Origin of the sequence: Pseudomonas sp. (assembly GCF_051660785.1) — a bacterium.
In the GTDB taxonomy this organism is placed as follows: domain Bacteria; phylum Pseudomonadota; class Gammaproteobacteria; order Pseudomonadales; family Pseudomonadaceae; genus Aquipseudomonas.
This window is the reverse complement of record NZ_JBOFQE010000052.1, coordinates 1-57671: the sequence shown is the minus strand read 5'-3', so window position 1 is coordinate 57671 and position 57671 is coordinate 1. Positions and strand designations below refer to the sequence as shown.

Sequence of the window (57671 nt, the reverse complement as noted above, 5' to 3'; positions counted from 1 at the left end):
TCGTTGTCGTCGGCGTCTTCGTACTCGCTTTCGTCGTATTCCGGCTCAGGTGCAGGTTCCGGTTCGGCCGGCTCCGGCGCGAAATTGGCGTGCAGCTGACGGGCCAGGTCGCCGATCTCGTCCTGGCGCTCGGTGGCCGGGGTGTATTCGTCGATATTGCGCAGCCACACACGCAGTTGCAGCAACGGCGTGGAGATGTGTCGACCCAGGCGCAGGCTCAAGGCCAGGGACAAGGCCAGCAGGATCGCACTCAAAATGCCCATGCTTTGCAGGCTGATGGTCATCGGCTGCTGGAACTGATCCATGTCCAGGCTGATGCGCAGTTGCCCGGCGGTCACGTCCTGGAAGGTGATCTTGCTCTGGTACATGCCCTCGGCTTCGCCCAACAGGCTGTGCTTGGGACGCTGACCGGCTTCGGCGAGGATGCGGTTATCCACACTGTAGATGGCGGCGTGGGCCACCAACTTGTTTTTGGTCAGGTTGTTGAGGAGCACGTTGAGGCTGAGGATGTCGTTGGACACCAGCAGCTCCGTGGCGGAGGTGGCGGTCTGCGTGGTCAGGCTTTCGCCCAGCGCATCGGCCTGCTCGTGCATGGCCTGCTTGAACTGCAAACCCATCACACAGGCGTAGATCACCAGGGCCAGAGCGACCAGGATCACGTTATGGCTGGCGATGCGCAATGCAATCGGTACACGGCGGTGGCGCAGTGCACGGAAGATCAGCAGAAAGAAGTTATCTGTTTTAACTGGCGTGGGCCGGTTCACTTGAGCTCGGCTCTTTTGTCCGTGAAGTTGACGCGCAGTATAGCGACAGGCCCTAGACCGGCAAAGCGCTCACGGTGCCCGATGGTCACTGAAAGTGGGTAGAATGCGGTTTTTTTCCACTTGCGGGGGTGCGCCTTGCGCGAAATCGTCCTGATAAACATCACGGGAGTCGACCGTCCGGGTCTGACTGCGGCCATTACCGGCGTTCTGGCCCAGGGTGGTGTGAACATTCTCGACATCGGTCAGGCGGTGATCCACGACACCCTGTCGTTCGGCATCCTGGTTGAAATTCCTGATACCGAGCAAGGCAAGTCGGTGCTCAAGGACATCCTGTTCAAGGGTTACGAGCTCGATCAGCAGGTGCGTTTCACCCCGGTGTCCGAAGAGGATTACCAGCAGTGGGTCGGCAACCAGGGCAAAAAACGCCACATCGTGACGCTATTGACCCGCAAAGTGACCGCCGGGCAATTGCAGGCCGTGAGTTCGATCACCGCCAAATATGGCCTGAACATCGATCACATCGATCGCCTGTCCGGGCGCATGCCGCTCGACACCCCGGCCGATAAGGGCAAGGGCTGCATCGAGTTTTCTGTGCGTGGCGAGGCGGCTGATCCGCAAGCGCTGCGGGCCGAATTCCTCAGCGTCGCCCAGGAACTGAACGTCGACATCGCCTTTCAGGAAGATTCGCTGTTCCGCCGTAACCGCCGCCTGGCGGTGTTCGACATGGACTCGACGCTGATCGAGGCCGAAGTCATCGACGAGCTGGCCAAAGCCGCGGGCGTGGGCGATCAGGTATCTGAAATCACCGAGCGAGCGATGGCCGGTGAACTGGATTTTCGCGCGAGCTTCAAGGAACGCCTGGCCTTGCTCAAGGGGCTGGACGTCAGCGTGCTGGACTCTATCGGTGCTTCGTTGCGCCTGACTGAAGGTGCCGAAACGCTGTTCGCCGAACTCAAGCGTTTGGGTTACAAGACCGCAATCCTGTCTGGCGGCTTCACCTACTTCGCCAAGCAATTGCAGGCCAAGCTGGGCATCGACTATGTATTTGCCAACGAGCTGGAAGTGGTCGACGGCAAGGTCACCGGCGTGGCGGTCGAGCCGATTGTCGACGCGCAGCGCAAGGCGGATCTGCTGAAGGAACTGGCGCATAAGGAAGGTTTGCGCCTGGAGCAGACCATTGCGGTCGGCGACGGTGCCAACGATTTGCCGATGCTGGCGATTGCCGGTCTGGGCGTGGCGTTCAGGGCCAAACCGCTGGTGAAACAGTCGGCGAAGCAGGCGATTTCCACCCTTGGGCTGGATGGCGTGCTGTACCTGCTGGGCTTTCGGGATCGTGACGGGCAGCTCTGAGCCTCCCCAAGGCTGAAAGGCTCTTGTGGCGAGGGAGCTTGTCGGATCGCCGCACCGTCCCGCTGGGCTGCGAAGCGGCCCCGAAAAAGGACTGCTATGCAGTCCTGGCGGGAGCAAGCTCCCTCGCCACAGGTATCGGGTTTACCGTCAAAGCGACTTCCACAACGAATCAAAATCTTCCTCAACGCCGCTTCCCGCGGCGTTGTCGTTCCTGCTCGCCTCCAGCGAGCGATACGCAAACTGATTGAAGCTGTTGGTGCTCGCCACCCGCCGATCCAGCCCGGCCCGGCGTTCCTGGCCGTTGGTGTTGATCAGTACTTTGCTGCCTTCCTGAAAGGGCAGGCGTGGGGCGAGCACGGTGGCGGGCAGGTCGATGGCGCTGATTTCCGGCAACAACAGGCCACGCAAATACTGGCTGTGATCGTCCCGCGCCCGGACCAGTTGCAGCCCGCAAGGCTCGGCATAAGGCGCGACCTGTTCAATCCCCATTTGCGTACCGCCGCCTCGCACCTGACGAATCCAGCGCACCACCGCGATACTCCAGCCCTGATTGGCGGAGTCCTCGATCCCGACCATTTCGCCAGCCTGTAACTCTGCCGGCACTGCGCCAGGCCAGGCAAGGCAATAGCCGCCCGGGCTGTGATTGATGACTGGCAATGCGTAGATCGGGAAATGCCGATTGCTGTCGGCGGCCTCTTTACTGTCATCGCTCTCAAGTTGCGGGTATTCAATTTCTTCGTAGGGCAGCAACGCGTCGGCGGTGGCGTGGGGAGCTGCGTCGAACGCCTTGCTCCATTGATCGCTCTCGCGCCCTGACGGGGCCGTTGCTGTGAATTGTGCGAGTCGGGTGCCGGGGTGTTTCAGAATATCGCTGAACGAACGTTGCCCACCCAGATAGAAGTGCAGCGCGCTCATGCCCACGCACAAGGTCAACGTGCCTTGGCCCACGGTGCGTTGAAAACTGCGCTCGGCCGCCTGGCCCCAGGCAGCGTGCAAGTGTTGCAGCGTATCCAGGCTGAGCCCGGTCGGTACCGGCAGCGGCGGCGTGCCAATATTGCCTTGCAAATGCGCTTCGATGACGGCGACCAGTGGCTGCGGATCAATTCCCAGCAAACTGTCCTGCTGCTCGGCCCTGAACTTCGAGCGATAACGCGGCCCGGTGTCGAGGTCCGGCGCGACGGCAAACAACCCGTCGGCGGGTTTGACCGATTGCAACTTGATCCATTGGCTCCAGGGCTCCAGCACCTCGGCAAGGCGGGCGATCTGGCTCTGGCGCAGTTGATTGCAGCGTGCGGCGCCCAACAGAAGGGCGGTCACGTAAGTCTGTTCGATGCTCAGGGTTTTCGTCTGGCTGGCCAGTTCATCGCGCAGGCTCAGGTGCTGCAGTTTGTGTGCGCAGGCGATCCGATACAGCTGATGCAGCTCCAGCCACAGCCCTTCCGGTACCGGGCAATACAGCTGGGTAGAGCGAATCAGCGGGCCGTTCAGGCAATGGATCGCCCGCTGCAACGCCAGGGCCAGCAGCGGTGCTCGATCCTTGCTGAAGCGCGGGGTAATGCGCACGACAATCTGTTTGTAGCCAATCGCCAGGTGACTTTGCAATGCCTGGCAGAGATTGGCGATCTTGCGCGAACGCTCGTCGAGCACAATTGATTGATGCAGAAAATGCCGTTCCAGGTGTTTGCAGACGAAATACACCTCGGGTCGCAACAACTCCAGCATTTGAAGGCGATTGTCACTGGGGGTGAGCAGTTGGTTGAGCTCGCTCAAGCCTTGGTAGAGCAGGCGGGCGGTTTCGCCGATGTTGGCTTTGGGCAGGTTGGCGATCCAGCGCTTGAGGTCGCGTGGCGTGGGTTCGCAGAACGAAAGGCGCAATTGCGTCGGGATCGGTGCACGTAGCAGCAGGTGAGGACTGGTCTCATTCATGCCGTGGAAAACTCCAACCGGAAAATGGGCAGTGAATGACCTGACTGTAGCACCTGTGGATGTCGACCGTTTGTCTGTCAGCCAAGTGCGACTCGGTTGTACTACTAATCTGACACACGTGCGACTGGATACGCACGGTCGTACGGCCTGCTGCCTACGCAGGGCAGGTCTCTTGTAACTTCAAGGAGATGAGGTTCATGTCTAAATACGTAGTGGCAAATCAATGGGGCGGTAGTTCGGCACCCTGGCATCCGGGCGGAGACTGGGTGTTAGGTGCGCGGGACAACCAGAACGTGGTCGCGATCGAGATCAAATCGGGCGATGGCGGGAAGAGCTTCAGCGGCACCATGACTTACGCGGGTGAAGGTCCCATTGGCTTCAAGGCTCAGCGCACGGGCCAGAACCAGTACAACGTGGAAAATCAGTGGGGCGGCAACGACGCTCCGTGGCATCCGGGTGGCAAATGGGTCATCGGCGGCCGTGATAATCAGAACGTTGTCGCGTTGAGCGTCACCTCCAGCGATGGAGGGAAAAACCTCAGTGGCACCAATACCTACGCCAACGAAGGGCCGATCGGTTTCCGTGGACAGATAGAGTAACGGCGCTACCGAAATGTCCGCCCCTTCGAAGACGTTCGACGGGGCGGATTAGCCAGATCAGGCTGTTGGCAGGCCCAGCGCCTGGCCCATTTGCACAGGCGACAGGGCGCCAAGCCCTTCAGCCCATTTCACTTGATCCGGCCCGAACAGCACGACCGCGGTCGAACCCAGTTTGAAGCGACCCAGTTCCGCACCCTTTTCCAGGTGGATCGGCGCGCGGGCGGCTTCGTCGTAACGGAAGGTTTTCAGCTCGCGTTTCGGCGGCGTCACCAGACCGGCCCACACGGTTTCAATCGAAGCCACGATCATCGCGCCCACCAGCACCACGGCCATCGGCCCGCGCTCGGTGTCGAAAATGCACGCCACACGCTCGTTGCGGGCGAACAGCTCCGGCACGTTTTCGGCGGTGGTCTGGTTGACCGAGAAAATCCGGCCCGGGATGTAGACCATCTCGCGCAGGGTGCCGGCCAGTGGCATGTGCACGCGGTGGTAGTCTTTTGGCGACAGGTAAATCGTCGCGAAATCGCCGCCCATGAACGGCGCAGCATTGGCGGCGTCACCGCCCAGCAATTCCAGCACGCTGAAGCTGTGGCCCTTGGCCTGGAACACGCGGCCGTGCTCGATCGGGCCGAGCTGGCTGACCGCGCCGTCGGCCGGGCTGAGGATCGCGCCCGGGGTTTCGTCCAGTGGACGAGCGCCGTCTTTCAAGGCGCGGGTGAAGAACGCGTTGAAGTGCTCGTAAGCGGTCAGGTCTTCGACCAGCGCCTGGGACATGTCCACCTGATAACGCTTGGCGAACCAGGCGGTAAAGGCGTTCTTGAACCAGCGCACGCGGCATTCGGCAATGCAGCCGGCCAGTCGCGAGAGCAAGTGGTGAGGCAGCAGGTATTGGCTGAGGATAAACAGACGCTTATTCATTAACTGTCCTTAAAAACCTTAAATCTCTACGGGCGTGTCGGGGTGGTTGCCCCATTCGCCCCAAGAGCCGGCGTAGCCTTTGACCCGCGGATAACCGAGGGATTTGGCTACTAGATAGGTGAAGCCAGAGCGATGGTGAGTCTGGCAGTGGGTGATGATTTCTTTGTCTTTCGTGATGCCGAGTTGTTCGAGAATCTGCGGCATGTCCGTGCGGATGCGCAGGTTGCGCGACTGATCCATGCCCGCCGTCCACTCGAAATTCACCGCGCCGGGAATGTGCCCGGCCTTGGCTGCCAGCACTTTTTCGCCAGAGTACTCCAGCGGGCCGCGCGCATCCCATATCGCCAGGTCGGCGGCGCCGAGACGGCACTGCAGGTATTCGCGGGTGGCGGTGGGTTCGTCGTGCAGGGTCAACGCAACCGGGCCGCCAACGGGTGCCGGGATCTGGATCGACATGGGCATGCCTTCTGCCAGCCAGGACGTCAGGCCACCGTCGATGTAGTGATATTTTTTATGGCCGATGACATCCAGTAGCCAGATAAAACGCCCGGCCCAGCCACCGCCTTCGTCGTCGTACACCACGTAGACCGCATCGGGGTTGTGCCCCAACTCACCGAATAACGTTTCGAGCGCCGCTTGCGGCGGCATCAGACCCGGCGCAGGCGCCTGACCGAGTTGCGTACGCTTGGGGTCGACAAAGCGCGCACCGGGAATATGCCCTTCGGCATAGCGGGCGCTGCTGGTCAGGTCCACCAGAATCAGTTCGCGGGACTCGAGGCGAGGGAGTAAGTCGCTCGGCTCGATGACCAGCGCCAAGCCAGAGAAGTCAGACATGTGAGGTCTCCAGAGCACAAAGGGGAGGATTGTAGCGCAGCCTTATTGGCCGCGCAGGCTAAAGCTGTGAAGGGCTTTCTCGATGCACTGCGCGGTTTTGCCAAAGGCTTGCACGGTGATTTCCGAAAACGGCCCGCCGCCCTGATCCGCAACCACCACCATGATCACCCGACCATTATTGACCAGTGAGCGCAGCAGCAAGTGTTCGCCGCGAAACTGCGCGCGCAGGCTGGCAGGTAACAAGGCCGAGAACTGGGCGTTGTTGATCGGGGTCAATCGCAACTGGGCCTGTTGTGAGAGCAGCCGTTGCAGCACGGTGCTCTGACTGACGGCCAGGTTCAGGCCCGCCGCTTCTTTCTCCAGCCCGGCCGTTTGATGCGCACGCAAATTGGCGTGCGAGCGGTCGGCCATCAAAATCATTACCCGACGCATGCCGCACGCGACGAGCGCGTCCCGCGCGGACGTGGTCAAGTGCATGGCATTGGTGAAGCGGCTCGGCTCGACCAGCAGTTCGGCGCATTGTTTACGCCATGCCGTGAGGTCTTCGGTGGTTGGCGCAGGTGCCGGCAGCAAACCGGCGTGAATACGGTTCATGCCAGAGGGCCAGATCAGCGATGCGGCGGGGTGCCAGATGTCCGGCATGGCGTGCTGATGCGCACTGTTGACCGCTTGTTGATGCAGCTGTTGCTGCACGTCGTTCATCGGCATTTGCAGATAAAGGCTGGTCAGGTACTGCCAGCGCTCACTGTGCGGACTGTCCCAGGCGTGTTGCGCCGACAGTGCCAGACCATTGGCCAGCAGCACAGTATTGGCCGGCTGGTTGAGCCAGCGACGCAGGGTCGGATCGTCATCGAGACGGTTTTGCTGGCGCAAGGGATGCTCGCTGTCACGGGCAATGCGCAGGACTTTGACCAGTTCTCGCTGTTCGTTGAGCAACAGTCGATAACCTTGCTGCACCCAGATCGGCAGGCGCCAGACATCCACCAGTGCCTGGCAGATGTCCAGCAAGCGAACGCCGAACAATTGCTTCTCGACCTGGCGTGCTGACTCGCCTTTATGAATGACCCGCAACTCCCACTCTTCGAGCAACTGTGGATGAGTCAACGCCATCGGCCAGAGCGGCGATAGAAACAACAGGCTGCCCCAATGGATGTCTTGCCACAGACGCGCCAGGCGACCGGCAAAAAAGCCGTTGGCCTGTTGGGTCGCGTGCTGGCTGATCAGCTGCAACTGACGCAACGCCACCGGTATCTGTGATTGGGGTTCGGCAGGCAATCGGGCGAGCAATTCTTCGGTGCGTTTCAACCCGAGACGATTGATCGCCACCTCAAGGTTTTCAGCAGGCTCGGTCATGCTGCCGTGGGTGTGGCGATTGGCTTCGCGAATCACGCTCAAGGCCAGGGCCGGGCTGTCCTGCAACAATTCGGCGATGTCACGAAGCGAGCTGCGGTTGTCGGCGAGGGCCTTGCACACACGGTCGTGACTGTCTTGCGGCACCGGCAGGCGCACGCCATCGAGAAGCTTGACCCAGCCTTCAATCGTCGTTGGTTTCGGGGTTGGGGTGTTCGTTTCGTTAGCCATGGTTGGACGTGATCATCGTCTGCATTACCTGTGCCCACAGAGGGCTAAATTAGCTTTTCGCTTGAACTGGCTATAGTCTGGCGCAGTTTTGCCGATAAGTAGAAGAAGAGATTTTTTAACTTCCGAATATGACCTTGAACCCGACTCAGTAAGTGCTCTCCTACCTATGGCTAAATTAATCGGCATCATCGTCGTATTCGCGAGCGTGCTCGGCGGATACGTGCTCTCCCACGGCAAAATTGCCGCCCTGATTCAACCTTTCGAGGTGATGATTATCGGTGGCGCGGCCCTCGGTGCATTCCTGCAGGCCAACCCTGGTCACATGTTCAAACACGTTCTCAAGAAAGCCCTGGGAATGTTCAGCTCGCGCTTCAACCATACGTTCTATCTGGAAGTGCTGGGCCTGATCTACGAGATCCTCAACAAGAGCCGCCGCGAAGGCATGATGGCGATCGAAGGCGACATCGAAGATGCTGCTGCGAGCCCGATCTTCGCCAAGTACCCGGCAGTCCTGAAAGATGACCGCATGACCGCGTACATCTGCGATTACCTGCGCATCATGTCCTCCGGCAACATGGCTCCCCACGAGCTTGAAGGCCTGTTCGACATGGAGCTGACCAGCCTCAAGGAAGACCTCGATCACCCGTCCCACGCCGTGAACGGCATCGCCGATGCCATGCCTGGTTTCGGTATCGTCGCGGCCGTGTTGGGTATCGTGGTGACCATGGCTTCCCTGGGTGAAAGTGATCAGAAAATGATCGGCGTCCACGTGGGTGCGGCACTGGTGGGTACCTTCTTCGGTATTCTCGCCGCCTACGGTTTCTTTGGCCCGCTGGCCCACGCCCTGGCCCACGAAGCCAAGGAAGAACTGAACGTCTACGAAGCCATCAAGGCCTCGCTGGTGGCTTCGGCTTCCGGCATGCCGCCATCGCTGGCGGTGGAATTCGGCCGCAAGGTTCTGTACCCGGCGCACCGTCCTAGCTTCGCTGAGCTGGAACAAGCGGTTCGCGGTCGCTAAGTCATGGAAAATAACCAGCCGATAATCATCAAGCGCGTCAAAAAGTACGCGGGCGGGCATCACGGGGGCTCCTGGAAAATCGCCTTCGCTGACTTCGCGACGGCGATGATGGCGTTCTTCCTCGTGCTGTGGCTGCTGTCCACCGCGACGCCGGAACAGAAGATTGCCATCGCCGGTTACTTCAAGGACCCGGTCGGCTTTACCGAAAGCGGCACGCCATACATCATCGATCTGGGCGGCTCTCCGACCCTGGCGCCGGAGAACACCCTCAATCCCGAGGTGAAGTCTCAGCCGCAGCCCGACCGCGTCACCGTCGACACCGAACAGGTCGAAGGCATGGCCGAACAGGTCGAGAAGGAACGCCTGGAACTGTTGCTGCAAGAGTTGCAGAACAAGGTCGATGAAAATCCGCAGCTGCAGAAATTCAAGGACCAGATCCTGTTCGAGATCACTCAGGACGGCTTGCGCATCCAGATCATGGACGCGGAAAACCGGCCGATGTTCGACTCAGGCTCAGCGCGTCTGAAACCGTATTTCGAAGACATCCTGCTGGCCATGGCCGACACCATCAAAGCGGTGCCGAACAAAATCAGCATCAGCGGCCACACCGATGCCAAGCCATACTCCGGCACCGGTGACTTCGGCAACTGGGAACTCTCGGCCAACCGTGCCAACGCCGCCCGCCGTGCGCTGGTCGCCGGCAGCTACCCGGATCAACAAGTGGCGCGGGTGGTGGGCTATGCCTCGTCGGCGCTGTTCGACCGCGATAATCCGTTCAACCCGGTCAACCGTCGGATCGACATCGTGGTGCTGACCAAAAAGGCCCAGCGCGCCATCGAAGGTTCGCAAGGTGCTGAACCTGCGCCTGAGCCAGCGCAAGGGCAGGGCGGCCCGGGCGAAGTGCCGACCACGCCGGTCGATCCGAACGCATTGCCGGCGGATAAACAACCGCTGCCGGCCCATGAGCTTCGCGAGCGACTGAATATCTTCGAAGACCCGGCACCGAAACCGGCGGAACCGCCGAAGCAGTGACCCACTAAAAAGCCGCGAGATGATCGCGGCTTTTTTGTGTCTGTTCAGAAGCCGCGACGGATGCGGTTTTTGAGCTGGTCATGAAACAGTTCGGCATTCTGTTTGTAGATTTTGCGCGTGGACTCATTGATCGAATCGAGAATAACCGAGCGTTTGGAAACCACTTCTTCCCGATAGGCGTCGATAAAAAAATTGAGGTCGGCATCGCTGCTCAATTTCGGCCATTTGTCGAGGTACAGCGGCAAAGCGCTGGGGCCGATCCTGTAGGAGCAGATCCGTCTGTTGCTAATGGTCGCCTCACCAATTTCGAACGGTACCCACCAGGACTGCGCGGTTTTCTCCGAAACAACGGCGAGTAGATGGGTACAGTCGGTGATGTTGCGGGTAATCACACCGGTAATGTCGTCAGTAGTCTGCGATTCGGCATCCAGCACATCGAGGTAGGTTTTTATGTTCGCCAGTTTCAGGCGCGCATTGATGGACATCGCCTGGACTCGATCGGTGTGGCGGTAGCTGATAAACACTGGCATCAGAAATGTTCCTTGATCGCGAGTTCGCGGTAATAGGCACCGAGGGCGGTGAGGCGGCAGCCGGTGGAATTCAGGGCGGCGTAATACATGTGCTCGGCGTCCACCGGTTCGATCAGGCTGTGTCGGTTGCACTTTTGTAGCTGCTTGAAGATGTCGCCGTTGTCAGAATCGAACGTGGGTTCGGTCGGTTCGTAGCTTGGGTCCAGCGCGAAGACGTGGCTGGGCTCCGGGAACCAGTCCTTGAGTTTTCGCAGGGTTTCTTCGGCGATCAGCGGCGTGACTTCGCGTAACGGCACGAATTGCGAGACGTTGGTCTTGAACACCGGCCGTTGTTCCCATGCTCCCAGTGCATTGTCGACGAACGAATACACGCTGCCGGGCGTTACCTTGCCGAGCACATTGGCGGCCCCTCCGTGCAGCGCCTGCAGCAACAGGTCGGTAAACACTCCGTGGCCCCTACCTTCGAGCGCTACCTGATCTTTCTTGCAGGCGGTGAGAATGGTCATGCCTTCACTTATCACGCTGCTGCCACCGCGCAACCCGCGCATAGCGGCTGCCGCACCGGCCTGGCAACAATCGAGAATGATGATTTTGTTTTTGATGTGAGTGGCGTTTTCTGCCCAGTTCAAGATATCGCTTATGCGAATGCCTTCAACGCCGTGCCCGAAATCCTGTGGGATCAGCAGGCCTTCGTCGATGCTGGTATCAAACTGGCCATGGCCGGCGAAGTACAACAGTGCTACATCGCAATCACCGGAAAAAAGACTCTGGATCTGCTGTTTCAGGTTCGTATGAGTGAGGTTCTCTTCTGCCGAGGTCAGGACCTTGCTGCTGAAGTTCGGCCTTCCGTTGGCGTGACGCTCCAGTACCGAGGCCATGGCCATCGCGTCGTTATTGCATCCGCTCAATGGGGAGACGTGGGCGTAATGGTTGATCCCGATGAACAATCCCTTGCGCATGGTTCAACCCGCCGCGTGAGTGCGAATGGCACTGATGATGCTGTTGGTGTTCCAGGCGCACTCAGCATGTGCTGCCTCGCGTACTACGGTAGAAATCCGCTCTGCACCAAACGGTTTGACCGCAATGATCACCTTGCCCATGCGCCGGGCGATCTCGATTTCCTTGTTGATCCACTTGCTGTAGGTGGAATACATGCCCGCCATGATCAGGACCGCCGAGCACGGCCGAATCTTGTTTTCGATGGCGGTTTCCAGTTGTTTATCGGTCTGCGCTCCGATGATCGGGTTGTCCGTCGGCACCGAAAAATTTTTGAATGTGAAGCCGGCTTTGGCGTTGAGCAGCCGCACGAGGTTGTCGTGGGCGTGGGGATAACTCCACGAGTGGCTGATGAACAAATGATAGGTTTGCATGGATATCCCTCGGTTTCGCCGGAATGCGAAGAGGGCTTGAATGTATGCACTTGGATGGCCGCAACAAGACCTGCGCGGTTAAAGAGACGGATCCTTCAAGCGGGCGCGCAAATGCCCTACAGAACTGTCTGACGTTTAATTGGCGTGGGGATTTGTAGTGCGATCAAACAACCAGCCGCCCCGTCTGCATCGGAGCGGCTGGAGTGTCTGTTTAGTAGCTGGTTTCGGGCAGGCTGGCGATGATCGAGCGATAGCTGTTCATCCGTTGCTGCTGCACGCGGCCTTCTTCCAGGGCCTTGAGCAGGGCGCAACCCGGTTCGCGGTCGTGTTTGCAGTCGCGGAAGCGGCAGGTGCCGATCAGGTCGTTGAACTCGATGAAACCGGCTTCGACGTCGGCGCGGCTGACGTGGCCGAGGCCGAATTCGCGGATGCCCGGGGAGTCGATCAACTCACCGCCACCGGGGAAGTGGAACAACCGCGCGGTGGTGGTGGTGTGGGTGCCCTGGCCGGACAGCTCGGACAGCGGACCGACACGGGCTTCGACTTCCGGCAGCAGGCTGTTGACCAGCGAGGACTTGCCGACGCCGGACTGGCCGACGAAGACGCTGATGCGTCCGTCCAGTTGCTTCTGCAGTTGCTCCATGCCGTTGCCGTGGTGCGCCGACACTTCCAGCACCGGGTAACCCAGCGTGCGGTAAACCGCCAGCAAGGCATTCAGCGCCGGAGCGTTCTGCTCGTCGATCAGGTCGAACTTGTTGAGCAACAGCAGCGGACGAATACCCGCGTGCTCGGCAGCGACCAGGTAACGGTCGATCAGGTTCGCGTGCGGCTCGGGCAGCGGGGCGAAGACGATGACGATCATGTCGACGTTGGCCGCTACAGGTTTGAGCTGGCCACGACTGTCCGGACGGCAGAGTTCGGTTTTACGCGGCAGTTGCGCCACGATCACGCCGATGCCCTGGTTGCCGGCACGCCAGACCACCTGATCACCGGTCACCAGCGCAGGCAGGTTGGCGCGCAAGTGACAGCGGAACACCTGGCCGGCCAAATCGCCATCGAGCGCTTCGACTTCGACCTGCACACCGAAGTGCGCGATCACCAGGCCGGTCTGTTCCGGACCCAGGTCGCCACCCTCAAGTGCCTCGACAGCCGAGGACTCGCGTTTGGCGGCGCGGGCAGCGCGTTCGCCTTGGATCTTTTCGATGCGCCAGTTTTGACGACGATTGAGTTGGCGTTTGGCCATGGGTGTTCCGTATCAAGAATGCAGCGATTAGGTAAAACGGCCGCGAGTTTAGCACGCCCGGGCGCCGCCCTAGGCTAAACTGCGCAGCATTGCCTAGGAGCCGACATATGCAAAACCCGCAGAATCTGATCTGGATCGACCTGGAAATGACCGGTCTGAACCCTGATACCGACGTCATCATCGAGATGGCCACCATCGTTACCGACAGTGACCTGAACACCTTGGCCGAAGGTCCGGTGATCGCCATCCACCACAGCGACGAGATCCTCGCCGGCATGGATGAGTGGAACACCCGTCAACACGGCGGCTCGGGCCTGACCCAACGAGTTCGCGAAAGCCGCATCAGCATGGCTGAAGCCGAGGCCGAGACCATCGCTTTCCTGGAACAATGGGTGCCGAAGGGCAAGTCGCCGATCTGTGGCAACAGCATCTGCCAGGACCGTCGCTTCCTTTATACCCACATGAAATCCCTGGAAAGCTTCTTCCACTACCGCAACCTTGACGTGTCGACGCTCAAAGAGCTGGCCGCACGCTGGGCGCCGGACGTGCGCGACAGCTTCAAGAAGGGCAGCACCCACCTCGCCCTGGACGACATCCGCGAATCCATCGCCGAGCTGCAGCACTACCGCAAGCATTTCATCAAGTTCTAATTGGTGGCGAGAGCTTTTGTGGCGAGGGGATTTATCCCCGTTGGATCGCGTAGCGGTCCCAAAACCGGCAACCGCGGTGTATCAGGCGTACCGCAGGTAATGGTTTTACGACTGCTTCGCAGCCGAACGGGGATAAATCCCCTCGCCACAGGTCCGCGGTCCTTGCTGCCGCCCTCTTTTGGTGCCGCAACTAAATGGCTAGACTGCGCGCCTTCCTGCAAGGACCGCCACCATGTTGCTGATGCTTTACCTGATCGCCATCACCGCCGAAGCCATGACCGGTGCCTTGTCTGCCGGCCGTCGCGGCATGGACTGGTTTGGTGTGGTGCTGATCGCGTGCATCACGGCGCTCGGCGGCGGTTCGGTGCGGGACGTGCTGCTCGGTCACTACCCGCTGACCTGGGTCAAACACCCGGAATACCTGGTGCTGACCTCGATCGCGGCGATGTTCACCGTTTTCGCTGCGCGCTGGATGCGCCACCTGCGCTCACTGTTTCTGGTGCTCGACGCCGTGGGTCTGGTGGCGTTTACCCTGATCGGCTGCATGACCGCTCTGGAAATGGGCCACGGCATGCTGGTGGCGTCGGTCAGCGGTGTGATCACCGGGGTGTTCGGCGGCATCCTGCGCGACATCTTCTGCAACGACATCCCGCTGATCTTCCGTCGCGAACTCTATGCCAGCGTCTCGTTCGCCGCGGCGTGGTGCTACATGCTCTGCATCTACCTGCAATTACCTGGCGAGCAGGCGATTTTGATCACGCTGTTTGGCGGTTTCCTGCTGCGGTTGCTGGCGATTCGTTTCCACTGGGAAATGCCGAAGTTCGTCTACAACGACGAGGCCTGATTTACGCACGGTCCCTGTAGCAGCTGCCGAAGGCTGCGTTCGAGGCCGCAGGACTCGCTTGCAGGATGACGACTGCTCCGTCCGAACGCGGCCCGAACCGAACGCAGCCTTCGGCAGCTGCTACAGGAGTCCGTGTTGTTTCAGTGCCCACTCGACGTGTTCACGAACCAATTCTGACGGATACTCGCGGCGCGCCTTCAACGCTTCCAGCACCGGAATGCTCGACGGCGCGTTCCCCAGCCCTACCGCCAGATTGCGCAACCAACGCTCGTAACCCGCGCGTCGCAGCGGTGAACCTTCGGTGCTGCTGAGGAACTTGTCCTCATCCCACATGAACAGTTCGGCCAGTTCGGCGTTGTCCAGGTTGTGCCGTGGCTTGAAGTCGCTTTCGCCGGACGGGCGGGCGAAGCGGTTCCACGGGCAGACGATCTGGCAATCATCGCAGCCGAACACCCGGTTGCCGATCAGCGGGCGCAAGTCTTCGGGGATTGCGCTTTTCAATTCGATGGTCAGGTAGGAAATGCAGCGCCGGGCGTCCAGCACATAGGGGCCGACAAAGGCGTTGGTCGGACAAATGTCCAGGCACGCCGTGCAGCGGCCGCAATGTTCGGTGCTGTGGGGCGGGTCCACGGGCAACGGCAGATCAACAAAGAGTTCACTGAGGAAGAAGTAACTGCCGGCCTTGCGATTCAAGACCAGGGTGTTTTTGCCGATCCATCCAAGGCCGGCCTTTTCCGCAATGGCCTTTTCCAGCACCGGTGCGCTGTCGACGAAGGCGCGGTAGCCGAACGGCCCGATCACTGCCTGAATTTTTTCTGCCAGTTGTTGCACACGTTTACGGATCAATTTGTGGTAATCGCGGCCCAAGGCATAACGGGATACGTAGGCTTTTTCCGGTTGGGCCAGGCGTTTGGCCATTTCGGTGTCGCCCGGCAGGTAGTCCATGCGCAGGGAAACCACGCGCAAGGTGCCGGGCACGAGTTCTTCCGGGTGTGAGCGTTTGCTGCCGTGGGCGCCCATGTACTCCATTTCGCCGTGGTAGCCGGCCGCCAGCCAGCGCTCCAGGTGCTGCTCATGCTCGGCCAGGTCCAGGCCGCTGATGCCGACTTGCTGAAAGCCCAGCTCGCGGCCCCAGTCCTTGATGGATTGGGCGAGGGCGGGCAGGTCTGTGGTAATAGCGGGCATGAGGCGAGAGAAACCGGAGCTGAGGTGCGTATAATTCTGCCAGACATCGGAGCCCGAAGACGCATGCCGCACACTAAAGATGATTTACCCGACGCGCTGTATAGCGCCGCGCACGTGCGAGCCCTCGATGCGAACCTGATCGCGGCCGGCACCCCGGGCTTCGAATTGATGCAGCGTGCAGCGCGGGCGACCTGGCGTGCGCTGGTCCGCCAGTGGCCGTCGGCGAATGAACTGAGCGTGGTCGCCGGTCATGGCAATAACGCGGGTGATGGTTATCTGGTAGCGATGCTGGCCCGGCGTGCCGGTTGGCATGTGCGGGTGTTGGCGGCGGGTGATCCCCAACGCTTGCAGGGTGATGCGGCACGGGCCCACGCCGAGGCACTCTCTGAAGGCGTTGCCGTTCAGGGTTGGAGCGCGCAATCCGAATTGCGGGGTGTTGTGCTGGACGCCTTGCTCGGCACCGGTTTGACGGGCGAAGTGCGCGAACCCTACGCCAGCGTGATCGCAAAGATCAATGCCAGTGGCCTGCCGGTGGCGGCGGTGGATATCCCTTCGGGTTTGTGCGCCGATACCGGGCGCTTGCTCGGTGGGGCTGTTCGTGCGGATCTGACAGTCACCTTTATTGGCTTGAAACTGGGGTTGTTCACGGGCGACGCTGCGGATGTGGTCGGCGAGTTGGTGTTCAACGATCTGCAAGCCGCCCCCGAGTCGTTTAACGGGGTCGACATTGATGCTCGGCGCCTGACAGCCGGTAACTTGCCGCGTTTGGCAGCCCGCGCGCCAACTTCCCATAAAGGCAAATTCGGCCACGTCTTGCTGATCGGTGGTGACCTGGGTGTCGGCGGCGCCATTCTGCTGAGCGCACAAAGTGCGCTGCGCAGTGGTGCGGGCATGGTGTCGGTGGCTACGCGCAGTGAGCATGTGTCTGCAGCGTTGGCGAGAATCCCGGAAGTGATGGTGTTGGGGACTTCCTCGGCCAATCAACTGATGGGATTGCTTCAAAAGGTTTCCGTACTGGTGGTTGGGCCAGGCCTGGGTCAGGCTTCTTGGGGGCGCAGTCTATTGTCGGCAGCAGCCAACGCGCAGCTGCCGCAAGTCTGGGACGCCGATGCGTTGAATTTGCTGGCTTCAAATCACGTGAGTTTGCCCAAGGACTGTGTGATCACGCCACATCCCGGTGAAGCTGCGCGGTTGCTGGGGATAAGCACCTCCGAGGTTCAGGCTGATCGCCCGGCCGCTGCTCACGCATTGAGCAAAAAATATACAGCTATCGTGATTCTCAAGGGCGCCGGCAGTCTCATCGCCAGCCCCGACGGGCGCCTGTCGTTGTGTCATCAGGGGCATCCGGCCATGGCCACCGCGGGTTTGGGTGATGTACTGGCCGGTCTGGTCGGCGCGTTACTGGCCCAGGGTATGGAAGCGTTTGACGCTGCCTGCCTGGCGGTCTGGCTGCACGCCAATGCCGGCGCGCAGGAAGGTAAGTGGGGCCGTGGGCTGGCGGCCAGTGATCTGATCCCGGCCATTCGTCAGTTGTTGGAGGAGCAAGCACCGTGTCTGAAGTAACCCTGTACCTGGCCGATGAAGAGGCGATGACCGCATTTGGCGCACGTATCGCACAAACCACCCAAGGGCACGGTCTGATATTTCTGGAGGGCGATCTGGGGGCGGGGAAAACCACGCTGTCGCGGGGCATCATCCGTGGCCTGGGGCATGTCGGGGCAGTAAAGAGTCCTACATTCACCCTGGTCGAGCCCTACGAGATCGGCGACATCCGGGCCTTCCATTTCGACCTTTATCGTCTGGTTGACCCTGAAGAGTTGGAGTACCTCGGCATCCGCGATTACTTCGAAGACGACGCGATGTGCCTGATCGAATGGCCCCGGAAGGGTGCAGGCTTTTTGCCAAAGCCCGACCTGACCATTACCATTAGCCCGCAAGACAGCGGGCGTTCGCTGAAAATTTTGTCCCAAGGCTCGCGCGGCGAGTCCTGGTGTGCCGCTTTGGCATTGGAAACCAATTAAATGATGGGGTCAGGTATGCGCTTTCGCGCAATGGTAGCTGCCGTAGGGATGTTGTTTTTGGCGGTGACCGTCGACGCTGTGGCCGAGACAAAGGTCAACAGCGTTCGCCTGTGGCGGGCGCCGGACAACACACGGTTGGTGTTTGATTTGACCGGGCCGGTGCAGCACAGCGTGTTCACCCTGACCGCCCCGGATCGGCTGGTGATCGACATCAATGGCGCCACGCTCGGCGCACCGCTGAACGTCAACAGCGCCAATAGCCCAATCACCGCCATGCGCTCGGCCCAACGCACGCCGACTGATCTGCGGGTGGTCATCGACCTGAAAAAAGCCGTCACACCCAAAAGCTTTACCCTGGCGCCAAACGCCCAGTACGGCAATCGCCTGGTGGTCGACTTGTTCGATAATCCCGCCGATGCCGCGCCAATACCGGCGCCGACCAACGTTGCGACGGTCGCGCCGGTGCCGGTCACCCCGGTCGATCCACCAGTCAAGCTGCCGCCAGCACCGGCCGGCAAGCGCGACATCATCGTGGTGATCGACGCCGGCCACGGCGGCGAAGACCCGGGCGCCTCGGGCTCTCGCGGTCAGCGCGAGAAAGATGTGGTGCTGGCTATCGCCCGCGAATTGCAGCGCCAGGTCAACGGCATGAAAGGCTTCCGCGCCGAACTGACCCGTACCGGCGACTACTTCATTCCATTGCGCGGCCGTACCGAGATCGCCCGCAAAAAAGGCGCTGACCTGTTCGTCTCGATCCACGCCGACGCCGCCCCTTCGGCCGCTGCCTTCGGTGCGTCGGTTTTCGCCCTGTCTGACCGCGGCGCCACCTCGGAGACGGCCCGCTGGCTGGCCGACAGCGAAAACCGTTCCGACTTGATCGGCGGTGCCGGCAACGTCAGCCTCGACGACAAAGACCGCATGCTCGCGGGCGTGCTCCTCGACTTGTCGATGACCGCTTCCCTGACCTCCAGTCTGAACGTCGGCCAAAAAGTCTTGAGCAACATCGGACGCGTCACGCCGCTGCACAAACAGCGTGTGGAACAGGCCGGGTTCATGGTGCTGAAATCGCCGGACATCCCGTCGATCCTGGTGGAAACCGGGTTCATCTCCAACGCCAACGAAGCCTCCAAGCTGGCTGCGGCGAACCACCAGCAGGCGCTGGCGCGTTCGATCAGCAGCGGCGTGCGTCAGTTTTTTCAGCAGAATCCACCGCCGGGCACCTACATTGCCTGGCTGCGTGATTCCGGTGGGATCGCCCAAGGCCCGCGTGACCATCGGGTGAGCCCCGGCGAGACGCTGGCGATGATTGCCGTGCGATATCAGGTGTCTGCGGCCACGCTGCGCAGCGCTAACAAACTGTCGAATGATGAGCTCAAGGTCGGTCAGCACTTGACCATTCCCGGCACCGAACTGGCGTCCAAAGAATGAACCAGGTGCTGACCAACACGGCTCGCATCGAGCTGCTCAGCCCGCGACTGGCGAACCAGATTGCCGCCGGAGAGGTGGTTGAACGCCCGGCCTCGGTGATCAAGGAATTGCTGGAGAACAGCCTCGACTCCGGCGCCCGGCGCATCGATGTCGATGTGGAGCTGGGCGGCGTCAAGCTGCTGCGGGTGCGTGATGACGGCAGCGGCATTTCTGCCGATGATTTGCCGCTAGCCCTGGCACGACACGCCACCAGCAAGATCCGCAACCTCGAAGACCTCGAGCAGGTCATGAGCCTCGGGTTTCGCGGTGAAGCCCTCGCCTCGATCAGCTCCGTGGCGCGTTTGACCCTGACGTCCCGCACCAAGGATGCCGATCAGGCCTGGCAGGTCGAGACCGAAGGCCGGGACATGGCGCCTCGCGTTCAGCCCGCAGCCCACCCGGTGGGCACTTCGGTTGAAGTGCGCGACCTGTTCTTCAACACCCCGGCACGGCGCAAATTCCTCAAGACCGAAAAAACCGAATTCGATCACCTGCAAGAAGTGATCAAGCGTCTGGCGTTGGCGCGTTTCGACGTGGCGTTCCATCTGCGTCACAACGGCAAAACCATCCTCAGCCTGCACGAAGCCCATGACGACGCGGCTCGTGCCCGGCGTGTGGCGGCGATTTGCGGTGCGGGTTTCCTTGAGCAGGCGCTGCCGATCGAAATCGAGCGCAACGGCCTGCATTTGTGGGGTTGGGTAGGTTTGCCGACGTTTAACCGCAGTCAGGCGGACTTGCAGTATTTCTTTGTGAACGGCCGGGCCGTGCGCGACAAATTGGTGGCCCACGCGGTGCGCCAGGCGTATCGCGACGTGCTGTTCAATGGTCGGCACCCGACGTTCGTGCTGTTTTTCGAGGTCGATCCGGCCGGTGTCGACGTCAACGTGCACCCGACCAAGCACGAAGTGCGCTTCCGTGACGGGCGCATGGTTCACGATTTCCTCTACGGCACCTTGCACCGCGCCTTGGGCGATGTGCGTCCGGGTGATCATCTGGCGGCGCCGGTGGTGACAGCGATCGTTCGGCCGAGCGGTATCGATGCGGGCGAGTTCGGCCCGCAGGGTGAAATGCGTCTGGCGGCCAACGCGTTGCTGGAGCAGCCGCAGGCACAGCCGTCGTTCAACACGCCGGCAGGCTCGGGCGCTGGCGCGGGTTATCAGTATCAATACACGCCGCGTCCTCAGTCCGGCGTGCCGGCGGCTGAGGCTCAGGCTGCGTACAAGGAGTTTTTTGCGCCGCTGCCAGAAGCCAACGCTGCTTCACTTCCAGCCGGGCAAGACGATATTCCACCGCTGGGTTACGCCTTGGCGCAGCTCAAAGGCATCTACATTCTTTCGGAAAACGCTCAGGGCCTGGTGCTGGTGGACATGCACGCCGCCCACGAGCGGATCATGTACGAGCGCTTGAAGATCGCCATGGCCAGCGAAGGCCTGAGCGGACAGCCGCTACTGGTTCCGGAATCGTTGGCAGTGAGTGAGCGCGAAGGCGATTGCGCTGAAGAGAACGTCGCATGGTTCCAGCGTCTGGGCTTTGAACTGCAGCGTCTCGGTCCGGAAACACTGGCGATCCGGCAGATTCCGGCGCTGCTCAAGCAAGCCGAAGCCAACCGCTTGGTCAGCGATGTTCTGGCCGATCTGATGGAATACGGCACCAGTGACCGCATCCAGGCGCATCTCAACGAACTCCTCGGCACCATGGCCTGCCACGGCGCGATTCGGGCGAATCGGCGTCTGGCGCTGCCGGAAATGAACGGTTTGCTGCGCGACATGGAAAACACCGAGCGCAGCGGTCAATGCAACCATGGCCGACCGACCTGGACCCAGCTGGGTCTGGACGATCTGGACAAACTGTTCTTGCGCGGTCGCTGATGAGCCAGCTCCCACCTGCGATTTTCCTGATGGGCCCGACCGCAGCGGGCAAGACGGATCTGGCCATCGAACTGACCAAAGTCCTTCCTTGCGAGCTGATCAGCGTTGACTCGGCGCTGGTTTACCGCGGCATGGACATCGGCACCGCCAAACCATCGAAAGAGATCCTGGCCGAGTTTCCGCACCGGCTGATCGATATTCTTGACCCGGCGGAGAGCTATTCGGCCGCCGATTTCCGTCGCGATGCGCTGGAAGCCATGGCCGAGATCACTTCGCGAGGCAAAATTCCGCTGCTTGTAGGCGGCACGATGCTCTACTACAAGGCTTTGGTCGACGGGCTGGCAGAAATGCCGGCGGCCGATCCCGACGTTCGTGCGCAGATCGAAGAAGAGGCTGCGCGCCTTGGCTGGCAAGCCCTGCACGAACAATTGGCGCTGATTGATCCGGTCTCTGCGGCGCGGATTCATCCGAACGATCCGCAGCGACTCAGTCGAGCGCTGGAAGTTTATCGCGTCAGCGGTCAGAGCATGACCGAGCTGCGACTGAGACAAAGTGCGCAAAGTACTGAAGCAGCCGCTTCGGGACTGCAACAATTGCCCTATACTGTCGCGAACTTGGCCATTGCTCCGGCAAATCGCCAGGTATTGCACGAACGAATTAAACAAAGATTCACACTTATGTTGGAACAGGGATTCATAGACGAGGTCGTAGCCCTGCGTAAACGCAGTGACCTGCATTCAGGGTTGCCGTCTATACGTGCGGTAGGCTACCGACAAGTCTGGGACTACCTGGATGGCAAGCTGACACAAGCCGAGATGCAGGAGCGTGGAATCATTGCCACGCGCCAATTGGCAAAACGTCAGTTCACCTGGCTGCGCAGTTGGGCTGATTTACACTGGCTGGACAGCCTGGATTGCGACAATCTGCCGCGCGCCTTGAAATACCTTGGGACCATCTCCATATTGAGCTGAGTCCTTGCAATTGCCGTCTATCCTTGGGGGTGTGACGGCCACAAGCCATCTGTTTACCTATTTTTTATATTGAATCCTTAAAGGAGTGCGGCACATGTCAAAAGGGCATTCGCTACAAGACCCTTACTTGAATACTTTACGTAAAGAGAAAGTTGGGGTGTCCATCTACCTGGTCAACGGGATCAAACTGCAAGGTACGATCGAGTCTTTCGACCAGTTCGTTATCCTGCTGAAAAACACCGTCAGCCAGATGGTTTACAAACACGCTATCTCTACAGTGGTGCCGGTTCGTCCAATTCGTCTGCCTAGCGCAACCGAATCCGAAGCAGGTGACGCTGAGCCAGGTAACGCCTGATAGGAGTCTCCTTTGTTCTTTGAGCGCCACGGTGGTGGTGAGCGAGTCATCCTCGTTCACTTGGATGGACAGGACCCTGAGGCGCGCGAAGATCCGCAGGAGTTTCAGGAGTTGGCTAATTCGGCCGGCGCCGAGACCGTTGCGTTTTTTAACGTGCCGCGTCATCGGCCAACCGCCAAGTTTCTGATTGGCAGCGGCAAGGTCGAGGAGCTGCGCGACCTGGTCAAAGCTGAAGAAGCCGATCTGGTGATCTTCAATCACATCCTCACGCCCAGTCAGGAACGTAACCTCGAACGTGTTTTCGAGTGTCGCGTGATCGACCGCACCGGCCTGATTCTCGATATTTTCGCCCAACGCGCCCGTACCCATGAAGGCAAGCTCCAGGTCGAACTGGCCCAGCTTGACCACATGAGCACCCGGCTGGTTCGTGGCTGGACTCACCTTGAGCGTCAAGGTGGCGGTATCGGCATGCGTGGCCCGGGTGAAACCCAGCTGGAAACCGACCGCCGTTTGCTGCGGGTTCGCCTGCGACAGATCAAGGGCCGTCTGGAAAAAGTGCGCAGCCAGCGCGAACAGTCCCGACGTGGCCGTACGCGTGCGGATATCCCTACCGTGTCCTTGGTGGGCTATACCAACGCCGGGAAATCCACGCTCTTCAATAACGTGACGAAATCCGATGTGTACGCGGCTGACCAGTTGTTCGCCACGCTGGATCCGACCTTGCGCCGTCTGGAACTGGACGACCTGGGGCCGATTGTCCTGGCCGACACTGTAGGTTTCATCCGTCACTTGCCCCACAAACTTGTTGAAGCATTTCGGTCTACGCTCGAAGAGTCGAGCAACTCCGACCTGCTGTTGCACGTGATTGATGCGGCCGAACCGGACCGCATGTTGCAGATCGAGCAGGTGATGGTGGTGCTGGGCGAGATCGGTGCCCAGGACTTGCCGATCCTCGAGGTCTATAACAAACTCGATTTGCTTGAAGGCGTTGAGCCACAAATCCAGCGCGATGAAAACGGCAAGCCCCAGCGGGTCTGGTTGTCGGCGCGTGATGGCAGCGGTCTGGAATTGCTTGAGCAAGCCATTGCCGAGTTGTTGGGCGGTGATTTGTTTATCGGTACCTTGCGTCTGCCTCAGCGTTTTGCGCGACTGCGTGCGCAGTTTTTCGAGCTGGGCGCGGTACAGAAAGAAGAACACGACGAAGAAGGTGTCAGCTTGCTGGCCGTCAGATTGCCGCGTTCGGAGCTCAATCGACTGGTCAGCCGTGAAGGCGTTGTGCCGACGGAGTTTATCGAGCAACACACTTTGCAATAAAAGCCTGAGAAAGCGGTTGTGCCGCGGTGACAGGCATTCTGTAGCATTGGTCGGCGCGCCGTGGGTGCGTCTTTGCTTTATCAGATGGAGAGCGCTATGGCTTGGAATGAGCCGGGTGGCAACTCGAATAATCAGGATCCTTGGGGTGGCAAGCGCCGCAATAACGGCGACCGCAAGGGACCACCGGATCTCGACGAGGCCTTCCGAAAGCTGCAGGAAAGCCTGAACGGGTTGTTCGGTGGTGGTAAGAAACGCGGTGATGACGGCGGTGGTCCGGGCAAGAGTGGCGGCTTTGGCGGCCTGCTCGGCATCGGCCTGGTGGTGTTGGCGGCCGTGTGGCTGTACAGCGCGGTTTATGTAGTCGACGAGCAGGAGCAAGCCGTGGTGCTGCGCTTCGGCAAGTACTACGAAACCGTCGGCCCGGGCCTGAACATCTATTTCCCGCCGATCGATCGCAAGTACCTGGAAAACGTCACGCGTGAGCGTGCCTATACCAAGCAGGGTCAAATGCTCACTGAAGACGAGAACATCGTCGAAGTGCCGCTGACCGTGCAGTACAAGATCAGCAACCTGCAGGACTTCGTGCTGAGCGTCGATCAGCCGGAAATCAGCCTGCAGCACGCGACCGAAAGTGCCTTGCGCCATGTGGTGGGTTCCACCGCGATGGATCAGGTGCTGACCGAAGGTCGTGAGTTGATGGCCAGTGAAATCAAGGAGCGTCTGCAACGCTTCATGGATACCTATCGCACCGGTATCACCGTTACCCAGGTCAACGTACAGAGCGCAGCGGCACCGCGTGAAGTGCAGGAAGCCTTCGATGACGTGATCCGTGCCCGTGAAGACGAGCAGCGTTCGCGCAACCAGGCTGAAACCTATGCCAACGGCGTCGTGCCGGAAGCCCGTGGTCAGGCCCAGCGCATCATCGAAGATGCCAACGGCTACCGTGACGAAACCGTCTCGCGCGCCAAAGGTGAGGCCGATCGCTTCACCAAACTGGTGAGCGAGTACCGCAAGGCACCTGAAGTGACCCGTGAGCGTCTGTACCTGGACACCATGCAGGAAGTCTTCAGCAATACCAGCAAGGTTCTCGTGACCGGCAACAAGAATGGCCAGAGCAATCTGCTCTACTTGCCGCTGGACAGGATGGTCGAAAGTGGACGCAACACCAGCACTCCGGTGACCGGTGCGGCAGCCACCAGCAATGAAGCGAATGCGCGTGCAGCCGCTGATCTGCAGCAACAGCAAGCACGTACCAGGGAGAGTCGCTGATGAGCAATAAATCGCTGATCGCCCTTATTGTCGGCGTCGTCGTGGCCATCGCTGCCTGGAACTGCTTCTACATCGTGGCTCAGACCGAGCGCGCGGTGCTGCTGCAGTTCGGTCGTGTGGTCCAGACTGATGTCCAGCCGGGCCTGCATGTGAAAGTGCCTTACGTTAACCAGGTGCGCAAATTCGACGCACGCCTGATGACGCTGGATGCACCGACACAACGCTTTCTGACGCTGGAAAAGAAAGCCGTGATGGTCGATGCCTACGCCAAGTGGCGCGTGAAGGACGCTGAGCGTTACTACACCGCGACTTCCGGTCTTAAGCAGATTGCCGACGAGCGTCTTTCCCGTCGTCTGGAATCGGGCCTGCGTGACCAGTTCGGTAAGCGCACGCTGCACGAAGTGGTGTCCGGTGAGCGCGATGCACTGATGACCGATATCACGGCTTCGCTGAACAAGATGGCGGAAAAAGAGCTGGGCATCGAAGTCGTCGATGTTCGGGTCAAGGCCATCGATCTGCCGAAAGAAGTGAACCGTAGCGTGTTCGAGCGCATGAGCTCCGAGCGTGAGCGTGAAGCTCGCGAACACCGCGCCAAGGGTAACGAGCTGGCAGAAGGCATCCGTGCCGACGCCGACCGTCAACGCCGAGTGTTGCTGGCTGAAGCCTATCGTGAATCCGAAGAGGTTCGCGGTGACGGTGATGCCCAGGCTGCTGCGATCTACTCCAAGGCCTACGGACAGGATCAGGAGTTCTACGGTTTCTACCGTAGCCTGCGTGCCTACCGTGAAAGCTTCGCGAACAAATCCGACGTCATGGTCCTGGACCCAAGCAGCGACTTCTTCCGTTACCTGGAAAAAGCCAAGCCTTGATACGACGTTGACCTGAATCATCCCCCGCCTGGCGGCTAAAGCCTCGGGCGGGGTGATCCTTTGGGAAAACGTGTGTATGATGCGGCAGCCGGGAAATTCCCGGCTTTTTTGCGTCTGCACGTTTGATTGCTGTTTTTAAGCAGGCGCCCGAGTTGAATGACTCGACAGGTTTTTCGAGGAAAGTGATTGGCGAAGCCGGTTTCAGGCTTTTCGCCACGTTGTTTATGCGCGTGGTTTGCACATGAGCCGGTCATTTTCTGCTTCACTCAAGGCTCGCCCAACGGCTGGCCGCCCGGATCATAGGGGAATGGCGTAATGGCAACGGTAGACCGCTGGCTGCTGCCAGATGGCATCGAAGAAGTACTGCCACCAGAGGCGGCGCGCATTGAAGTCGCGCGTCGTCAGGTGTTGGATCTGTTCCAGAGCTGGGGTTACGAGTTTGTCGTGACTCCCCATATCGAGTACCTGGAATCCCTGCTGACCGGCGCGGGCTCGGACCTCGATCTGCGTACCTTCAAGGTCATCGACCCGCAATCGGGTCGGCAGATGGGCTTTCGTGCCGACATCACGCCGCAAGTGGCGCGCATCGATGCGCACACCCTGCGTCGCGAAGGCCCGAGCCGCCTGTGCTATGCCGGCAGCGTGCTGCACGCCCAGCCGCGCGCCTTGTCGTCCTCGCGCAGCCCGATCCAGCTGGGCGCCGAGCTGTACGGCGATGCCAGCCCGAGCAGCGACGTGGAAGTCATCAGCCTGATGCTGGCCATGCTGCAACTGGCCGATGTGCCGGATGTGCACATGGACCTCGGTCATGTCGGCATCTACCGTGGCCTGGCCCGTGCGGCCGGTTTGTCCGGCGAAGTTGAACAACAGTTGTTCGATGCATTGCAACGCAAGGCGATCGACGAGGTCATTACCTTGACCGAAGGCTTGCCTGCCGAGCTGTCGGGCATGCTGCGCGCGTTGGTTGATTTGTGTGGTGGTCGCGAAGTATTGAGCGCTGCCCGCGAGCGTCTGGCGAATGCGCCGGCCCCGGTTCTGGCGGCACTGGACGATTTGCTGGCGATTGCAGAGCGTCTGTCCACGCGTTTCCCGGAATTACCGCTTTACTTCGACCTGGGCGAGTTGCGCGGCTACCACTACCACACCGGTGTGGTGTTCGCGGTGTTCGTACCGGGTGTGGGCCAGTCCATTGCCCAGGGCGGTCGTTACGACGACATCGGCGCCGACTTCGGTCGCGCTCGTCCGGCAACCGGCTTCTCTACCGATTTGAAAACCCTGGTGACCCTGGGGCGTGCTGAGATCGAGCTACCGTCTGGCGGTATCTGGATGCCTGACAGTACGGATGCGGCACTCTGGCAGCAGGTTTGCCAGTTGCGCAGTGAGGGTCAGCGTGTCGTTCAGGCATTGCCTGGACAACCTTTGGCCGCCGCCCGTGAAGCGGACTGCGACCGGCAATTGATTCAGCAGAACGGGCTTTGGCAAGTATCGCCACTGGCTTCTTGAGTTTTCCTGCCGGCTGCCGCCGGCACCAAGTTTGCGCGAATGAGGACAAGTGTTATGGGTAAGAATGTCGTAGTCCTGGGCACCCAATGGGGTGATGAGGGCAAAGGCAAGATCGTTGATCTGCTGACCGAACATGCTGCCGCCGTAGTGCGCTACCAGGGTGGCCACAACGCTGGTCACACTCTGGTGATCGATGGCGAAAAAACCGTCTTGCACCTGATCCCGTCGGGCGTGCTGCGCGAAGGCGTGCAGTGCCTGATCGGCAACGGCGTGGTGGTTGCACCCGACGCTCTGCTGCGGGAAATCATCAAGCTGGAAGAGAAAGGCGTACCGGTGCGTGAGCGCCTGCGTATCAGCCCGTCCTGCCCGCTGATCCTGTCCTTCCACGTTGCGCTGGACCAGGCTCGTGAAAAGGCCCGTGGCGAGCTGAAGATCGGTACGACCGGTCGCGGCATCGGCCCGGCCTACGAAGACAAGGTTGCGCGTCGTGGCCTGCGTGTTGGCGACCTGCTAAACATGCCGCGCTTTGAAGAAAAGCTGCGTGAACTGGTGGATTACCACAACTTCATGCTGGTGGGTTACTACAAAGAGCCGGCCATCGAGTTCGAAAAGACCCTGGCTGAATGCAAAGAATACGCTGAGCTGCTCAAGCCGCTGATGCTGGACGTGACGGCCGAGCTGCACGACCTGCGTCGCGCCGGCAAAGACATCATGTTTGAAGGCGCCCAAGGTTCGTTGCTGGACATCGACCACGGTACCTACCCGTACGTGACCAGCTCTAACACCACCGCTGGTGGCGTTGCTACCGGTTCGGGAGTTGGCCCGATGTTCCTCGACTACATCCTGGGCATCACCAAGGCTTACACCACGCGTGTAGGTTCGGGTCCGTTCCCGACTGAGCTGTTCGACGAAGTCGGTGCGCACCTGGCCAAACAAGGTCACGAGTTCGGTGCGACGACTGGCCGTGCCCGTCGTTGTGGCTGGTTTGACGCTGTTATCCTGCGTCGCGCTATCGATGTGAACAGCATCTCGGGCATCTGCCTGACCAAGCTGGATGTACTCGACGGTCTGGAAAACATCAATATCTGCGTCGGCTACAAAGATGCCGAAGGTAACGATGTTGCTCCGACTGACGCTGACAGCTACGTGGGTCTGCAGCCTGTGTACGAAGAAGTGCCGGGCTGGACCGAGTCGACCGTGGGTGCCAAAGCCCTGGAAGAGCTGCCAGCTAACGCGCGTGCCTACATCAAACGGGTCGAAGAGCTGATCGGTGCGCCGATTGACATTATTTCGACGGGGCCAGACCGCAACGAAACCATCGTTTTGCGTCATCCGTTCGCTTAATAAGTCGTTGATGTAAAAAGCAAAGGGTCCTTGATTGGACCCTTTGTCGTTTATGCCTGCCGAACGGCATGACCTTTGCTGTGATGTTGAATAAAAGCATCGCTTCCAGCGCGCCATCAATTTAATGGCGCCAAAGCAGAGGGATTCCAAGTGTCGGCCGTTCTCTCATTGTTACAAAGCCGTTTGTTGCGGCCTGTGTTCGTTACCCTTGGTATCGCACTTTTGGTGCAGGTGCTGGTGGCTGTCGCCCTGACCCGGAGCACAGTGACTGCGCTTGAAGCCGATTTGGCTGCTCGCCTGGGTGCCGACAGCCAAAAACTGTCTGGCGAACTTGAACAGGCGGGACGTGAAGTCACGTCGAGCCTGGACAGCCTCTCCACCAGCACTCGCCAGCGCCTCACCGCCGGTTTGTCTACGCGATTGAAAGACGAGCAGGTGCAACTGCGTGCAACGTTGGAAAAGGATCTCAAGGATTCGGCCAACGACATGGCGCAGCTGCTGGCCTCGGTCGCCCCGCGCGCCATGTGGGACAGCGACGTCCCGACCCTGTCTGAATTCGCCCGCCGGGCGCAGCGCAATCCCAATGTGTTGTTTGTGGTTTATGACGATGCGACGGGTCAGCACCTGACGCGCTACCTCAACCGCGAAAACCCGATCAACAAGGCATTGCTGGAAAAAGGCCAGGGCGAACGTGCGCTGGACAAGGTGCTGGACGCGGCGAAGAACGATCCGTCGGTCTACTACCTCGAAGCCTCGATCAATCCCAATGGTGTGGAAATCGGCAAGGTCCTGATGGGCGTCTCCACTGCGTCGGTGGAAACCGATCTGGCGGCCCTGGATAAACGTTTTGCGGCGCTGATCGCCAGTGGTGATCAGCTGGTCGGCGACAGCCTCAAAGGCGCGGCCGCCGACAGTGCGACCGCGATGCGGGCGCGTCTGACGTCCGCGCAGGCCACGGCCTCTGAAATGAAAGCCAACACCACCAGCACCGTGCAGGAAGCGGCATCGACGTTGCGCTGGCGCATCGGGATGTTCCTGGCGCTGGTCGGTTGCGGTGTGCTGCTGTTGCTCGCTGTTGTGTTGGGCCGTCGAGTGGTCAATCGCTTGAAATTGCTTATCGCTGCGATGGATGACCTGGCGGCGGGTGAGGGCGACCTGACCAAGCGTGTGCAGATCAACAGCAAAGACGAAATCGGCGACATGGCCGCGGCGGTCAATCGCTTTGTGGATAAGTTGCAGCCGATCGTGCGCGAAGCGGGGGATGTGGCTCAGCGCACTGGCGTGGAAATCGGCGCCATGACCTTGCGCAATGCCGGAGCCGATAAGGCGGCGGGCATGCAGCGCGATGAAGTGGCCGAGAGCCTGCGCGCGTTGTCGCAGATGGCGGATGAAGCGCAGTCGGAAAGCCACGCCATGCAGGCGGCGTTGCAGCAGGTGGTGGACATTCGTTCGGCCACCGATGAAAACACTCGGACCTCGGCAAAAGTCGGCAGCCTGATCGAGGCATTGGCCGGGCAGGTCGATACCGGGTCGAAAGTCATCGAGCGGCTGGCGCAGCAGAGTGAGCAGATTGAAGTGGTGCTGACGGTGATTCACGGAATTGCCGAACAAACCAACCTGCTGGCACTGAACGCTGCCATCGAAGCAGCGCGTGCCGGCGAAACCGGTCGCGGCTTTGCCGTGGTGGCGGACGAAGTGCGGGCGCTGGCCAGCAAGACTCAGAGTTCAACAGGCGACATTCAGGCGCACATCGTGGCCTTGCAGCAAGGTGCGCGTGAGGCGGTGGCAGCGATCGGCCAGGCCGGGCGCCAGGCCAATGAAGGTTTGCTGGTGTTGCGTGATAGCGCGCGGTTGCAGCAGTCGGTGCAGGCGTCGGTCGAGCAGGTGCATGCGGCGATTGGTCTGGCGACGCAAGCAGCGGCGCATCAAGCGCAAGGCGCGCAAGCGGTGCGGGGTCGGGTCGAGACCATTCATGCGCAGGCCGAGAAAGCGGCTCAGGCGGTGGTGGAAACCACGGCCAGCGGCAAGGTGCTGGATGGCTTGGCAGCGCAGTTGAAGGCGAGCCTGGGGCAGTTCAGGGCTTGAAGTGTTGTCTGAGCTACCGCTATCGCGAGCAGGCTCGCTCCCACTTTGGAATGCATTTCCCTGTGGGAGCGAGCCTGCTCGCGATGGCGCTCTTAACGGCTCAAATACATCCGGGTTGTTAACAGGTAGACCGGCAACCCCGACACCAATATCAACAACGCCGCATAAGGCGCCGCCGCCGCAAACTCCACATTCGCGGTATGCGCCCACACCTCAGTCGCCAACGTATTGAGCCCGGTCGGACTCAGCAACAGCGTCGCCGTCAGCTCCTTCATCGCATCCAGAAACACCAGCGCGAACGCCGCACCCAGCGCTGGAAAAATAATAGGCAGCGTCACCCGACAAAACGCGCTGAAAGAGGACGCCCCCAGCGTGCGTGCCGCCTCTTCCAGTTGTGGCGCGGCCTTATTCAGCGCCGTACGAATCGGCGCCTGGGCCAATGGCAAAAACAGCAACGCGTAAGCGATCAGCAGCAACGCCGAAGTCTGGTACAGCGCCGGAACATAGTGCAGGGCGAAATACACCAGTGTCAGCGCAATCACCAGGCCTGGCAGTGCATGCAGCAGATATGGCAAGCGCTCGGCCCAGATCGCCAGTCGGCCTTTATGGCGCACCACCAGCAATCCCACCGGTACCGCCAGCACCAGGCACAGTGCAGCGCCACCCAGCGACAGCGCCAGGGACGACAGCAGCGCCTCGCTGATCGCCGCTACCGGGAATGCTGCCGACGAACCTACCGCCAGCCAGTACGCAAGCATCCCCAGTGGAATGCCGCTGCCGATGATCGCCAGTGCCAGGCAGTAAACCTGTCCGGCGACCGTCCACGGCCCCAGTCGAACCTGCTCCGCGTGCCGCGCAGCGCCTTGGCCTGTGCGCACGTGCCGACCTTTGCCGCGGACTCGCAACTCAAGCCACAACAGCATCAGGCATAGCGCCAGAAGCACTGCCGACAGCATCGCCGCGTTAGCGTTGCTGAATTCCAGTTCGAACTGCTGATAGATCGCAGTGGTGAAGGTTTGCAGGCCGATGATCGACAGGGCGCCGAATTCCACCAGCATGTGCAGGGCGATCAATAGCGAGCCGGCGAGCAGGGACGGCCAAAGCAGCGGGAGGGTAATCCTGAAAAATACGCCAAAGCGATTCTGTCCCAGTGTGCGGGCAGATTCTTCCAGGGAGGGGTCAAGATTGCGCAGCGTCGCCGCGACCGGCAGAAAAATCAGCGGGTACTTCGACAGGGTCATCACCAGGATTGCCCCACCCAAACCTTCGAAATGTGCGCTCAGGGACACCCAGGTAAAACTGCTGACGAACGCTGGCACGGCGAACGGCAGACACAGGATCACGCCCCACACACGCCGTCCCGGTAGATTGCTGCGTTCCAGCAACCAGGCGAGGGACAAGCCGATCACGCCGCAAGCAACTGTCACGCCGACCATTAGCGCCAACGTATTGCGCAGCAGCCCGAACACATAAGGTCGCCATAGCAAATGCAGCGCCTCGGCCCAGCCGGCCTGCCAGGTCTTGAGCCCGACATACACCAGCGGCAAAAGGCTGAGCACCACCAGCAGCAAAACCGGCAGCAGCAGCCAGATCGACGGCCGCTTGCGACGCGGCACGTAACACCCGCGCGAGGCGGGGGCGGATAACGATGCGCTCATCAGTTCAGGCCAACGTCACGTTCCAGGTCCAGGGCTTCTTCGGCGTTGCCGAGGTCGGCCGGGGTGACTTTCGGCGCCTCGAGTTCGCTGAATGGCTTGAGGCCGCGATCCGATTCCATGCCTTTGTGCAGCGGGTATTCGGCGGTGGTCTGGGTGATCACGCGCTGACCTTCTTCGCTAGCCATATAGGCGAGGAATTGCTGGGCTTCTTTTGGATGCTTGCTGGATTTCAGCACGGCGGCGCTGGACACAGTGATCAATCCGCCAACATCCCCGCCGGTGAAATAATGCAGTTTCGAATCAAGCTGGCCTTTTTCGCGCTGCAAGGCGAACCAGTAGTAGTTGTTCACCAGCACGGTGGCGACTTCGCCGTTTTCCACCGCCTTCAGCGCAACCATGTTGTTGCTGTAAGTCTTGCCGAACGCGCGCAGGCCGGTCAGCCATTCTTCGGCCGCATCCATGCCGTGGACTTTGATGATTGCCACGGCCTGTTCCTGGAACGCGCCGCTGGTAGGCACGAAGCCGACCTTGCCTTGCCATTTCGGATCGGAGAATTCCATGACCGACTTGGGCAGGTCTTTTTCATTAATCAGTTTCGGGTTGAACGCGACGACGCGGACTCGGGCAGTGATGCCGATCCAGGTGCCATTACCGGCAACGTAGTCCTTCGGCAGGACGGCGAGGGTGGCGGCATCGGTCTGGGCCAGCAGGCCTTGTTCGCCGAGCTTGTTCAGGGGTGGCGACTCTTCGGTGTAGATCACGTCGGCAGGGGAGCGATCGCCTTCTTCGACGACCTGGCTGGCGAGCTGATTGCTGCTGCCCTTGCGCACGTTGACGTGAATGCCGGTCTTGGCTTCGAAGGCTTTGGCGATGGCATCGCCGACTTCCTTGTGTTGACCGTTGTAGAGAGTCAGGGAAACTGGATCAGCAGCCTGGGTGAGGGGAGTGGCGAGTGCCAGGCCGAGGAGGGTGAAGGTCAGGCCTCGGCGCAGGGTATTTCTGAACATCATTCGCAGGGTTCCTCACTGTCGCATTGCAAAAACTTGAAACAATGATAAACGATATTGTTTCTCAAGTGCGCCTTGCGGGGTTTGGAGGGTTTTGCTAGAGGGTCTAATGCAGGCTTCTGTGGCGAGGGGATTTATCCCCGTTGGGCTGCGAAGCAGCCCCAAAACCTGAATCGACAATATGCCAGGCCCACACACAATGGTTTACGACTGCTGCGCAGTCGAACGGGGATAAATCCCCTCGCCACAAGAAGCTCTTTCATTCGGAAAGGGTGTTGACTTGATTTTTAGGAGGCCAGAAACGCAAAAACCCGCTTTCGCGGGTTTTTGTGAAATTCAAGATCGTGACCTTGAATTTGAATTGGTGCCCAGAAGAAGACTCGAACTTCCACGACCTTGCGGTCACCAGCACCTGAAGCTGGCGTGTCTACCAATTTCACCATCTGGGCATAATCTTCAGCGTCGCCGCTGTTGATGTGGCGCACTATACGGAGAGCGTTTTGATCTGTAAACCCCTGATTTAGATTTAATAAATCAGATGTTCAGAATGCAAAAAACCCGCTTTCGCGGGTTTTTGTGCGAGCTTTGAAATTGATCTAATCTCAAACTCGAAATTGGTGCCCAGAAGAAGACTCGAACTTCCACGACCTTGCGGTCACCAGCACCTGAAGCTGGCGTGTCTACCAATTTCACCATCTGGGCAGTATCGGCAACGCTAGTGCGTCGTCGATGGCGCGCACTATACGGAGCGTCTTTTTAACTGTAAACCCCCGGCATCAAAAAAACCTGAAAAATATTACCAGTGGCGTTCAAGTAAGCTTTTCCGTGTCGATAAAGGGCTTTAGACGGGCTCTCACAGCCTGAAATTTCCCGTTTCATTACGCCTATGCCAAACTAACCCGCATATAGACAAGGTGAAAACTCTCTAATGGCCGATTGGCAGTCCCTCGATCCCGAGGCCGCTCGTGAAGCGGAAAAATATGAAAACCCTATTCCTAGCCGCGAACTGATCCTTCAGCATCTTGCTGATCGGGGTTCGCCTGCTAACCGCGAGCAGCTGGTGGAAGAGTTTGGTCTGACCACAGAAGACCAGATCGAAGCCCTGCGCCGCCGTCTGCGCGCCATGGAGCGCGATGCTCAACTCATCTATACCCGTCGCGGCACCTATGCGCCGGTGGACAAGCTCGACCTGATCCTCGGCCGCATCAGCGGTCACCGTGACGGCTTCGGCTTCCTGGTCCCGGACGACGGCAGTGACGACCTGTTCATGAGCCCGGCGCAAATGCGTCTGGTGTTCGATGGCGACCGTGCGCTGGCCCGTGTATCTGGCCTCGACCGCCGTGGTCGCCGCGAAGGCATGATCGTCGAAGTGGTCTCCCGTGCCCACGAGACCATCGTCGGCCGTTACTTCGAAGAGGGCGGTATCGGCTTCGTCGTTGCCGACAATCCGAAGATTCAGCAAGAAGTGCTGGTCACCCCGGGTCGCAACGCCAACGCGCAGGTCGGTCAATTCGTCGAAGTGAAGATCACTCACTGGCCGACGCCACGCTTCCAGCCGCAAGGCGACGTGGTTGAAGTCGTGGGCAACTACATGGCGCCGGGCATGGAAATCGACGTTGCCCTGCGCACCTACGATATTCCGCACGTCTGGCCTGAGGCGGTGCTCAAGGAAGCCGCCAAGCTCAAGCCTGAAGTCGAAGAGAAAGACAAAGAGAAGCGCATCGACCTGCGTCATCTGCCGTTCGTCACCATCGATGGTGAAGATGCGCGCGACTTCGATGACGCGGTGTACTGCGAAGCCAAGCCGGGCAAGCTGCGCCTGTTCTCCGGCGGCTGGAAGTTGTACGTGGCGATTGCCGACGTTTCCAGCTACGTGAAAATCGGTTCGGCCCTGGATAACGAATCCCAGGTTCGCGGCAACTCGGTGTACTTCCCTGAGCGCGTCGTGCCGATGCTGCCGGAGCAGCTGTCCAACGGCCTGTGCTCGCTGAACCCGCACGTCGATCGCCTGGCCATGGTTTGCGAGATGACCATCTCCAAATCCGGCGAGATGACCGACTACTGCTTCTACGAAGCGGTGATTCACTCCCACGCCCGCCTGACCTACAACAAGGTCAGCGCGATGCTGGAAACGCCGAAAATCACCGAGGCGCGTCAGCTTCGCGGTGAATACAACGACGTTCTGCCGCACCTCAAGCAGCTCTACGCGCTGTACAAGGTGCTGCTGGCTGCTCGTCACGTACGTGGCGCGATCGATTTCGAAACCCAGGAAACCCGGATCATCTTCGGCACCGAGCGCAAGATCGCCGAGATCCGTCCGACCGTTCGCAACGACGCACACAAGCTGATCGAGGAATGCATGCTGGCGGCCAACGTGGCCACCGCCGAATTCCTGAAGAAGCACGAAATCCCCGCGCTGTATCGCGTCCACGATGGTCCGCCGCCGGAGCGTCTGGAAAAACTGCGCGCCTTCCTCGGCGAGCTCGGCCTTTCCCTGCACAAGGGCAAGGACGGCCCGTCGCCGAAGGATTACCAGGCCTTGCTGGCCAGCATCAAGGACCGTCCGGATTTCCACCTGATCCAGACCGTCATGCTGCGCTCGTTGAGCCAGGCTGTGTACAGCGCCGATAACCAGGGCCACTTCGGCCTGAATTACGAAGCCTATACCCACTTCACCTCACCGATCCGCCGCTACCCGGACTTGCTCACGCACCGGGCGATCCGCAGCGTGATCCATTCGAAACAGGACACCCCGCACGTTCGCCGTGCCGGCGCGATGACCATTCCGAAAGCGCGCATCTATCCGTACGACGAAGCGGCGCTGGAACAGCTCGGCGAGCAATGCTCGATGAGCGAACGCCGTGCCGACGAAGCGACCCGCGACGTGGTGAACTGGCTCAAGTGCGAGTTCATGAAAGACCGCGTGGGCGAATCGTTCCCGGGTGTGATCACCGCCGTGACCGGTTTTGGCCTGTTCGTCGAACTGACCGACATCTACGTCGAAGGCCTGGTGCACGTCACCGCGCTCCCGGGCGATTACTACCACTTCGACCCTGTGCATCACCGCCTCGCTGGTGAGCGTACCGGTCGCAGCTTCCGCCTCGGCGATACCGTTGAAGTGCGCGTCATGCGCGTTGATCTCGACGAGCGCAAGATCGACTTCGAGATGGCGGAAAAAACCATCAGCGCGCCGATCGGTCGCAAGAAGCGCGGGACTGAAAAGGCTGAGCCAGCCGCCAAGGCCGCAGCCAAAACCGCTGCAGAGCCGGCTCCGGCGAAAACCGGTCGTCGTCCTGCCAAGGAAAAGGCTGTCGAAGCCTATCGCCCAAGCGATGCCGCGGCGAAAAATGCCGAGCTGCGTAAAAGCCGTGAATTGAAGCAGGCGTTGTTGTCTGAAGCGAAAAGCGGCGGTAAAGCGGCGTCTGGGGGAAAGACCGGACGGTCGGCGCCTGACAAGGCTCCCGGCAGCAAGCCAAGCAAACACCGTAAAGGCCCGCCGAAAGCGGGTTCGGCTCCAGCCAAAAGCGGCGGGGCGCGTAAACCTAAGGCCAAGTCATGAGTCATTTGGAAAAAATCTACGGCGTGCACGCGGTAGAAGCGTTGCTGCGTCACCACCCGAAGCGCGTCAAGCAGATCTGGCTGGCTGAAGGCCGCAGTGATCCGCGGGTGCAGACGCTGATCGAGCTTGCCGCCGAAAACCGTGTGGCTGTCGGCAATGCCGAGCGTCGCGAGCTGGATGCCTGGGTTGATGGCGTGCACCAGGGCGTGGTGGCGGACGTAAGTCCGAGCCAGGTCTGGGGCGAAGCAATGCTCGACGAGCTGCTCGATCGCACCGAAGGCGCACCGCTGTTGCTGGTGCTCGACGGCGTGACCGATCCGCACAACCTCGGCGCTTGCCTGCGTTCGGCCGATGCGGCCGGAGCGCTGGCGGTGATCGTGCCAAAGGACAAGTCAGCGACCCTGACCCCGACCGTACGAAAAGTCGCTTGTGGCGCGGCGGAAGTGATTCCGTTGGTCGCCGTGACCAACCTGGCGCGCACCCTGGAAAAACTCAAGCAGCGTGGCTTGTGGGTTGTCGGTACGGCGGGCGAGGCCGAGCAGAGTCTGTATCAGCAAGACATGACCGGCCCGACCATCCTGATCATGGGGGCCGAAGGCAGCGGCATGCGTCGCCTGACCCGCGATCTTTGCGACTACCTGGTGCACCTGCCGATGACCGGTAGCGTCAGCAGTCTCAACGTGTCGGTGGCGACCGGCGTTTGCCTGTTCGAGGCCCAGCGCCAGCGCAGCGTCAAAGCTGCTGGAACCGCCAAGAAGTCCTGATCCGCTGCAAATCCCCTGTGGGAGCGAGCCTGCTCGCGATAGCGGCGTAACATTCAGCATAAAAAGTGAATGTCATGCCCCCATCGCGAGCAGGCTCGCTCCCACAGTGGTTTGTGGTGTGGCGAAATTGGATGAGTGAACGAACTGTTCAAATAATCACCAATTGCCTTGCACCTCTCCTGTCCCTTCTCTACAATTGCGCCCCTTGCTGTGACGGCAGGCACGCATGTGTCTATCGCCAGCAAGTCCATAAGTGTCATTCACTCCTTGTCTGACCGCTTTTGAGCGGCAGGCTACAACCCGTAAGGAGCATTCATGCGTCATTACGAAATCATCTTTTTGGTCCACCCGGATCAAAGCGAGCAAGTCGGCGGCATGGTTGAGCGTTACACCAAGCTGATCGAAGAAGACGGCGGCAAAATCCACCGTCTGGAAGATTGGGGCCGTCGTCAACTGGCCTACGCAATCAACAATGTTCACAAGGCTCACTACGTGATGCTGAACGTTGAATGCACTGGCAAGGCCCTGGCCGAGCTGGAAGACAACTTCCGCTACAACGATGCAGTGATCCGTAACCTGGTCATCCGTCGCGAAGAAGCCGTTACCGGCCAATCCGAGATGCTCAAGGCTGAAGAAAACCGCAGTGAGCGCCGTGAGCGTCGCGACCGTCCTGAGCACGAAGGCGCTGAAAGCGCTGATAGTGATGACAGCGACAACAGCGATAACGCTGACGAGTAATCCACGGACCTTTTAAGGAGCCTATCAAATGGCACGTTTCTTCCGTCGTCGTAAATTCTGCCGCTTCACCGCTGAAGACGTGAAAGAGATCGATTACAAAGATCTCAACACTCTGAAAGCCTACGTATCCGAGACCGGCAAAATCGTTCCAAGCCGCATCACCGGTACCAAAGCTCGTTATCAGCGTCAGCTGGCCACCGCTATCAAGCGCGCCCGCTTCCTGGCCCTGCTGGCCTACACCGACAGCCACGGCCGCTGAGACCGGGCAGTCGACACGTAGCAAAGGATTGAATGCATGCGCGCCTTAGCTGAGTTCATCATGCGCGGCCGTATGCAGGCCACTCTGGTAGTGGCTGGATGCGCAATATTGCCGTTGTTGTATTGGTTGGGTGCTGCCGCTGGATGCCTTGTGCTCCTGCGGCGCGGATTGAAGGACGCCATTGGCGTACTTGCTCTGGGACTGCTGCCGGCGTTGATCTGGTGGCTTTACTCCGATGACCCACGGGCACTTCTGGTGCTGCTGGGGTCTTCGAGCCTTGCGTTGGTTTTGCGCGCAAGCGAGTCCTGGAACCGCGTGCTGCTGGTCAGCATAGCGATGGGAGTGGTGTTTGCAGTGGTGCTGGGGACAGTTTTTGCTCCCCAAATCGAGATGCTGGCGCAGGCTTTGATAAAGGTCATGCCGTCGCTACTCGGTGATGTCTACCAGAAGTTGTCGGTAGACGAGCAAGCGCATTTTGCGTCCCTGATTGCACCGGTCCTGACCGGCCTGATTGCGGCCTTGTTGCAAATCGTCAGTGTGCTGAGCCTGATTGTCGGGCGCTACTGGCAGGCGTTGTTGTACAACCCGGGTGGTTTTGGTCGCGAGTTTCGCGCCATCCGATTCCCGCTTTTACCGGCGATGTTGCTGCTGGCGTTCATGCTTCTGGGGCCGAACATCGGTCCTCAGATGGCCATGTTGACGCCGTTGTGCAGCGTACCGCTGGTGTTCGCCGGGCTGGCCCTGATTCACGGGCTGGTGGCGCAAAAGCGACTGGCCAGGTTCTGGCTGGTGGGGTTGTACGTCACGCTGTTGCTGTTCATGCAGCTGATCTATCCGTTGCTGGTGGTCTTGGCCATCGTCGACAGCCTGATTGATTTTCGCGGTCGTTCGGCGCCGAAAGACGCCGATAGCGCGAACGGTGAAGGTTAAAAGTTAAGAGGATTTTCACATGCAACTGATCCTTCTGGAAAAAGTCACCAACCTGGGCAACCTGGGTGACAAAGTAAACGTCAAGGCTGGTTACGGTCGTAACTACCTGCTGCCTTACGGCAAAGCTACCGCTGCGACCGCTGCCAACCTGGCTGCGTTCGAAGAGCGTCGCGCTGAGCTGGAAAAAGCCGCAGCAGACCGTAAGACTTCGGCTGAAAGCCGTGCCGCCCAACTGGCTGAGCTGGAAGTGACTATCACTGCCACCGCTGGTGACGAAGGCAAGCTGTTCGGTTCGATCGGTACTCACGACATCGCTGATGCACTGACCGCCTCTGGCGTTGAAGTTGCAAAAAGCGAAGTTCGTCTGCCGAACGGCACCATCCGCAACGTAGGCGAATTCGACGTAGCCGTGCACCTGCACGCCGAAGTTGAAGCCACCGTACGCGTTGTCGTGGTAGCAGCTTAAGTAGTACTTGTCGGCTGGCACCCTTGGGTGCTTGCCGGTAACATCGGGCACGATCCTGTTTACAGGTCGTGCCCTTTGTCTTTCTGCAGTTCCTGTTTTTCACACCCTGCTTTTCTAATATAACCAAGTGGCCATGAACGATATCTCCGCTCCCGAGCAATACGATCTGCAAACCGCTGCCCTGAAGGTGCCGCCGCATTCCATCGAGGCCGAACAGGCCGTGCTCGGTGGTCTGATGCTGGACAACAACGCCTGGGAACGCGTGCTTGATCAAGTCTCCGACGGCGATTTCTATCGACATGACCACCGCCTGATCTTCCGCGCGATCGCCAAGCTCGCCGACCAGAACTCCCCCATCGACGTCGTGACCCTTGCCGAGCAGTTGGACAAGGAAGGTCAGACCTCGCAAGTCGGCGGCCTCGGTTACCTGGGTGAGCTGGCGAAGAACACGCCGTCCGTCGCCAACATCAAGGCGTATGCGCAGATCGTCCGCGCACGGGCGACGTTGCGGCAGTTGATCGGCATCGCCACCGAGATTGCCGACAGCGCGTTCAACCCGGAAGGCCGCACGGCTGAAGAGATCCTCGACGAAGCCGAACGGCAGATCTTCCAGATTGCCGAGGCCCGGCCAAAAACCGGCGGCCCGGTAAGCGTGAACGACCTGCTGACCAAGGCCATCGACCGCATCGACACCTTGTTCAACACCGACAACGCCATCACTGGCCTGTCCACCGGCTACACCGACCTCGACGAGAAGACCAGCGGCCTGCAGCCGTCCGACCTGATCATCGTCGCCGGCCGTCCGTCCATGGGTAAAACCACCTTTGCGATGAACCTGGTGGAAAACGCCGTGCTGCGCAGCGACAAGTGCGTACTGGTTTACTCGCTCGAGATGCCAGGCGAATCGCTGATCATGCGTATGCTTTCGTCCCTCGGTCGTATCGACCAGACCAAGGTCCGTGCCGGTCGCCTGGACGACGACGATTGGCCGCGCCTGACCTCGGCGGTCAACCTGCTCAATGATCGCAAGTTGTTTATCGACGACACGGCCGGTATCAGCCCGTCGGAAATGCGCGCACGGACTCGACGCCTGGTGCGTGAGCACGGCGACGTGGCCCTGATCATGATCGACTACCTGCAATTGATGCAGATCCCGGGTTCCGGTGGCGACAACCGGACCAACGAGATTTCCGAGATCTCCCGTTCCTTGAAGGCCCTGGCCAAGGAATTCAACTGCCCGGTGGTGGCGTTGTCCCAGCTCAACCGCTCCCTGGAGCAACGACCGAACAAACGCCCGATCAACTCCGACCTCCGGGAATCCGGAGCGATCGAGCAGGATGCTGACGTGATCATGTTCGTGTACCGGGACGAGGTGTACCACCCGGAAACCGAGCACAAAGGCATCGCCGAGATCATCATCGGCAAGCAGCGGAACGGCCCGATCGGTACGTCGCGACTGGCGTTCATCGGCAAGTACACCCGCTTCGAAAACCTGGCGCCGGGCAGCTACAACTTCGACGACGAGTAACCGCTGGCCGGGATTTGCGGCCAGCAGTCCTCATTTCGTTTCACCCCGGTCGATCAGGCAACGCTGTCTGTGGTGCTGGAAAGGGGTGGTTCGACCAGCTCTTGCTGGGTCAGCTTCTGCATCAACTCGGCTTCCTCAATCGCGAGTTGCGCTTGCAAGTCATCGCTTTGCACCTTGTAAACAGCCTCTGTAATTTGCTCTGCGGCAAGGCGTTCATGCAAGTTGGCCAATCGCTCCTGGTAGGGCTTGCTCTGCGCTTCGAATTGCAGGCGATATTTATTCGTCACGTAATCCAGCCAGAAATCTCTCGAGAGCAACGCATGGCGTTCTTCGGGCGAGTTATCCAGTGCGATGATTTTTTTATAGGCGTCATTCAGCATCTGCGGGGTCACTTTTCCCAACGAGATGAAGTTGACGTGTTCAGGTTGCCCCGGTAACTGAAGCCGATCCTTGAGACCGAAGCGATAAGCCAGCCTGATCTCGATCTCCTCCCCAAGGCGAGGGCGATGCCGTTGCTTAAGCGCTGCCGACGCGGTGGGATCATTGACGATCGCTTCGCTACGCTGGATATCGGCCGATGCGAATTTATCGACCTCATGCAGCCGGAACAGGCCTCGGGATAAAGTCGAGAGTTGCAGACCTTGTGTTTGATCCATGGCCTGGGTGCGCGCCTTGTACACCAGCGACATGATTTCCAGATTGCTGAAGGAAAAGGCAGCACGGTCACAGCAGGTCGGTTCGCCCGCCCGGTCGAACATTTCCCGGCGCAACTTTTCCGATTGCGGACTGTTTTCGCTGATCGTATCCAGTACTGCCCAGACCCTGCGTTGCAAGTCCGCGTGTTCGGTTCCGCCGGTATCCAGACGATTGAGGATCTCGAAAAAGGAATCTGCGCCCAGTTGTTCACTCAATGCCTGCCACTGGGCTTTTCTGGCCGATATCTGTGCTTCGGACAAGCCCGTTTTCCAGCGTCGAAAGGGGCCTTCCGCCTGAATTACGCGCCAGGAGCTGATTGGCCGGATCCGTGCGGTTGCTACCAGGCTTGCACGATCGTGAACTGCTGTCACCCCCGCCGCTATCAGTCGATCACCATATTGCCGAACTTGCTCCAGGGTGGCATCCGACAGTGGATTGCGGCTTACATTGGTTACGTCGTTAAGGCGCGCCGTGTGTGCCAGGCGCTCATCGGGCGGCGCGATGACCGAGTCAGGAATCGTTGTGATCCGGTTACCGCTGAGCTCTATTCGGTCAAGCAACGATTGTTCGCCCAGCCCGGTCGGCCAGTTCTCTATGTTTGTGCTCGACAAATAAAGTGAGCGCATATCCGTTATCTGACTGAAATCCGGTGCAATGCCCAATGGATTTTCGCTGAGGATCAATGCTCTGAGCGTTACTCGCCCTGACAGAATCCCGGCAGTTTCCGGGGTAAGAATGATCTGGTTTTTCTGCAGAAACAGGCGCGTCATGCTGTGCATTTCGCCGACTGCTGGAGGAAGATCTCGCAGTTGATTGTTCGACAGGTCTAGCCAGCGTACGTGTCGGAAGCGTGAGAGGAAGCCTTCCGGAGAAGCACTCAGGTACATGTTGTTCAACTTCAGTGAGCCGACATGGCTGAAATCAACATCCAGATCGGGCAAGCTCGGCAGGATCAGGCCGCTCAGATCGAGCTCCAGGCCGATGGGCGTTCCGTCATTGGCGAGCATCTGCGGTGTTTCCCGTCTCCAGCATTTCAATATTCGATTACGTGCTTCGTACCGATCAGCCACCACACCATGTTCAAGTCGAATCTGGTTCGCCCGTACGTAGCGCTGATGAGTGCCGCCTCCGGAGAAAGACCATGCACTCAAGTGTTCCTCCAGCGAATTGAATTCCCGCTCGAGCCGAACCAGCTCGGTTTCGACCCTTGCGCCTGACTCGAAGATGAATAGACGGGCCTGCGAAAGGGAATTGTCCGGGAACATTCGCTGCCACCGTTCAATTCGGGGATCGGCGCAATAGAATGCGCCGGGCTTGGCACTCGCGAGCAGGTTGGGGTGAACCCGACCCAGGCGTTGCCAGTAGCTGTCAAAGTGTTGCCAGTAGTCGGCAGGAAAAGCGTTGCCCTCCAGCAGCGTGACGTTGTTGATGCGGGCGGTGACTTCGAGCTGATCGACGGGAGGGTTGAAGTGGGTCTGTGGAACCTCCTTCAATCGATTGTTGCGCAAGTCGACGACGTCCAGGCCGTTCTGGTTTTGCAATCCTGTCGGCCATTGATCGATACCGGTGCGGCGGAGATTGAGCATCTTTAACCCGGACATGTTGCTGAAATCGGGAAGTATGCCCAGTGCATTGCCTGACAGATCGATGTTTTCAAGCTTGCCCAATGCGCTCAGCCGAAGCGCGCTTTGTTCATCCAGTGTGATGCGGTTCGAATGCAGATCAAGCGAGGTCAATTGGGGCATGTCATTGATCGAGGCGGGCAGTTTTTCCAGCCGGGATTGGGTGATGCTCAAGTTCTTCAGTGTGGGGAAGCAGTCGAGGAAGGTGTCGGCCCCAGTCGACCAGTTGATTGATTTGAGCTCAAGCGTTTCGATATGGCTGAAATCCGCGCGCAACGCCGGCAGAATTACGCCCTCATGCGCCAAGGTGAATGTTGTCCCTGTTTCCCGGCGCCAACAACGCAGGATCTCTTTAGCAGAAGCGTCGGAAGATGACCGAGTATTTTCCTGTTTCATTGCGCGCAATTGCTGTTTGAGCGTCGCGTACTCGGTTTCCCGGCGAGTCAGTCCTCCCGCAACATCGTCTCCCAATGACTGGATAAAAGCGGTGACCTGCTCGTGGTCAAAGGACGGAAACAGTTTGCGAACACGGGCTCGCGGGTTATTCATCAGGCCAACGAGTGCACTTAGCCGAGTGGCCAACGGACTTCTGCCAGAGCGGTTCGGCCCCGACCACATTCCACCCGCGCCCCCGACAACGAGACCGGTCCAGCCTGTCTGCACGTTGAAAATAACTGCTTCAGAGCGGCCGGGCCGCGTCGCCACATAAAGGTTATCGGCGTCCAGGGCGATGGGATCTTCAGGGCGTACGATGCGCATTACGGCAACCTGCGCAGATGACGCATCCCTGTCATGCAGCACCTGATAAGCATGGTCCTCGATGACCGCATAGAGTTTCCCGTCGTGCTGGTGTAGCCCTTTGCTGTCAGGGTCGACACCGGTGAAATCCAGCTGGGTCCGGAAGGCTTCCAGTCGGGTGGCGGTCAAGGAAAAGGTCATTGACTCCAGATCATCCAGCCGATGCCAGAGCGTGCTGTCGGGATCTCGCACGAGCATCGGTCCTGAAGCTTGAAGTTCGTTCGGCAGCTTGGCCCGGTACAGGCCACTATCAGGATCCTGGCCGACAGGTACGGTGCCGGCGTCGAACACGTCGACGAACAGACGGCCCTTGAACGTCCTGAAACCTTGCGCGTCAGCTGTCGGCAAGTGGGCGGCAGAAGCGATGCGGTAATCGTCCAGTGGGCGGTGGGCGGAACTGAGAGGGGGAGGCGCGGGGGGCTGTAGCTCCCGGATGGTTACCGATGGCACTGGGGTGATGGCATCCAGGTCGGCGTCCCCTGATGCCCGGCCTGATTCCCTGGGTTTTTGTGGATGCCACAGGGAGGATGAGCCATCGAGACGGGGCGGCGAATCTGCCCGCAATGGGGGCTCGTTCAGCGGTCGGCGCGGGATATCAACTTCGACGGTGGTGGTGCTTCTGTTAGGTGGTTTCGGTGACATTGACTCTCATCCTTGAGCGATTCAGCACCCATGAAGGGGGTACTGACGAGGTGATTGGCTTCATTGCCGATTGTGTAAACGCCTGAAAACTATTTCGATTATTGATGAACGGCGGTCGGGGCGAAGAGAAACCGACTGCTGTCGTCGGAATTGGTCAAAATTTGTGCTATATTCCGCGCCCGCGATTTTTCATCTCAACACCGGTCATCGACATGCAAGCAGCCAAGCCGTTATTTGACTATCCAAAATATTGGGCCGAATGTTTCGGACCCGCGCCATTCCTGCCGATGAGCAGGGAGGAGATGGATCAGCTTGGCTGGGATTCATGCGACATCATCATCGTTACCGGTGATGCGTACGTCGACCACCCGTCTTTCGGCATGGCAATCATTGGCCGGCTGCTGGAGTCGCAAGGCTTCCGCGTCGGGATCATTGCCCAGCCAAACTGGCAGTCCAAAGACGACTTCATGAAGCTCGGCGAGCCGAACCTGTTCTTCGGCGTCGCGGCCGGCAACATGGATTCGATGATCAACCGCTACACCGCCGACAAGAAAATCCGTTCCGATGACGCCTACACCCCCGGTGGCATGGCAGGTAAACGTCCGGACCGCGCGAGCCTGGTTTACAGCCAGCGCTGCAAGGAAGCCTACAATCACGTGCCGATCGTGCTCGGTGGCATCGAAGCCTCCCTGCGCCGCATCGCCCACTACGACTACTGGCAGGACCGGGTGCGCAACTCGATCCTGATCGACGCCTGCGCCGACATCCTGCTCTACGGCAACGCCGAGCGCGCGATCGTCGAAGTCGCCCAGCGTCTGTCCTACGGTCACAAGATCGAAGACATCACTGATGTGCGCGGCACGGCGTTTATCCGTCGCGATACGCCAAAAGACTGGTACGAAGTCGATTCCACGCGTATCGACCGTCCGGGCAAGGTCGACAAGATCATCAACCCGTACGTCAACACCCAGGACACCCAGGCCTGCGCCATCGAGCAGGAAAAAGGTCCGGTTGAAGATCCAAGCGAAGCCAAGGTCGTGCAGATCCTGGCCAGCCCGAAAATGACCCGCGACAAGACCGTGATCCGTCTGCCGTCGGTTGAAAAAGTCCGTGGCGACGCCGTTCTTTACGCTCACGCCAACCGCGTGCTTCACCTGGAAACCAACCCGGGCAACGCCCGTGCGCTGGTACAGAAGCATGGCGAAGTCGACGTCTGGTTCAACCCGCCGCCGATTCCGATGACCACCGAAGAAATGGACTACGTGTTCGGCATGCCTTACGCACGAGTCCCGCACCCGGCGTACGGCAAGGAAAAAATCCCGGCCTACGACATGATCCGCTTCTCGGTGAACATCATGCGTGGCTGCTTCGGCGGCTGTACGTTCTGCTCGATCACCGAGCACGAAGGCCGGATCATCCAGAACCGTTCCGAAGAGTCGATCATTCGCGAAATCGAAGAGATCCGCGACAAGGTGCCAGGCTTCACCGGCGTCATTTCCGACCTCGGCGGCCCGACCGCAAACATGTACCGCATTGCCTGCAAGACTCCGGAAATCGAATCCGCGTGCCGTAAGCCATCGTGCGTGTTTCCTGGCATTTGCCCGAACCTGAACACTGACCACTCGTCGCTGATCCAGCTCTATCGCAGCGCCCGTGCGTTGCCGGGTGTGAAGAAGATCCTGATCGCCTCCGGCCTGCGCTACGACCTTGCAGTCGAGTCGCCGGAATACGTCAAGGAGCTGGTGACTCACCACGTCGGTGGTTACCTGAAGATCGCCCCGGAGCACACCGAGGAAGGTCCGCTCAACCAGATGATGAAACCGGGCATTGGCAGCTATGACAAGTTCAAGCGCATGTTCGAGAAGTACACCAAGGAAGCCGGGAAAGAGCAGTACCTGATTCCGTACTTCATCGCCGCTCACCCGGGCACCACCGACGAAGACATGATGAACCTGGCCCTGTGGCTCAAGGGTAACGGCTTCCGCGCCGACCAGGTGCAGGCGTTCTACCCGTCGCCGATGGCCACCGCCACCGCGATGTACCACTCGGGCAAGAACCCGCTGCGCAAGGTCACTTACAAGAGCGACGCGGTGACCATCGTCAAGAGCGAAGAGCAGCGTCGCCTGCACAAGGCGTTCTTGCGTTATCACGACCCGAAAGGCTGGCCGATGCTGCGTGAAGCGCTGACCCGCATGGGCCGCGCCGACCTGATCGGGCCGGGCAAGAACCAGTTGATCCCGCTGCATCAGCCGGCCACCGACAGCTACCAGAGCGCTCGTCGCAAGAACTCGACGCCAGCCGGTAGTCACAAAGTCGCGGGTGAGAAGACCACCAAAATCCTGACCCAGCACACGGGCTTGCCACCGCGCGCCAGTGATGGTGGTAATCCATGGGACAAGCGTGAACAGGCCAAGGCGGCGGCATTCGCCCGCAACCAGCAGGCAGCCAAGGAGCGCAAGGATGCGGCCAAAGGCAAAGGGCCAAAGCCTGCGCGTAAGCCGGTTGTGCCGCGCTAAGCCTCGCTTGAGCTGAACAGAACGCCAACCTTCGGGTTGGCGTTGTGCGTTGTGGCTGCTGGAAATTGTGCTGTGTCAGTAGGATCCACCCTTCATCGGAACGCCGCCCGCCCAGCCCTCTCCCCATGGGGGAAAGGGAGCCGATCTCCAAGCCTTTCAAACCTGAGTTCGGCTCGATCTCTCAGGTCGATATAGCTCTAAGAACAACTCGGTCAGTCCCCTCTCCCCACAGGGGAGAGGGGGAAAGGGAGCCGATCTCCATGCGTTTCAAACCTGAGTTCGGCTCGATCTCTCAGGTCGATGTCGCTCTAAGAACAACTCGGTCAGTCCCCTCTCCCCACAGGGGAGAGGGGGAAAGGGAGCCGATCTCCATGCGTTTCAAACCTGAGTTCGGCTCGATCTCTCAGGTCGATGTAGCTCTAAGAACAACTCGGTCAGTCCCCTCTCCCCCCGGGAGAGGGCTAGGGTGAGGGCTGGATCCCAAGTCGAACACAAAGTCCGAGCCCGACCTAACCCCCCTCCGCAACATTTCCGTGCAACTCCTCCCAACCAATTTCCCGCATCGCCCGATTTTGGTGCTGTACTGCCTCAAGCAACCGAAGAAAGCGCCAGCGCCGCTGGATGGCATAAGTTTTGCGCGCTTTCCAATACGCTTAAGGCTCGCAGGAGGCACGCCGTGTCGATTCATGTCGCATTGCACCACGTCACGCATTACCGCTACGACCGCGCCGTCGAGCTCGGTCCGCAGATCGTTCGCCTGCGCCCGGCCGCCCACAGTCGTACGCGGATATTGTCCTATGCGCTGAAAGTTTCTCCCGAACAGCATTTCATCAACTGGCAGCAGGACCCCCAAGGCAATTACCTGGCGCGGTTGGTGTTCCCGGAGAAAACCAACGAGCTGCGGATCGAGGTCGATCTGCTCGCGGAGATGGCGGTCTTCAATCCCTTCGACTTCTTCCTCGAGCCCTATGCAGAGAAGATCCCGTTCACCTACGCCGCGGACGAGCGCAAGGAACTGGCGCCGTACCTGGAAACCTTGCCCCTGACGCCGAAGTTCAAGGCCTATCTGGACGGCATCGACCGCACACCGCTGCCGAGCGTGGATTTCCTCGTGGCGCTCAACCAGCGCCTTAGCGAAGACATCGGCTATCTGATCCGCATGGAACCCGGCGTACAAACCCCCGAACACACCCTCGAACACGCCTCCGGTTCCTGCCGCGACTCGGCGTGGTTGCTGGTGCAACTGCTGCGCAACCTCGGGCTGGCGGCGCGTTTCGTCTCCGGATACCTGATTCAACTCACCGCCGACGTCAAAAGCCTCGACGGCCCCTCGGGTACGGAAGTGGACTTCACCGACCTGCACGCCTGGTGCGAGGTGTATTTGCCCGGTGCCGGCTGGATCGGCCTGGACGCGACGTCAGGGCTGTTTGCCGGTGAAGGACACATTCCGTTGGCGTGCAGTCCCGATCCGGGCTCAGCGGCACCGATCAGCGGCCTGGTGGAACCGTGCGAGTGCGAGTTCACTCACGAAATGTCCGTGGAGCGGATTTGGGAAGCACCGCGGGTCACCAAGCCCTACACCGAAGACCAGTGGCTGGCGATCCAGGCGCTGGGCCGGCAGATCGATGCCGATCTGCTGGCAGGCGACGTGCGCCTGACCATGGGCGGCGAGCCGACCTTCGTGTCCATCGATGACCCGGACGGCGCCGAGTGGAACACCGCCGCGCTCGGGCCGGACAAACGCCGGCTGTCGGCTGAACTTTTCCAACGCATGCGTAAACATTACGCGCCCAAGGGCCTGGTGCATTTTGGTCAGGGCAAGTGGTATCCCGGCGAGCAACTGCCACGCTGGTCACTCAACTGCTATTGGCGCCGTGATGGCGTGCCGATCTGGCACAACAGCGCGCTGATCGCCGATGAGCAGGAAGACTACGGTGCCGATGGCGAACTGGCCGGGCGATTTCTGGCGAGCGTCGCCGAACGCCTGAAAATTCCGACACGCTTTGTGTTCCCGGCCTACGAAGACAATTTCTACTACCTCTGGCGCGAAGGCACGTTGCCGCAGAACGTCAGTGCCGAAGACTCACGCCTCGAAGAACCACTGGAGCGGGCGCGCCTGCGTAAAGTCTTCAGCCAGGGCCTGGACAAGGTGATCGGTCAGGTCCTGCCACTGGCGCGCACCGCCAAGGGTGATCAATGGCAAAGCGGTCGCTGGTATCTGCGTGACGAGCATTGTCGATTGGTGCCGGGGGATTCGCCGCTGGGTTATCGCTTGCCGCTCGGTTCGCAGCCTTGGGTAAAAGCCGCCGAGTATCCGTTCATCTACCCGAACGACCCGAACCAGGAATTCCCCGCGCTTCCAGACACTCAGCAACTGAACAGTCCGGGATCAGCGGCCGAGACGGTCGAGCGCGACCTGGAGATCGATGAATCCGCCGATTGGCTGACCCGCACCGCGTTCTGCGCCGAGGCGCGGGAAGGTCGGTTGTACCTGTTCATGCCGCCGCTGGAACGGGTCGAGGACTATCTGGAACTGGTCACCGCAATCGAAGCCACGGCGCAGGAACTGCATTGCCCGATTTTGCTGGAAGGCTATGAGCCACCGAGTGATCCACGCCTGAGCAACTTCCGCATCACCCCCGATCCGGGCGTGATCGAGGTTAACGTGCAGCCGTCCGCCACCTGGGACGAGCTGGTCGAGCGCACCGAGTTTCTGTACGAAGAAGCACGCCAGACCCGACTGACCACCGAGAAATTCATGATCGACGGACGGCACACCGGCACCGGCGGCGGTAACCATTTCGTCCTGGGTGGCGCGACGCCGGCGGACTCACCGTTTTTGCGCCGGCCCGATCTGCTGCGCAGCCTGATCAGTTATTGGCATAACCACCCGTCATTGTCCTACCTGTTTTCCGGATTGTTCATCGGCCCGACGTCCCAGGCTCCGCGCGTCGACGAAGCGCGCAACGATGCGTTGTACGAACTGGAAATCGCCTTCGCGCAAATGCCGGAACCGGGCGAGGAGTGCGCGCCATGGCTGGTCGACCGGTTGCTGCGCAACTTGCTGATCGACGTCACCGGTAATACGCACCGCGCCGAGTTCTGCATCGACAAGCTCTACTCGCCGGATGGCGCGACCGGGCGTCTTGGCTTGCTCGAGTTGCGTGCCTTTGAAATGCCGCCACATGCGCGCATGAGCCTGGCGCAACAGTTGTTGCTGCGGGCGCTGGTCGCGCGGTTCTGGCGCGAGCCTTATGCGCCGCCGAAGCTTGCGCGCTGGGGCACGGAGCTGCATGACCGATTCCTGTTGCCGCACTTTATCGAGCAGGATTTCGCCGATGTGATCGTCGATCTCAATGCCGCCGGTTATCCCGTGCGGGCGGAGTGGTTTGCCGCGCATCTGGAGTTTCGCTTTCCGAAGGTCGGCGATTACGCCGTCAGTGGTATCGAGCTGGAAGTGCGTCAGGCGCTGGAGCCGTGGCATGTGCTGGGCGAGGAGGGCGCTGTCGGCGGCACCGTGCGCTACGTGGATTCATCGCTGGAGCGCTTGCAGGTCAAACTCACCGGCCTGGCGCCGCAGCGTTATTTACTGACGTGCAACGGCGTTCCGGTGCCCTTGCAGCCGACCGGGCGAGTCGGTGAGTTTGTCGCTGGCGTGCGCTTCCGTGCCTGGCAACCGGCCAACTGCCTGCAACCGACCATCCCGGTCCACGCGCCGTTGGTGTTCGACCTGCTCGACACCTGGATGCAGCGTTCGCTGGGTGGCTGTCAGTACCACGTCGCCCATCCGGGCGGGCGCAACTACGACAGCCTGCCGGTGAACGCCAATGAGGCCGAGAGCCGGCGGATGGCGCGGTTCTTCCGCATCGGACACAGCCCGGGGAAACTTCCTATACCGAATGTGGAAATTAACGACGAGCTACCGATGACACTCGATTTGCGACGTTTCTAAACCGTACGCGACGCTCGGATTTTTCGTATATCCGGGCGTCATGAGCCTGCGTTAGTCTGACCGTCTTTGCTGTCTGCCGAGCTTTCCATGCCTGACCTGCTTGACCGCTACCCGCTGACGGCGGGCACTTATCACGAACTGCTCGACGACAGCGGCGCCGTAAGGCCGCACTGGCGCCGGTTGTTCGACCAATTGCAACGCAGCACGCCAGCGCAATTGGTGCAGCGTCAGGCCCTGTTGACCCGGCAGATCCAGGAAAACGGCGTGACCTACAACGTCTACGCCGACCCCAAGGGCGCCGATCGGCCGTGGGAACTGGACTTGCTACCGCACGTGATTGCGGCGGATGAGTGGCAGCATTTATCGGCCGGGATCGCCCAGCGGGCTCGGCTGTTGAACTCCGTGCTGGCTGACCTCTATGGCCCGCAGCGCTTGATTGCCGAAGGGCTGCTGCCGGCGGAACTGGTCTTCGGTCACAACAATTTCCTCTGGCCCTGTCAGGGCATTACCCCACCGGACGGGGCCTTTCTGCATTTGTACGCCGTGGATCTGGCACGTACGCCGGACGGCCGCTGGTGGGTGACGGCGGACCGGACTCAAGCGCCATCCGGTGCCGGCTATGCGTTGGAAAACCGCACCATCGTGTCCCGGGCCTTTCCCGAGTTGTACCGGGACCTGAAGGTGCAGCACCTGGCCGGGTTCTTCCGCACGCTTCAGGAAACCCTCGCCCGTCAGGCGCCCAGCGATGATGACGTGCCGCTGATCGTGCTGCTGACGCCAGGGCGTTTCAACGAAAGCTATTTCGAACATCTTTATCTGGCGCGCCAGCTCGGTTATCCACTGGTCGAAGGCGGCGACCTCACAGTGCGCGATGCCACGGTGTACCTGAAAACCCTCAGTGGCCTGCGCCGGGTTCACGCGATCATGCGACGGCTCGACGACGACTTCTGCGATCCGCTGGAACTGCGGACCGATTCGGCGCTCGGCGTGCCGGGTCTGCTCGAAGCCGTGCGGCAGGGGCGGGTGCTGGTGGCCAATGCCCTCGGCAGTGGCGTGCTGGAGTCCCCGGGGTTGCTCGGTTTTCTGCCGAAGATCAATCAATTCCTGTTTGGCGAGGAACTGATCCTTCCCTCCATCGCAACGTGGTGGTGCGGCGAAGCGCCGGTGCTGGCTCAGGCGTTGGAGAAATTGCCGGAGTTGCTGATCAAACCCGCTTTCCCGTCGCAAAGCTTTGCACCCGTGTTTGGCCGCGATCTGAGTGAAAAACAGCGCCAGGCCCTAGCCGAGCGCATGCAGGCACGGCCTTATGCCTATGTCGCGCAAGAATTGGCGCAGTTGTCCCAGGCGCCGATCTGGCAGGCCGAGGACGGTCAGTTGCAACCGCGAGCCATCGGTATGCGTGTGTATGCGGTGGCCAGTCGCGACGGCTATCGAGTGCTGCCCGGCGGTTTGACCCGGGTGGCCGCCGAAGCAGATGCCGAAGTGGTGTCGATGCAGCGCGGCGGTGCGAGCAAAGACACTTGGGTGTTGGGGGATCGTCCTCCCAGCGGCGAGCAATGGAAAACCCAGCGCACGATCGGTGTGCATGATCTGGTTCGACGAGATCCGTACCTGCCGTCGCGGGTGGTCGAGAACCTGTTCTGGTTTGGCCGCTATTGCGAGCGGTGTGATGACAGCGCTCGACTGCTGCGGATCATGCTGGCGCGCTACGTCGATGGCGACGATCCACAGGCTCTGGAAGCGGCGGTCGATCTCGGTGAGCGCCTGAACCTGCTGCCGGACGAAGGCGAGTTGCCCGAACGGCTGTTGGCCGCGTTACTGGGCGATGATTGGCCTTTCAGCCTACGCTCCAACTTGCAGCGCTTGCAGTGGGCGGCTTCGCAAGTGCGCGGCAAGCTCTCGCGGGAAAACTGGCAGGCGCTGGTGGAATTGCAGCGCGAAGCCATGGAGCTGGAAACCGAAGAAGCGGATTTTGGCGAGTTGCTGGATTTCCTCAACCGTCTGGTGATGTCCCTGGCGGCGCTGTCCGGTTTTGCCCTGGACGACATGACCCGGGATGAAGGCTGGCGTTTCCTGATGATCGGCCGGCGGATCGAGCGGCTGCAATTTCTCAGCGGCAGTCTGGCGGCGTTTCTGCGCGGAGCCGGTGCCTTCGATCAGGCCGGGCTGGAATGGCTGCTGGAACTGGGCAACAGCAGCATCACCTACCGTTCGCGGTATCTGGCGGTGGCGCAGTTGATTCCTGTACTTGATCTTTTGCTGCTCGACGAGCAAAACCCTCACGCGGTGCTGTTCCAGTTGAAACTGGTGACCCGCACATTGAAACGCTTGAATGATGACTTCGGCGTGCCTCGCGAAGCGGGTCTGCCGCAACTGGTGGAGCGACTGGCGCGTTTCGATCTGGGTTGCCTGGAGAATTCGCTGTTCGGCGAAGCGAGCGTTCGTGCGGCCATCGAGGGGCTGGCCGATTTACTGCAAGAGATCGCAGACGCCAGCGGACAAGTGTCGGATCGTCTGGCCCTGCGCCATTTCGCCCATGTCGATGATGTCAGCCAGCGCACGGTGTCCGTCTGATGAGCGCTCATTACCAGATTCTCCACGACACCCATTATCACTACGACAGCCCGGTGTCCCTGGCCCAGCAACTCGCGCACCTGTGGCCACGGGCCTGTGCCTGGCAGCGCTGCACCGAGCAGCACTTGCAGATCAGTCCCGACCCGACCTCGCGCCGGGATGAGCTGGATGTGTTTGGCAATCCGCTTACCCGGTTGGCGTTTGAGCGGCCGCACGATGAATTGCTGGTCAACGCCCGACTCACCGTCGAGGTGCTGGCCCGGCCAACGCTGGATTTCAATCAATCCCCCGCGTGGGAAGAAACCCGCAACGCGCTGACCTACAGCAGTCAGCCGCTTTCCCATGCTTTGCTGGAAGCGTGCCGTTACCGGTTCGAGTCGCCCTATGTGCATTTGAAACGCAACTTTGTCGACTTCTCGCAAAGCTGTTTTCCACCGGGCCGGCCGTTGTTGCTGGGCGTCCAGGCATTGATGGAGAAGATTTTCAGCGAATTCACCTTCGACGCCGAAGCGACCCAAGTGGCGACGCCGCTGGTGGAGGTGCTGGAACGTCGACGCGGGGTTTGTCAGGACTTTGCTCACCTGATGCTCGCTTGCGTGCGCTCCCGCGGACTGGCGGCGCGTTACATCAGCGGCTACCTGCTGACCCAGCCACCGCCCGGCCAGCCGCGACTGATCGGCGCCGATGCATCGCATGCCTGGGTTTCAGTGTTTTGCCCGGTGCTTGGCTGGGTGGATTTTGATCCGACCAACAATGTGCAACCGGCGCTGGAGCACATAACCCTGGCCTGGGGTCGGGATTTCTCCGATGTTTCGCCGTTGCGTGGGGTGATTCTGGGGGGAGGCAATCATGACCCTGAAGTCCGCGTCACCGTGATGCCACTCGAATAACAAATGATCCAATGTGGAGCGAGCTTTGTGGCGAGGGGATTTATCCCCGTTGGACTGCGCAGCAGTCCCATTTTTTAGGGCCGCTTCGCGACCCAACGGGGCGGTGCGACGTTTCGCTAAATCCCCTCGCCACAAAGCTATCTCCCACAGGGGGATGTGCGGTGATTTCTGGATGGGGTATTTCAGGATTGGCCTGTGAGGGTCAGCAAGGAACTGCTGACCCTGGACACAGATCCGGTGGGCCTGATCAGATCATCGGGCCCTGAGGGTCTCAGGCGTCGGGCGCCTGATCTTTCGGTGCTTCAGTTTCGTCTGTAGCCACTTCGCCTTCGGCATCCGGGTTCAGTGCTGCTGCTTCTTCTTCAGCTGTAGCTTTCTTGCGCTGAAGCTTTTCCTCTTTCTTCTGCTCCTTGGCCAAGTCTCTCTGACGTTTGGCGAAGGAATAATTAGGTTTAGCCATGGGCGATCCTCTGGGGTCGAAGGTGAGGTTGAGCGGCGCATATTCTGCCCTGTATCGGCACCGAGCCGTTAGCTGGGTTTTTGCTCTGTCCATTTGGGCACCACGGTCGGCTGCCAGGCGTCCAGGGCATCGAGCAGGGTTTGCGGCGATTCGCTCACTTGCAGCATGTCACGGTGCGCTTCACGAACGAAGCCTTCGCCGACGATATGATCAAGAAAACCGGTCAATTTGCTGTAGAAACCGTTCACTTCCAGCAATCCGAGTGGTTTGCCGTGGTAGCCGAGTTGGCCCCAGGTCCAGACTTCGAACAGTTCTTCCAGGGTGCCCAGGCCGCCGGGCAGCGCGATAAATGCGTCGCTGAGCTCGGCCATCCGAGCCTTGCGCGCATGCATCCCGTCGACCACTTCCAGGCGAGTCAGGCCGCTGTGGCCGATTTCCTTGTCTTTCAGGCTTTGCGGGATGATCCCGATCACTTCACCGCCGGCCGCCAGTGCCGCATCGGCGACGATGCCCATCAGCCCGACGGCGCCACCGCCATAAACCAGGGTCAGCTTGCGCTCGGCCAGTGCTCGCCCGAGGGCGACAGCCGCTTCACGATAAGCCGGATTGGTGCCGGTGCTGGCACCGCAAAATATACAAACGGACGCTAAAGACATGCCTTACTCCATGGTCGGGATGGCCACAGAGTAAAGGCAGGCGCGCGGCGCTCCAAGGTCTAAACTTCGCGTTCCGGTGTTTCAAAGGTGCCGCTGGCGCCACAGGCATAAGCGGCGAGCAAACTGCACAAAAAGCTGTTGATGGACATGACAGGCGCTCCAGATGAGAGATGACGCCCTGATGATAGGGCCGGGCCAGACGTCTGGCTGGTAGATTGTTTCGATAGGTGTCATAGCCCGAAAGTTGTATACAATTTTTGATTCAGGTCATAGGAACTTGCGAAGTTTTCAGGCAGTCTTCTGTCCATTCGCACTTTTGTTAACCCTGCCTTGGAGATTCACCATGTTTGCCAAACTTGTTGCGGTATCCCTGCTGACGCTGGCCAGCAGCCAACTGATGGCTGCCGAATGCAAGGTCACTGTCGACTCCACCGATCAGATGTCCTTCGACACCAAGGCCATCGAAATCGACAAAAGCTGCAAAACGTTCACCGTTGAGCTGAAACATTCCGGCAGCTTGCCGAAAAACGTCATGGGCCATAACTGGGTGTTGAGCAAAGAGGCTGACATGCAGCCGATCGCAACCGATGGCCTGGCCGCCGGTATCGACAAGAACTACCTGAAAGATGGTGATACACGGGTCATCGCCCACACCAAAATCATTGGTGCCAAGGAAACCGACTCGGTGACCTTCGACGTGTCGAAGCTCGATGCCAACGAGAAGTACGGCTTCTTCTGCTCGTTCCCGGGCCACATCTCGATGATGAAAGGCACGGTTACGCTGAAGTAAGCGATTCCAGCACATAAAAAAAGCGTCCCGATCGGGACGCTTTTTTTTGTGCCTGACGTTTGACCGCGTCATCGTTCTTCGCTAGCAGGCTAGCTCCCACAGGTACTGCGCTGCCCTTGTGGGAGCTAGCTGTGATCTCTCTGTAGGTTGTTCACTCGGGGCTTTTCCGGGAAATTGGAGGTGCGAACCAAACCAAGTACCTGGAGGCCCCGAGTGAACACTCATAAAAATGCCCGATTAACCGTTTCTGGTCGAG

Annotated in this window: 45 protein-coding genes and 2 tRNA genes (1 of these 47 running past the window's edge); 30 read left to right on the top strand and 17 right to left on the bottom strand. The window is 59.9% G+C overall.

Annotation, left to right across the window (positions count from 1 at the left end):
• Positions 1-764: the beginning of an AhpA/YtjB family protein gene (locus tag ACRC4F_RS12320; RefSeq protein WP_438659547.1), read on the bottom strand. The gene continues 769 nt to the left of window position 1, outside the view; the window shows 764 of its 1533 coding nt (coding positions 1-764); its start codon is at positions 762-764; its stop codon lies beyond the left edge, outside the window.
• A gap of 135 nt (positions 765-899) precedes the next feature.
• On the opposite strand from ACRC4F_RS12320, the gene serB reads away from it, so the two are divergent.
• Entirely contained in the window at positions 900-2114 is a 1215-nt protein-coding gene (serB, locus tag ACRC4F_RS12315) for a phosphoserine phosphatase SerB (RefSeq protein WP_054053330.1), read from the top strand.
• A 147-nt stretch (positions 2115-2261) separates the two neighbouring features.
• On the opposite strand, the gene ACRC4F_RS12310 is transcribed toward serB, so the two are convergent.
• Positions 2262-4040, bottom strand: a complete 1779-nt coding sequence (locus tag ACRC4F_RS12310; RefSeq protein WP_438659546.1) for a molecular chaperone — start codon at positions 4038-4040, stop codon at positions 2262-2264.
• Between the two features lie 197 nt (positions 4041-4237).
• Between ACRC4F_RS12310 and ACRC4F_RS12305 the strand changes: the two genes are divergently transcribed.
• Positions 4238-4639 carry a lectin OAA family protein gene (locus ACRC4F_RS12305; protein ID WP_438659545.1) on the top strand — a complete coding sequence of 134 codons (402 nt, stop codon included), beginning with the start codon at positions 4238-4240 and terminating at the stop codon, positions 4637-4639.
• Positions 4640-4696: 57 nt separating this feature from the next.
• Here the strand turns inward: ACRC4F_RS12305 and asd are convergent, their stop codons facing one another.
• Genes asd through ACRC4F_RS12290 form a run of 3 tightly spaced genes read right to left on the bottom strand, consistent with a single transcriptional unit; the run spans position 4697 to position 7972 of the window.
• On the bottom strand, positions 4697-5557 hold the full coding sequence (gene asd / locus ACRC4F_RS12300) for an archaetidylserine decarboxylase (protein ID WP_083375180.1): 861 nt from the start codon (positions 5555-5557) through the stop codon (positions 4697-4699).
• A gap of 18 nt (positions 5558-5575) precedes the next feature.
• A complete protein-coding gene (locus ACRC4F_RS12295; protein ID WP_438659544.1) occupies positions 5576-6391 on the bottom strand; it encodes a rhodanese-like domain-containing protein in 816 nt (271 codons plus the stop codon).
• Positions 6392-6433: 42 nt separating this feature from the next.
• A complete protein-coding gene (locus tag ACRC4F_RS12290) occupies positions 6434-7972 on the bottom strand; it encodes an HDOD domain-containing protein (RefSeq protein ID WP_438659543.1) in 1539 nt (512 codons plus the stop codon).
• 166 nt (positions 7973-8138) lie between these two features.
• Between ACRC4F_RS12290 and motA the strand changes: the two genes are divergently transcribed.
• Positions 8139-8990: a flagellar motor stator protein MotA gene (motA, locus tag ACRC4F_RS12285; RefSeq protein ID WP_438659542.1), complete on the top strand. Its 852-nt coding sequence runs from the start codon at positions 8139-8141 to the stop codon at positions 8988-8990.
• A gap of 3 nt (positions 8991-8993) precedes the next feature.
• A complete protein-coding gene (motB, locus tag ACRC4F_RS12280) occupies positions 8994-10022 on the top strand; it encodes a flagellar motor protein MotB (RefSeq protein WP_438659541.1) in 1029 nt (342 codons plus the stop codon).
• Positions 10023-10066: 44 nt separating this feature from the next.
• Here motB and ACRC4F_RS12275 read toward each other — a convergent pair whose 3' ends face one another.
• The 4 genes from ACRC4F_RS12275 to rsgA all read right to left on the bottom strand — a co-directional run bounded on the left by ACRC4F_RS12275 (position 10067) and on the right by rsgA (position 13165).
• Positions 10067-10552 (bottom strand): toll/interleukin-1 receptor domain-containing protein, encoded by a 486-nt coding sequence (locus tag ACRC4F_RS12275; protein WP_438659540.1) that lies wholly within the window; start codon positions 10550-10552, stop codon positions 10067-10069.
• Entirely contained in the window at positions 10552-11511 is a 960-nt protein-coding gene (locus tag ACRC4F_RS12270; protein WP_438659539.1) for a caspase family protein, read from the bottom strand. Before ACRC4F_RS12270 ends, ACRC4F_RS12275 begins: the two co-directional genes overlap by 1 nt.
• Positions 11512-11514: 3 nt before the next feature.
• Positions 11515-11922, bottom strand: a complete 408-nt coding sequence (locus ACRC4F_RS12265) for a TIR domain-containing protein (RefSeq protein ID WP_438659538.1) — start codon at positions 11920-11922, stop codon at positions 11515-11517.
• 211 nt (positions 11923-12133) lie between these two features.
• A complete protein-coding gene (gene rsgA, locus ACRC4F_RS12260) occupies positions 12134-13165 on the bottom strand; it encodes a small ribosomal subunit biogenesis GTPase RsgA (protein WP_046056847.1) in 1032 nt (343 codons plus the stop codon).
• A 107-nt stretch (positions 13166-13272) separates the two neighbouring features.
• Here rsgA and orn point away from each other — a divergent pair, with 107 nt between their 5' ends.
• Both orn and ACRC4F_RS12250 read left to right on the top strand, forming a co-directional pair.
• Entirely contained in the window at positions 13273-13815 is a 543-nt protein-coding gene (gene orn / locus ACRC4F_RS12255; RefSeq protein ID WP_438659537.1) for an oligoribonuclease, read from the top strand.
• Positions 13816-14047: 232 nt separating this feature from the next.
• Positions 14048-14659, top strand: coding sequence for a trimeric intracellular cation channel family protein (locus ACRC4F_RS12250; RefSeq protein WP_007945604.1), 612 nt, complete (start codon positions 14048-14050; stop codon positions 14657-14659).
• A gap of 120 nt (positions 14660-14779) precedes the next feature.
• Here ACRC4F_RS12250 and queG read toward each other — a convergent pair whose 3' ends face one another.
• A complete protein-coding gene (gene queG / locus ACRC4F_RS12245; protein WP_438659536.1) occupies positions 14780-15844 on the bottom strand; it encodes a tRNA epoxyqueuosine(34) reductase QueG in 1065 nt (354 codons plus the stop codon).
• 63 nt (positions 15845-15907) lie between these two features.
• Between queG and ACRC4F_RS12240 the strand changes: the two genes are divergently transcribed.
• The 12 genes from ACRC4F_RS12240 to ACRC4F_RS12185 all read left to right on the top strand — a co-directional run bounded on the left by ACRC4F_RS12240 (position 15908) and on the right by ACRC4F_RS12185 (position 30910).
• The gene (locus ACRC4F_RS12240) at positions 15908-17407 is read left to right on the top strand and encodes an NAD(P)H-hydrate dehydratase (RefSeq protein ID WP_438659535.1); all 1500 of its coding nucleotides are present in this window, start codon (positions 15908-15910) and stop codon (positions 17405-17407) included.
• Positions 17395-17865 carry a tRNA (adenosine(37)-N6)-threonylcarbamoyltransferase complex ATPase subunit type 1 TsaE gene (gene tsaE / locus ACRC4F_RS12235; RefSeq protein WP_438659534.1) on the top strand — a complete coding sequence of 157 codons (471 nt, stop codon included), beginning with the start codon at positions 17395-17397 and terminating at the stop codon, positions 17863-17865. The genes ACRC4F_RS12240 and tsaE overlap by 13 nt, the downstream gene beginning before the upstream one ends.
• Positions 17866-17913: 48 nt before the next feature.
• Positions 17914-19293, top strand: coding sequence for an N-acetylmuramoyl-L-alanine amidase (locus tag ACRC4F_RS12230; protein WP_438659562.1), 1380 nt, complete (start codon positions 17914-17916; stop codon positions 19291-19293).
• The gene (gene mutL / locus ACRC4F_RS12225; protein ID WP_438659533.1) at positions 19290-21200 is read left to right on the top strand and encodes a DNA mismatch repair endonuclease MutL; all 1911 of its coding nucleotides are present in this window, start codon (positions 19290-19292) and stop codon (positions 21198-21200) included. Before ACRC4F_RS12230 ends, mutL begins: the two co-directional genes overlap by 4 nt.
• Positions 21200-22171: a tRNA (adenosine(37)-N6)-dimethylallyltransferase MiaA gene (gene miaA, locus ACRC4F_RS12220; protein ID WP_438659561.1), complete on the top strand. Its 972-nt coding sequence runs from the start codon at positions 21200-21202 to the stop codon at positions 22169-22171. Before mutL ends, miaA begins: the two co-directional genes overlap by 1 nt.
• A gap of 94 nt (positions 22172-22265) precedes the next feature.
• The gene (gene hfq, locus ACRC4F_RS12215; RefSeq protein WP_007902656.1) at positions 22266-22526 is read left to right on the top strand and encodes an RNA chaperone Hfq; all 261 of its coding nucleotides are present in this window, start codon (positions 22266-22268) and stop codon (positions 22524-22526) included.
• 12 nt (positions 22527-22538) lie between these two features.
• A complete protein-coding gene (hflX, locus tag ACRC4F_RS12210) occupies positions 22539-23840 on the top strand; it encodes a ribosome rescue GTPase HflX (RefSeq protein ID WP_438659532.1) in 1302 nt (433 codons plus the stop codon).
• 96 nt (positions 23841-23936) lie between these two features.
• Complete coding sequence (hflK, locus tag ACRC4F_RS12205) at positions 23937-25109, top strand: FtsH protease activity modulator HflK (protein ID WP_438659531.1); 1173 nt, start codon at positions 23937-23939, stop codon at positions 25107-25109.
• Positions 25109-25978, top strand: coding sequence for a protease modulator HflC (gene hflC, locus ACRC4F_RS12200; protein WP_438659530.1), 870 nt, complete (start codon positions 25109-25111; stop codon positions 25976-25978). Before hflK ends, hflC begins: the two co-directional genes overlap by 1 nt.
• A gap of 315 nt (positions 25979-26293) precedes the next feature.
• Positions 26294-27481: an ATP phosphoribosyltransferase regulatory subunit gene (locus ACRC4F_RS12195; protein ID WP_438659529.1), complete on the top strand. Its 1188-nt coding sequence runs from the start codon at positions 26294-26296 to the stop codon at positions 27479-27481.
• A gap of 54 nt (positions 27482-27535) precedes the next feature.
• Entirely contained in the window at positions 27536-28825 is a 1290-nt protein-coding gene (locus ACRC4F_RS12190) for an adenylosuccinate synthase (RefSeq protein WP_438659528.1), read from the top strand.
• Positions 28826-28975: 150 nt separating this feature from the next.
• Positions 28976-30910, top strand: a complete 1935-nt coding sequence (locus tag ACRC4F_RS12185) for a methyl-accepting chemotaxis protein (RefSeq protein ID WP_438659527.1) — start codon at positions 28976-28978, stop codon at positions 30908-30910.
• Between the two features lie 92 nt (positions 30911-31002).
• On the opposite strand, the gene ACRC4F_RS12180 is transcribed toward ACRC4F_RS12185, so the two are convergent.
• The 4 genes from ACRC4F_RS12180 to ACRC4F_RS12165 form a co-directional block, all read right to left on the bottom strand.
• Positions 31003-32568, bottom strand: coding sequence for an ABC transporter permease (locus ACRC4F_RS12180; RefSeq protein WP_438659526.1), 1566 nt, complete (start codon positions 32566-32568; stop codon positions 31003-31005).
• The gene (locus ACRC4F_RS12175; protein ID WP_438659525.1) at positions 32568-33578 is read right to left on the bottom strand and encodes an extracellular solute-binding protein; all 1011 of its coding nucleotides are present in this window, start codon (positions 33576-33578) and stop codon (positions 32568-32570) included. The genes ACRC4F_RS12180 and ACRC4F_RS12175 overlap by 1 nt, the downstream gene beginning before the upstream one ends.
• A gap of 359 nt (positions 33579-33937) precedes the next feature.
• Positions 33938-34024 (bottom strand) — tRNA-Leu (locus ACRC4F_RS12170).
• Positions 34025-34190: 166 nt separating this feature from the next.
• Positions 34191-34277 (bottom strand) — tRNA-Leu (locus ACRC4F_RS12165).
• 226 nt (positions 34278-34503) lie between these two features.
• On the opposite strand from ACRC4F_RS12165, the gene rnr reads away from it, so the two are divergent.
• From rnr to dnaB, 7 genes are all read left to right on the top strand, one after another.
• The gene (gene rnr / locus ACRC4F_RS12160; RefSeq protein WP_438659524.1) at positions 34504-37134 is read left to right on the top strand and encodes a ribonuclease R; all 2631 of its coding nucleotides are present in this window, start codon (positions 34504-34506) and stop codon (positions 37132-37134) included.
• On the top strand, positions 37131-37898 hold the full coding sequence (gene rlmB / locus ACRC4F_RS12155; RefSeq protein WP_438659523.1) for a 23S rRNA (guanosine(2251)-2'-O)-methyltransferase RlmB: 768 nt from the start codon (positions 37131-37133) through the stop codon (positions 37896-37898). The genes rnr and rlmB overlap by 4 nt, the downstream gene beginning before the upstream one ends.
• A 315-nt stretch (positions 37899-38213) precedes the next feature.
• Complete coding sequence (gene rpsF / locus ACRC4F_RS12150) at positions 38214-38636, top strand: 30S ribosomal protein S6 (protein ID WP_003217491.1); 423 nt, start codon at positions 38214-38216, stop codon at positions 38634-38636.
• Between the two features lie 28 nt (positions 38637-38664).
• Positions 38665-38895, top strand: coding sequence for a 30S ribosomal protein S18 (gene rpsR / locus ACRC4F_RS12145; RefSeq protein WP_002551829.1), 231 nt, complete (start codon positions 38665-38667; stop codon positions 38893-38895).
• Between the two features lie 36 nt (positions 38896-38931).
• A complete protein-coding gene (locus ACRC4F_RS12140) occupies positions 38932-39825 on the top strand; it encodes a hypothetical protein (RefSeq protein WP_219093637.1) in 894 nt (297 codons plus the stop codon).
• A 19-nt stretch (positions 39826-39844) separates the two neighbouring features.
• The gene (gene rplI / locus ACRC4F_RS12135) at positions 39845-40291 is read left to right on the top strand and encodes a 50S ribosomal protein L9 (protein WP_003197251.1); all 447 of its coding nucleotides are present in this window, start codon (positions 39845-39847) and stop codon (positions 40289-40291) included.
• 133 nt (positions 40292-40424) lie between these two features.
• Positions 40425-41819, top strand: coding sequence for a replicative DNA helicase (dnaB, locus tag ACRC4F_RS12130; RefSeq protein ID WP_109627711.1), 1395 nt, complete (start codon positions 40425-40427; stop codon positions 41817-41819).
• A gap of 53 nt (positions 41820-41872) precedes the next feature.
• On the opposite strand, the gene ACRC4F_RS12125 is transcribed toward dnaB, so the two are convergent.
• Entirely contained in the window at positions 41873-45577 is a 3705-nt protein-coding gene (locus tag ACRC4F_RS12125) for an NEL-type E3 ubiquitin ligase domain-containing protein (RefSeq protein ID WP_438659522.1), read from the bottom strand.
• A gap of 212 nt (positions 45578-45789) precedes the next feature.
• On the opposite strand from ACRC4F_RS12125, the gene ACRC4F_RS12120 reads away from it, so the two are divergent.
• The 4 genes from ACRC4F_RS12120 (at position 45790) to ACRC4F_RS12105 (ending at position 55509) form a co-directional block, all read left to right on the top strand.
• Positions 45790-48093, top strand: a complete 2304-nt coding sequence (locus ACRC4F_RS12120; RefSeq protein WP_438659521.1) for a YgiQ family radical SAM protein — start codon at positions 45790-45792, stop codon at positions 48091-48093.
• 676 nt (positions 48094-48769) lie between these two features.
• Positions 48770-52045, top strand: coding sequence for a DUF2126 domain-containing protein (locus ACRC4F_RS12115; RefSeq protein ID WP_438659520.1), 3276 nt, complete (start codon positions 48770-48772; stop codon positions 52043-52045).
• An 87-nt stretch (positions 52046-52132) separates the two neighbouring features.
• Complete coding sequence (locus ACRC4F_RS12110; RefSeq protein WP_438659519.1) at positions 52133-54619, top strand: circularly permuted type 2 ATP-grasp protein; 2487 nt, start codon at positions 52133-52135, stop codon at positions 54617-54619.
• The gene (locus ACRC4F_RS12105) at positions 54619-55509 is read left to right on the top strand and encodes a transglutaminase family protein (RefSeq protein WP_438659518.1); all 891 of its coding nucleotides are present in this window, start codon (positions 54619-54621) and stop codon (positions 55507-55509) included. Before ACRC4F_RS12110 ends, ACRC4F_RS12105 begins: the two co-directional genes overlap by 1 nt.
• 271 nt (positions 55510-55780) lie before the next feature.
• Here ACRC4F_RS12105 and ACRC4F_RS12100 read toward each other — a convergent pair whose 3' ends face one another.
• Together ACRC4F_RS12100 and ACRC4F_RS12095 are read right to left on the bottom strand one after the other, a co-directional pair.
• Positions 55781-55969 (bottom strand): hypothetical protein, encoded by a 189-nt coding sequence (locus ACRC4F_RS12100; RefSeq protein ID WP_007947526.1) that lies wholly within the window; start codon positions 55967-55969, stop codon positions 55781-55783.
• Between the two features lie 68 nt (positions 55970-56037).
• Positions 56038-56625, bottom strand: coding sequence for a TIGR00730 family Rossman fold protein (locus tag ACRC4F_RS12095; RefSeq protein ID WP_407014588.1), 588 nt, complete (start codon positions 56623-56625; stop codon positions 56038-56040).
• Positions 56626-56968: 343 nt separating this feature from the next.
• On the opposite strand from ACRC4F_RS12095, the gene azu reads away from it, so the two are divergent.
• A complete protein-coding gene (azu, locus tag ACRC4F_RS12090) occupies positions 56969-57415 on the top strand; it encodes an azurin (protein WP_438659517.1) in 447 nt (148 codons plus the stop codon).
• Positions 57416-57671: the final 256 nt, after the last annotated feature.

Bases quoted from the DNA above. Each gene is read 5' to 3' on its own strand.
- hflC (WP_438659530.1), top strand. From the start codon at position 25,109: ATGAGCAATAAATCGCTGATCGCCCTTATTGTCGGCGTCGTCGTGGCC.
- ACRC4F_RS12275 (WP_438659540.1), bottom strand. From the start codon at position 10,552: ATGCCAGTGTTTATCAGCTACCGCCACACCGATCGAGTCCAGGCGATG.
- motB (WP_438659541.1), top strand. From the start codon at position 8,994: ATGGAAAATAACCAGCCGATAATCATCAAGCGCGTCAAAAAGTACGCG.
- azu (WP_438659517.1), top strand. From the start codon at position 56,969: ATGTTTGCCAAACTTGTTGCGGTATCCCTGCTGACGCTGGCCAGCAGC.
- ACRC4F_RS12290 (WP_438659543.1), bottom strand. From the start codon at position 7,972: ATGGCTAACGAAACGAACACCCCAACCCCGAAACCAACGACGATTGAA.
- rplI (WP_003197251.1), top strand. From the start codon at position 39,845: ATGCAACTGATCCTTCTGGAAAAAGTCACCAACCTGGGCAACCTGGGT.
- ACRC4F_RS12110 (WP_438659519.1), top strand. From the start codon at position 52,133: ATGCCTGACCTGCTTGACCGCTACCCGCTGACGGCGGGCACTTATCAC.
- asd (WP_083375180.1), bottom strand. From the start codon at position 5,557: ATGAATAAGCGTCTGTTTATCCTCAGCCAATACCTGCTGCCTCACCAC.
- ACRC4F_RS12175 (WP_438659525.1), bottom strand. From the start codon at position 33,578: ATGATGTTCAGAAATACCCTGCGCCGAGGCCTGACCTTCACCCTCCTC.
- ACRC4F_RS12180 (WP_438659526.1), bottom strand. From the start codon at position 32,568: ATGAGCGCATCGTTATCCGCCCCCGCCTCGCGCGGGTGTTACGTGCCG.
- miaA (WP_438659561.1), top strand. From the start codon at position 21,200: ATGAGCCAGCTCCCACCTGCGATTTTCCTGATGGGCCCGACCGCAGCG.
- rlmB (WP_438659523.1), top strand. From the start codon at position 37,131: ATGAGTCATTTGGAAAAAATCTACGGCGTGCACGCGGTAGAAGCGTTG.
- rpsF (WP_003217491.1), top strand. From the start codon at position 38,214: ATGCGTCATTACGAAATCATCTTTTTGGTCCACCCGGATCAAAGCGAG.
- ACRC4F_RS12095 (WP_407014588.1), bottom strand. From the start codon at position 56,625: ATGTCTTTAGCGTCCGTTTGTATATTTTGCGGTGCCAGCACCGGCACC.
- hfq (WP_007902656.1), top strand. From the start codon at position 22,266: ATGTCAAAAGGGCATTCGCTACAAGACCCTTACTTGAATACTTTACGT.
- ACRC4F_RS12195 (WP_438659529.1), top strand. From the start codon at position 26,294: ATGGCAACGGTAGACCGCTGGCTGCTGCCAGATGGCATCGAAGAAGTA.
- ACRC4F_RS12270 (WP_438659539.1), bottom strand. From the start codon at position 11,511: ATGCGCAAGGGATTGTTCATCGGGATCAACCATTACGCCCACGTCTCC.
- dnaB (WP_109627711.1), top strand. From the start codon at position 40,425: ATGAACGATATCTCCGCTCCCGAGCAATACGATCTGCAAACCGCTGCC.
- motA (WP_438659542.1), top strand. From the start codon at position 8,139: ATGGCTAAATTAATCGGCATCATCGTCGTATTCGCGAGCGTGCTCGGC.
- rnr (WP_438659524.1), top strand. From the start codon at position 34,504: ATGGCCGATTGGCAGTCCCTCGATCCCGAGGCCGCTCGTGAAGCGGAA.
- ACRC4F_RS12230 (WP_438659562.1), top strand. From the start codon at position 17,914: ATGTTGTTTTTGGCGGTGACCGTCGACGCTGTGGCCGAGACAAAGGTC.
- orn (WP_438659537.1), top strand. From the start codon at position 13,273: ATGCAAAACCCGCAGAATCTGATCTGGATCGACCTGGAAATGACCGGT.
- rsgA (WP_046056847.1), bottom strand. From the start codon at position 13,165: ATGGCCAAACGCCAACTCAATCGTCGTCAAAACTGGCGCATCGAAAAG.
- ACRC4F_RS12120 (WP_438659521.1), top strand. From the start codon at position 45,790: ATGCAAGCAGCCAAGCCGTTATTTGACTATCCAAAATATTGGGCCGAA.
- ACRC4F_RS12240 (WP_438659535.1), top strand. From the start codon at position 15,908: ATGCCGCACACTAAAGATGATTTACCCGACGCGCTGTATAGCGCCGCG.
- ACRC4F_RS12250 (WP_007945604.1), top strand. From the start codon at position 14,048: ATGTTGCTGATGCTTTACCTGATCGCCATCACCGCCGAAGCCATGACC.
- ACRC4F_RS12105 (WP_438659518.1), top strand. From the start codon at position 54,619: ATGAGCGCTCATTACCAGATTCTCCACGACACCCATTATCACTACGAC.
- queG (WP_438659536.1), bottom strand. From the start codon at position 15,844: ATGCCCGCTATTACCACAGACCTGCCCGCCCTCGCCCAATCCATCAAG.
- ACRC4F_RS12305 (WP_438659545.1), top strand. From the start codon at position 4,238: ATGTCTAAATACGTAGTGGCAAATCAATGGGGCGGTAGTTCGGCACCC.
- ACRC4F_RS12125 (WP_438659522.1), bottom strand. From the start codon at position 45,577: ATGTCACCGAAACCACCTAACAGAAGCACCACCACCGTCGAAGTTGAT.
- hflK (WP_438659531.1), top strand. From the start codon at position 23,937: ATGGCTTGGAATGAGCCGGGTGGCAACTCGAATAATCAGGATCCTTGG.
- ACRC4F_RS12310 (WP_438659546.1), bottom strand. From the start codon at position 4,040: ATGAATGAGACCAGTCCTCACCTGCTGCTACGTGCACCGATCCCGACG.
- ACRC4F_RS12140 (WP_219093637.1), top strand. From the start codon at position 38,932: ATGCGCGCCTTAGCTGAGTTCATCATGCGCGGCCGTATGCAGGCCACT.
- ACRC4F_RS12265 (WP_438659538.1), bottom strand. From the start codon at position 11,922: ATGCAAACCTATCATTTGTTCATCAGCCACTCGTGGAGTTATCCCCAC.
- mutL (WP_438659533.1), top strand. From the start codon at position 19,290: ATGAACCAGGTGCTGACCAACACGGCTCGCATCGAGCTGCTCAGCCCG.
- ACRC4F_RS12295 (WP_438659544.1), bottom strand. From the start codon at position 6,391: ATGTCTGACTTCTCTGGCTTGGCGCTGGTCATCGAGCCGAGCGACTTA.
- ACRC4F_RS12100 (WP_007947526.1), bottom strand. From the start codon at position 55,969: ATGGCTAAACCTAATTATTCCTTCGCCAAACGTCAGAGAGACTTGGCC.
- ACRC4F_RS12190 (WP_438659528.1), top strand. From the start codon at position 27,536: ATGGGTAAGAATGTCGTAGTCCTGGGCACCCAATGGGGTGATGAGGGC.
- rpsR (WP_002551829.1), top strand. From the start codon at position 38,665: ATGGCACGTTTCTTCCGTCGTCGTAAATTCTGCCGCTTCACCGCTGAA.